Source organism: Streptococcus caballi DSM 19004 (assembly GCF_000379985.1).
In the GTDB taxonomy this organism is placed as follows: Bacteria; Bacillota; Bacilli; order Lactobacillales; family Streptococcaceae; genus Streptococcus; species Streptococcus caballi.
In genome coordinates this window covers 1-57,671 of sequence record NZ_KB904062.1, presented here as the reverse complement: position 1 = coordinate 57,671, position 57,671 = coordinate 1, and the positions used below count along the sequence as shown (strand labels likewise).

Sequence of the window (57,671 nt, the reverse complement as noted above, 5' to 3'; positions counted from 1 at the left end):
GTATCAGCCTTGATGATGATAACGATATGAGCCAGATTGAGCAGTTCCTTACCATCTTCAAGCAAGTTTATGACAAAACAAAAAAAGTACGATAAAAGGAAAAGATAAGAATTATGCTAGAGTATTCAGAAATTATGGTTCGCTATGGTGAGCTGTCAACTAAAGGAAAAAATCGCATGCGGTTCATTAACAAATTGAAACGCAATATTGAACACGTTCTATCCATTTATCCAGATGTGACGGTCCATGCCGACCGCGACCGTGCCCATGTTTATCTCAATGGGACAGACTATCTTCCTGTTGCTGAATCACTTAAACAAATCTTTGGGATTCAGGCATTTTCACCGTCTTATAAAGTTGAAAAAACAGTTGATGCTGTTAAAAAAGCAGTACAAGATCTAATGGTGGACATTTATAAGGAAGGCATGACCTTCAAAATCAGCTCCAAGCGCAGTGATCATAGTTTTGAATTAGATAGTCGTGAACTGAATCAAGTCATGGGCAATGCCGTTTTCGATGTTTTACCAAACATTCAGGCCAAGATGAAAAATCCAGATATTAATCTTAAGGTAGAAATACGCGATGAAGCCGCCTATCTTTCCTACGAAAATATCAAGGGTGCAGGTGGTCTGCCTGTTGGCACATCAGGCAAGGGCATGCTTATGCTGTCTGGTGGCATTGATTCACCAGTCGCTGGTTATTTGGCTCTTAAGCGCGGTGTTGATATTGAAGCGGTGCACTTTGCCAGTCCTCCTTACACTAGCCCTGGTGCACTTAAGAAGGCACAGGACTTGACCCGTAAATTGACCAAGTTCGGTGGCAATATCCAGTTTATCGAAGTTCCTTTTACGGAAATTCAAGAAGAAATCAAGGATAAAGCGCCAGAGGCTTATCTTATGACTTTGACACGCCGATTTATGATGCGTATTACAGATCGTATTCGTGAGGAACGCCACGGCCTAGTTATTATTAATGGTGAAAGTCTCGGTCAGGTTGCCAGCCAGACGCTTGAGAGTATGCAGGCCATCAACGCTGTAACCTGCACACCAGTTATCCGTCCAGTGGTCACCATGGATAAGCTGGAAATCATTGACATCGCCCAAAAGATTGATACCTTTGATATTTCTATTCAACCATTTGAAGATTGCTGTACCATTTTTGCGCCAGACCGTCCAAAAACTAATCCTAAAATTAAGAATGTTGAACAATACGAAAAACGTTTAGATGTTGAAGGTCTGGTAGAACGTGCCGTCGCTGGTATCAGGATTACAAAAATCACACCGCAGGTGGAACATGATGATATGGATGATTTGATTGAGGACTTATTATAAAAAATATTTTCCCAAAGGACCAAATGTTGAGCAATCAATGATTCCATCAGCTCTTTGCTCAATGCCGATTCCGAGATATTTCTTAGCTGACGGGCGAGTCTTCCTTTTCTTTCGCTTGCAAACAGCTTTAGGCAAATCAATTGGGTTAATAGTTAATAGACCTAGGCGACTAAAGTTTTATGTGTCATAGTAATTGACTCTGTTCGCTTCTATGGATGTTGTTAGAAGGTAAGCTTCGATTTTTCCCGTGATCTGCTTTAGAAAGTTGGGGATGGGCCTATTTTGTGGGGAGTTCGGTCTATCAGATGAACAGATCTTTTTTCTTACACTTCATTTTGCAACAGGATAAAAATTATGGCATTCAATACAATTTAATTAATTTGCAACTAATTAAATGAAATAAAAATGTCCGTTTGAAAAAGTTGTTATTAATTAAATGAGATGTTATTTTGCTGTGGAAGTAGATTATTATAAGTTTATAGCAGTTATCCTCCCTTGGAAAAGGCAAAGCAGCATAGCTAGCTTAGAAAGAGAATTTTGAGATTCTCTTTTTTTATTTATTTAGGCACTACAGTTCATATGAATTGAACTATACCAATTTGATTGTTGACTTTTATAAATATAAGTTATATACTGTCTTTGTTAGTATTTTTCAACGTTAAATTGAACTATACCAATTATATACTCAGAAAATCAATCCTATGATGTGGCTTCTTAGTTAGGGCAGCTAGTGCTAGATCAAGCATGTGTTCCCTGAGAGAGCGTAGCATAGCTGGTCTTGATTTTTAATAAGTATAAAATTAAAAAAGGAGTGGTAGGAATAACCTACCGATAATGATTATGTGTGGAATTGTTGGTGTTGTTGGAAATCGTAATGCAACAGACATCTTGATGCAGGGATTAGAAAAATTAGAATATCGTGGATATGACTCTGCGGGTATTTTTGTTGCGAATAATAACGGTTCAAATTTGATTAAATCTGTTGGACGTATTGCTGACTTACGTGCAAGAATAGGGATTGATGTTGAGGGAACGGCTGGGATTGGTCATACGCGTTGGGCTACTCATGGTAAACCAAGTGAAATCAATGCTCATCCGCATCAATCTGAAACATCTCGTTTGACCTTGGTTCATAATGGTGTTATCGAAAATTTTGCACAAATTAAAGACGATTATCTGTCGAATCATCATTTGAACGGGCAAACAGATACTGAAATTGCGGTTCATTTGATTGGTAAATTTGTTGAAGAGGATGGTTTGTCCGTTTTAGAAGCTTTCCGAAAAGCACTTCATATTATTGAAGGTTCTTACGCGTTTGCTCTTATGGATGCGCAAGACCCTAATACGATTTATGTGGCTAAAAATAAATCTCCTCTTCTCATTGGTTTGGGTGATGGCTATAACATGATCTGTTCAGATGCTATGGCTATGATTCGCGAAACAAATCAATACATGGAAATTCACGATAAGGAACTTGTTATCGTGAAGAAAGATAGTGTTGATATTCAAGATTATGAAGGACATTCCGTTGAAAGAGAGTCCTATATAGCTGAACTTGATCTTTCTGATATCGGTAAAGGGACCTACCCTTATTACATGCTTAAAGAAATTGATGAGCAGCCAACTGTGATGCGTAAGCTCATCAAAGCCTATACTGATGATGACAATATTGTCGTTGACAATGCTATCGTTGAAGCTGTACAAGAAGCAGATCGTCTCTATATTATTGCGGCTGGAACATCCTACCATGCAGGTTTCGCAGCCAAAAATATGTTGGAAGCTTTGACAGAAACACCTGTTGAGTTAGGAATTGCATCTGAATGGGGCTACAATCAGCCTTTGCTCAGTAAGAAGCCGCTCTTTATCTTTATTAGTCAATCTGGTGAAACTGCAGACAGTCGTCAGGTCCTGGTAAAAGCAAACGAACTAGGTATTCCAAGTTTGACGATCACCAACGTTCCTGGATCAACTCTATCACGTGAGGCAAGTCATACTATGCTTCTTCATGCTGGTCCAGAAATTGCAGTTGCTTCAACTAAAGCCTACACAGCACAGATTGCTACTCTTGCATTTTTGGCTAAGGCAGTTGGTCAAGCTAATCATAACAAAGCTGCAGAAGACTTCGATCTTGTGCATGAATTAGCCATCGTGGCACAATCAATTGAAGCGACTTTGTCAGAAAAAGAATTGATCGAAGAAAAAGTAGCTAACTTATTAGCAACAACTCGCAATGCCTTCTATATTGGTCGAGGTAGTGATTATTACGTTGCCATGGAAGCTTCTCTTAAATTAAAAGAAATTTCTTATATCCAATGTGAAGGTTTTGCAGCTGGTGAGTTGAAACACGGAACTATCTCACTTATCGAAGATGGCGTACCTGTTCTTGCTTTGATTTCTAATAATCCAATTCTTGCGGCTCATACGCGTGGCAATATTCAAGAAGTAGCTGCTCGTGGCGCTCATGTTTTGACCATTGTTGATGAAGCTTTGGCTAAGGAAGATGATGATATTAAGGTGATGACTGTTCATCCATTCTTATCGCCAATTGCTATGGTTGTGCCAACGCAATTGATTGCTTACTATGCAACCTTACAACGTGGTCTTGATGTTGATAAGCCTCGTAATCTTGCAAAATCTGTAACTGTTGAATAAAATAATAAACCCTACAAGTTTCTTTGACTTGGTTGTAAGGCTTTTAAAAAGTATGTCTAGGAAGCAAAGCTTGAAAAGCAGAGTGATTTTCGGTAAAATATTAAATATCAAATTTTTTAAGGAGTGGTTATGTCTCTACCAAATTGTCCAAAATGTAACTCAGAGTACGTCTACGAAGATGGTATCTTGCTTGTTTGTCCTGAATGTGCATATGAATGGGATCCAAACGAAGTTGAAGAAGATGACCTTGTTGTCCTTGATAGCAACGGCACTCGCTTGTCAGATGGTGATACTGTTACAGTTATTAAAGATTTGAAAGTCAAGGGTGCGCCTAAGGATATTAAGCAAGGAACACGTGTAAAAAATATCCGTTTGGTGGAAGGTGATCACAACATTGACTGCAAGATTGATGGCTTTGGTGCTATGAAATTAAAATCAGAATTTGTGAAAAAGGTTTAAATTAATGAAGTCGACACCGTGTCGGCTTTTTGTATATTTATTCTTAAATTTATAAAAAATATGAATGTAAAATGTCAGAAAATTTGATATAATGGTAACATCTATTTTTATAGGAGAGCATATGTCATACATTTTTCAGGTTTTGCCCAGTCTTTTGGACGGGGCTGTCATAACCTTACAAGTTTTCTTTATTGTCATTGTTTTGTCCATTCCTTTAGGGGCCATTTTAGCATTCTTGATGCAGGTTAACTTTAAACCCTTGCAATGGCTTTTAACAGTCTACGTGTGGGTAATGCGTGGGACTCCTTTGTTATTGCAATTGATTTTTGTTTATTATGTTCTTCCGAGTGTGGGTGTCACGTTTGATCGCTTACCAGCAGCAATTCTGGCTTTCACTATGAATTATGCAGCTTATTTTGCTGAGATTTTCCGTGGTGGGATTGAAGCCATTCCAAAGGGGCAATATGAAGCAGCTAAGGTTTTGAAGTTTACGCAACTACAAACCATTCGTTTTATTATTTTGCCACAGGTTTTCAAAATTGTTTTGCCCAGTGTTTTCAATGAGGTGATCAATTTGGTTAAGGATTCTTCTCTGGTTTATGTGCTGGGAGTTGGTGATTTGCTACTTGCTAGTAAAACTGCTGCTAACCGAGATGCTACCTTGGCACCAATGTTTATCGCGGGAGCTATTTACCTTCTCTTAATTGGGCTTGTGACTATTCTGTCTAAGCAAGTTGAAAAGAAGTTTAACTACTACAAATAAGGAGACCATATGTTAGAATTAAAAGATATTTCCAAACAGTTTGGTCAGAAAAAGATTTTTGATCATTTTAATCTTGTTGTTGAAGATGGCAAGATTTTGTCGCTCGTTGGGCCTTCGGGTGGTGGAAAAACAACTCTTTTGCGTATGCTGGCTGGTCTTGAAAAAATTGACTCAGGTGAGATTATCTACAATAATGCAAAAGTATCTCTTGATCATTTAGAAAATTTAAACTTGCTTGGGTTTGTTTTTCAAGATTTTCAATTATTTCCCCATTTGACTGTCTTGGACAATCTGATTCTGTCTCCAACCAAAACCATGGGAATGCCTAAGGAAGCTGCTAAGGAAAAGGCTCTAGACTTGTTGGCTAGGCTTGGTTTGTCTGAGCATGCCAATGTTTATCCATTTTCACTCTCGGGTGGACAGAAGCAACGTGTAGCGCTGGCTCGTGCTATGATGATTGACCCTCAAATTATTGGCTATGATGAGCCAACCAGTGCATTGGATCCAGAGTTGCGTCAAGAAGTTGAAAAGTTAATCTTGCAAAATCGTGAAGCAGGGATTACTCAAATTGTCGTAACGCATGATTTACAATTTGCTGAAAATATTTCAGACAATATTTTAAAAATTAATCCTAAATAGAAGAAAAAGGTGACTTATGAAGTTAAAGAAAGTTTTATTAGGTGCAGTCGCTGCTCTCAGTATTGTAAGCCTTACTGCTTGTGGTTCAAAGGAGAAAGCATCCTCTACAAGTGACAGCTGGGACAAAATGAAGTCAGAAAAATCTGTCACGATTGGTTTTGATAATACCTTCGTGCCAATGGGGTATAAGGACAAAGATGGCAAAAATGTGGGATTTGACATTGACTTAGCCAATGCTGCTTTTGCTGAATATGGTATGAAGGTTAAGTGGCAACCTATTAACTGGGATTTGAAAGAAACAGAATTGAAAAATGGTAAAATTGATTTGATTTGGAATGGATACTCCATCACGTCCGAACGCAAGGCTAAGGTTCAATTTACAGATCCTTACATGAAAAATGAACAGGTTTTGGTAACGAAAAAATCGTCCAATATTACTAGTTTCGCTGATATGAAAGGTAAGGTTTTAGGTGCTCAGTCAGGTTCATCAGGCTATGATGCCTTTATATCTAAACCTGAGGTCCTTAAAGACATCGTTAAGGATAATGATGCTAGCCAGTATGAGACCTTCACACAGGCTTTAATTGACCTAAAAAATGATCGTATTGATGGGCTCTTGATTGACCGTGTTTATGCCAATTATTATTTGAAACAAGAGGGTGAGCTAGATAACTACAATATTATCAAGAGTAAGTTTGATGGTGAAGACTTTGCTGTTGGTGCGCGTAAGTCTGATAAGAAACTAGTCAAAAATGTGAACGCTGCTTTCAAGAAACTCTACAAAGAAGGAAAATTCCAAGAGATTTCAAACAAGTGGTTTGGCGAAGATGTTGCGACAGATACTATTAAAAAATAAGGGATTGTTGTCAACTGTAGTCGGTGATGAAAAGATATATTCTGGAGTCTGGGACAAAACTGTTCCTAATTAATACAAAAAGCAACGGCATCAAATCCGTTGCTTTTTGCATGGTTGCGATAGTCTTGGTAAAATAGAATTGCGTAATAAACCATTTAGAAAGGCTATCTCATGCATATCTACTATAACACAAATCAAACCACTTTGCCACTAGAACTTGCTTGCATTTTACCCCCTGACCATATTGTCTTTGCCATAGAAAAAGTGGTGAATACCTTGGACGACAATCACTTTCAGTCTTTTTACCACGTCTTTGGCCGCCCCTCTTATCACCCAAAACTTGTTTTGTCTGCTCTGCTCTTTGCCTATTCACAAGGCGTCTTCTCCAGTCGCAAAATCGAGAAAATGATGGTCGAAAATCTAGCTATGCAATACCTGACAGGACAGTTGGTCTTGAGCTACCGCACCATCAACCGTTTCCGTGTTACAGATGGGATGGAACATCTTATCCGAGAGCTCTTTATCACCCTCAACCTCCACTTAAAAATGGAAGAGCTGGTGACGCTGGACTGTCTCTACATTGATGGCACCAAGATTGAAGCCAACGCCAACAAATATAGCTTTGTCTGGAAGAAGGCAACCGATAAGTTTTCTGCTAAGCTTCAAGAACAGATGCAGGTCTATTTTCAAGAAGAAATCACACCCCTTATCCACCAAGCTATTGAACTAGACGAGGAGGAAGGAATCTCCTCAGAACAATTGACTGATTTCGCTCATCTTCTGGAGGAAGAACTGACAGCGCTCAATCAAGATATGGAGGAAGCTCCCATTAAGGGAAAGGACGAGCGTAAAGCCAAACGCCGAAAACTCAGGAAAGTCCTGCGAAAAGTCAGAGATGATTTTTCAGTGCGGGCTGAGAAATATGAGACTTACCAAGAGACGTTCGAAGGGCGTAACAGCTTTTCTAAGACTGATACAGATGCTACATTTATGCGAATGAAAGACGACCACATGAGAAATGGTCAGCTCAAACCAGGCTACAACCTGCAAATCGCCACCGAAAACCAGTTCGTCCTTCACTACGACGTCTTCCCAAATCCAACGGATACGAAGACATTGCTTCCGTTTTTAGAAAGCTATCCACACGAGTTTAAACTGGTGGTCGCTGATGCAGGTTATGGCAGTGAAGAAAACTTATTCACACTTGATCAGCTTGGGATTGACCACTTGATTAAGTATGGTCTGTTTGACAAGGAGCAGAAAAGGAATTACAAGCAGTCGTCTAAGAACTTGGACAATTGGGCTTACGATGAAGGTTGCGACACCTACACCCATCCCGATGGCTGGGCCTATCACTTTGAATCTGTCAAATACAGTCGAACATCCACTGGATTTGAACAGGAATAAGGGTCTATAAGGCGGATTATCCTGATTTAGCACCTCAAAAAGGGCTTTATGTCAATGAGAGGTATCAAGCTTTAAAACAATTAGAAAAAGAGAAGCTTTTATCTGAAGAAGGCAGTCGCATCTTCGCGCAACGGAAGGTTGATGTGGAGCCTGTCTTTGGCCAGATAAAGGCTTGTTTGGGTTACAGACGATGTAACCTGAGAGGAAAACGCCAAGTAAAAATTGACATGGGATTGGTTCTCATGGCTAATAATCTCAAGAAATAAACAAAAAAATGAATCAAAACTAAAACAGAGACTCACAACTAACGTGAATCTCTGTTTTTTGTGCTGAGAAAGCTTTTTGTCCCAGACTCTTTTTGGCTTCTGAAAACCATTAGCTATGCTAGTGGTTCCAGATAGCTTCCAGCATGGTATTAAAAAACCTCCCCAAATGATAAGATAGAAGTGGTTTCCCCGCCACCCCATCACATCATATAGGAGGTACCTCATGAGAGAGGATAATGAAAGTTTATCACATACGTGTTGGAATTGTAAATATCATATCGATTTCGCACCTAAATATCGCCGCCAAATCATATATGGCAAATACAAGTCAAGTATCGGCAAGATTAAATATAAAGGAGCGATGATTCATGAATCCAATGCATGTTTAGACCATATTCATATGTTAGTAAGTATTTCACCCAAACTCAGTATACCTAGTTTTATGGTTTACTTAAAAGGCAAAAGCAGTCTCATAATTTTTGACAAACATGCCGATTGAAATACAAGTATGATAATAGAAAATTTTGGTGTAGAGGCTATTATATCGATACAGTAGATTGAAACCAAAAGGTGATTGCTGAATATGTACAAAATCAATTGCAGGAAGACAGGGTTGCAGACTAGCTTACATTGTTTGAAAGGGGTGATCTGTCACAGGAGAACCAAATAGGAAGAAGTAGAAGAGGCGCTTTAGCAGCTGCTTGGACAAGTGATGCGCGAGGAAGCTGATTCAGCGGGCCTTTGGCCCTGGCCGGGGTGAGCGGCTTATAGTCACAGAGCAAACCACCAGTGTGAACTGGTGGTTTTGATCGACGTTCAATCGTTTTTTAGCTGTAAGCAAATTTCTTGCAAATTTATCACTAAGTAGTATAATTCATAGTATAAGTTGTAACAAAAAAAGTTACAAGATGGAATTTGGAGGAATTTATCATGGCAAACATTACAGTTTTTGGTAAAGGAAACATGGGGTCAGCTATCGGTGGGCTCTTTGAAAAGTCAGGACACAAAGCTTTTTATCTTGGTTCGGGAGAGCAAGCGGAAACAATTGGTGACATGGTAATCTTGGCAGTCCCTTACCCAGCAGTCGCAGATATTTTAGATCGCTATGCAGCAGATTTAGATGGTAAGGTTGTGGTGGATATCACTAATCCTGTTAACTTTGATACTTTTGATGATTTGCTAGTGCCTGCTGATAGCTCAGCGACAGCAGCATTTTCAAAAAAAGTACCAACAGCACGCTGGGTTAAAGGTTTTAACACCACCTTTGCAGCAACTTTGGCAAGTGGTCAGGTTTCGGGAAGAGAAAAAACCCGCGTCATGTTGGCATCAGACGATGCAGAAGCAAAAGCCCTCCTAACAGATATGCTGGTAGATAGTGGCATTACTGTATTGGATGCAGGGGGCTTGAAACGTGCTCGTGAATTAGAAGCTTTTGGTTTCTTGCAAATTTCACTGGCGGCGCAGGAAAAGATTTCTTGGACAGGTGGTTTTGCCATCTTAGATTAAGGAGATAATTATGACTTATGCTTATCAGTCAAAGATTCGGTTAGGCGAGGTTGTGATTAACGTACATGACCTAGACAAACAAACTCTTTTTTATACGACTTTCATTGGTTTTAAGATTTTGTATCAGACAACAGATGAGGTGGCCTTGGGTATTGGGGGTTCTGATGAGATACTGATGCGTCTGGTAAAGACAGATTTGTCTGCTCAGAATAATTATGGTCTTTATCATACAGCTATCTTGGTGCCAGACCGACCAAGTCTGGGAGCAGCGCTTAGGCACCTTCTGACAAGCGGCGTTCCCCTAACTGGTGGAGCCGACCACGGCTACAGCGAAGCTATTTACCTAGACGACATTGAGGGTAATGGAATTGAGATTTATTGTGATAAGCCTGTCGAGGAATGGGATATTCGTGAGAATGGCCGTATTATCGGTGTGACTGAGGAGATGGATGCTAATGGTGTTTTGGCAGAAGCCTCTAGCCAAGAGATTTTTGCTCTTAGCTCTGGCACTGTAGTTGGTCACGTTCATTTGAGCGTCAAAAATGCGGGTGCCTCCTCAAAACTTTATCAGCGGGTTTTCGATTTAGGAGATAAGATGACCATTCCAACGGCATCATGGATAGCCTCAGGAAATTATCATCATCAACTGGCTTTCAATCAATGGGCAGGTTCAAACTTGCCAAAGCGTCAGGCGGGATTGCCGGGACTCAATCATTTAACAATTAAGATTAGCGATGCCATTTTCTTTAAGGCTTCTTTGAAGAAAGCAAATCTATATGGCATGACTTTACTGGAAGAAGCAGAGAGCTCTTTCTTAGTAGAGGATAGTGATGGTATCCGAACAAAGGTTATCCTTGAACAAACGACCTAATGTTTCCGATTTTTAACACTAAGACCTACTAAAGTACGATTTAACTTTTAACGAGAAAAAGAGAGAAGGTATTTTTATGACAATGACAAATGGTTATTTTCAATCAGACAAAGAAGAAAAGATTGATATTCTCAATCTTCCAAGCCTTGAAGCACGCGCTAAGGAAATTATTCCTAAAGGCGGCTTTGGTTACATTACTGAGGGGGCAGAGGACGAGTGGACATTGAAAGAAAACACAGAGTCTTTCAATCATGTGCAAATCGTTCCACGTATTTTGACATCTGTCGAAAATCCCTCAACGGAGACTGAAATCTTCGGCACTAAAATTTCCATGCCAATCATCATGGCACCTGCTGCTGCCCAAGGCTTAGCGCATGCTCGTGGTGAATTGGCAACGGCAGAAGGTATGGCAGCTGCAGGCACCATTATGTCGCAATCAACCTATGGCACAACGACAATTGCTGAAACAGCAGCAGCCGGTCAAGGCGCTCCACAATTTTTCCAACTGTACATGAGCAAGGATTGGTCTGTTAATGAAGCTTGGCTGGATGAAGCGGTCAAGGCTGGGGTCAAGGCTATTATCATGACTGTTGACTCTATGCTAGGTGGCTACCGTGAAGCGGATATCATAAACAACTTTCAATTTCCACTGCCTATGGGCAATCTAGCTAAATTAGCAGAAGGTAGTGAAGGTAAGGGCATCAGCGAAATCTATGCAGCAGCTGCTCAAGTTATCCTTCCAGAAGATATCAAGCGCGTGGCCGATTATACAGGCCTGCCAGTTATCGTCAAGGGTGTCCAAGACCCAGATGATGCCGAAACGGCTATGCAAGCGGGCGCATCAGGTATCTGGGTGTCTAATCATGGTGGTCGTCAGTTAAATGGTGGTCCAGCTTCTTTTGATACTTTGGCAGCAATAGCAGAGCGCGTCAACAAACGTGTCCCTATAATCTTCGATAGTGGTGTCCGCCGTGGATCACATGTCTTTAAAGCTTTGGCAAGCGGAGCAGACCTCGTTGCCCTTGCTCGTCCAGTTATTTATGGCCTTGCACTTGGGGGTGCCCAAGGAGCCCAAGCTGTTGTTGAACACTTGAACAAGGAACTTAAGATTGATATGCAGTTGGCTGGTACACAAACCATCGAAGATGTTAAAAAAGCCAAATTAATTCGTCGCTAAACTTGTCAGCTGGTCAAAGTCATGATAGAGTAGTATTCGAAGAACAGCATGTCAAACGCAGCCTTAAAACCTAATGAGCTACAGCTGAGGTTAGGTAGTAGAGTTTGATGGACTAAAAAAACAGAAAATGACTTTGGAGATATCATGGCAAATCATCGATTGAGCGACCTATTACAGATCTTAGTGTATGTTGAGGTACATCATACAGAAACTATCAGCAGCGAGCGCTTGGCAGCTAGTTTGAAAAGTAATCCCAGTCTCGTTCGACAAATGCTGTCTCAGCTTCGTAAAGCTGGCATCATCACCACTCAAAGAGGGAAGGTGGGGTTCCGCATTGAGAAACCCTTGGCTGAATTGACTGTTTTGGATGTTTATCGTACGATTGATAATCAGGGGGATTTGCTGAAGGTGGACCAAAATACGGCTAAGACTTGTAGTGTTGGTGTGGCTTTTCCAGAAGTTTTGCAGAGCCATTACCATGACATTCAAAAACAGGCTGAAGCCCAAATGGCTAAGATCAGTCTCAAGCAATTGGTTGATGAGACCCGACAAAATATTTTGGACCATACCCAATCAGGAGGCTAAGAACGTTAACAATTACCTACACAATAATTACTAGTAATATTGAACAAGCTGCAAGGTTTGTTTCTGTGGAAGGTTTCGTGGCATAAGAGCTGCGTAAAGTCCCAACTTTGTAAAAATCTCTATTAGCTATAGCAGTTGAAGTAGATGGGGAAATCCTTGAGTATCTAAATAGCGAACATTTGGAAACTGTCTTTGATTACTTTAATAGATCAGTAGGACTCCGCCTCATGGCGGAGCCCTTATTATGGCTTCGAGCCAGTTTTTCTCGTAGAGAAAAACAAGAAAACCACCAGCTATGCTGGTGGCTGCCAAGGCTTTGAGCTTCCATTTCTTTTTCCTGTTATAATCTAATTGTTCAGGTTAGATCAAGGAGGAAAAAGAAATGGCTAAAACCAGTTACAGTTTATCACATACCAAATGGATGTGCTCTATCACATAGTTTTCACACCAAAGTACCGCAGAAAATCCATTTACTACAAAATTAGACAGGCCTTAATTGATATTTTCCGTCACCTATGTCAATACAAGGGCGTGGAAATCATTGAGGGACATATGATGCTAGATCATGTTCATATGCTCGTCTTGATACCACCAAAACTTTCGATTTCCGATTTCATGGGGTATTTGAAAAGTAAAAGTGCTCTCATGATATTGATAAATACGCTAATTTAAAATATAAGTATGGAAATCGAAAGTTTTGGGCTAGAGGCTACTATGTGAGTACCGTTGGACTGAACGAAAAGACGGTAGCAAAATATATTCACGAGCAGGAGAAAAATGACATCGCACTTGATTCTTAAATAGACTTGTTCGGTAACTACATCATCTTATGGTTGATGATGCCACAAATCAACTCAGCTCTTAAGTCAAACCGCTTCCTACGATTACGATAAGGCTGTGCCATGATTTGAAAAGTTTTAAATTTGGCCTTAAAGTGCTCAACTTCAATACGCATTTTAGCTATCTCACGATTCAACTCTTTATCCTCTTGGGTTAAGGGGTGATTTCTAGAACGTTTAGCAGGAATAAAGGTATTTTCGTGAAATTTCATGATGCCTAAATACCCTAAATCTACGAAAACAAGGGTACTTTGGGGCAAACTATAGCCAATACTCTCCTTAAAAAGGGTAAAATCATGCGTATGGCCATCTGAAAAAGCCAATTGACAAGCACGATGGCTGGTTAAGTTAAGCAGGATTTGAGTTTTTACGGTATGTCTCTTCTTTTTACCAGAATAATTCTTGCTTTGGTTTTTTTAGGGCGTTGAATAGGACTTTCAGTGACATCAATGGCAACAGTGGCGCTAGGTGCTTCCAAGTGGTCTAAATCAAAGAGGCCAGAAGAACGAAGGCTGTCCTCTACCCAGGTAATGGTCTCATTGACAGTTGCCACACCTACACCAAAATCAAAGGCCAACAAGCGTTGAGTGGGGTAATAGCGCAAGTAACGCAAGGTCATAATGAGCTGGTCTTCCATACTTAAACGGCGTGGGCGTCCACCTTTTCGATGTTGCTCTTGATAAGCGTCAGTGAGACAATCAAGCATCAGTTGAAACAAATACAGAAGTTGAGCCTGGCTCGGCTTCTTTTTTACTCCTTATGAGAGAAGGACTGGGGAAAAACAGCCTTAGATAGAAGTGCTGAACTGTGAATACAGGTTCTTATAGCCAGACCTTCGGGAAATTGATTAGAGGGTTAATCTAACTGTTGACAGACAAAACTAACTCTCTGGTAAAGCAGTTAGGTCTCCGACAGTCAAGTTGACCACTTTCAACAGTCTATCTGGATTGCTGAAAAATCTAACTAATAAATGAAATAGTTCATCAGAATTACATTTATGAAAGCCCGTCAACAATTTTGACAAGATAGCTAAGTTTATGCGGAAGAAAGGTATGTTTATGGAGTCGTCTGGTATTTTATATTTTGCAGGAAGTCCGTTCAATTGTTAATTTTCATGTGCTATAATAATAACTGTAATATGGAGGTAGAATTTTGGAGATGTCAAAAGAACGCTTAGTAGCTTTTACAGATGCCGTCATTGCTATCATTATGACGATTTTAATTTTGGAGTTAAAGAAGCCAGCCGTTTTGACTTGGGCGGCTGTCCTTGATTTGCGAATGAATTTTTTTGCCTATATGATATCTTTTTTCTGGATTGGCACTATGTGGGTCAATATGCACTGCGCTTGGGACCATGTGAAGAAAATCAATAACAAGCTGGTTTGGATCTCCCTGCTTTTGCTCTTTTTTGCATCTTTCTTTCCTTATACGACCAGCATTGTAGCAGATAACTTCAATAGCTCTGTTGCGCAAACCCTCTATGGTGTTGTTGTCTTGTTGGTTTCCTTTACCAACGTTTGGATGTATGCAGAATTAGCCAAAGTAGCTGATAATAAAAGATCGCAAACCATTTCTAAAAATCATAATCGCATGATGTCTTGGGATATTATCATTAAGCTAGTTGGTATGATGTTAACCTTGACTATTTTCCCAGCAGGTGTGATGCTAGCAGTCTTGGTTACAGCAGTCTTCATTATCCTACCTAGGTCTCTCTAAAGGCTTATCAGTTGATAGGCTTTTTATGTTTGTGCTGTGAGCCTGACAAAACCCTCCTCCTTCAATTTGTGCTACAATTATAGACAAAGATAGAAGAATTTCCATCAAGGGAGTTAAGTATGAAACAATTTTTATTACGCGGTCAGCAGTTGGTGACCATTGCTTTTTTGGAAGGGCAGTTAAAAAGATTACCTAATTTAATCGAGGGGGAAGATGCACTTTTACAGGTGCCATCGGTTTTACAAGATCAGTCTCTTAAGCATGCATTGGTTGTGACTACTGCAGGTTTTATCAGGCGAGGGACTTTAAAGCCTTTCTTTGAGACTTTGACTAATCAGGGCATTGCTTACACGATTTATTCAGAAGTCATTCCTGATCCAGATATTGCGTGTGTGGAGAAGGGTTATAAACTTTACTATCAGAATGGCTGTGATGCTATTGTTGCCATTGGCGGAGGTTCTGCTATGGACTGTGCTAAAATCATCGGTGCTCGAGTGGCCAATCCTGATAAGACGGTTGAGGATATGACTGGTAATATGAAGATCCGTAAAAATCTGCCTCCGTTTTTTGCAGTGCCAACGACAGCTGGCTCGGGTTCGGAGGTGACAGCAGGAGCAGTTATTACAGAACCTGCTGGCAGTCGTAAGTATCCTATTTTTGATTTTGTGCTGATGCCGACTTATGCGGTCTTGGATCCTAAACTTTTGCTAAATTTGCCACCTTTCATGACAGCTGCATCTGGTATGGATGCCCTGACTCATGCGGTTGAGGCATACACCAATAAATTCCATCACAAGGCAGCAGCTGACTACGCCAAGAAAGCCGTTAGCTTGATTATGGCCAATCTGGAAAAAGCAGTGGCTAACGGCCAAAATCTATATGCTCGCCACCAGATGCTAAAAGGCTCTTATTATGCAGGCATAGCCTTTAACGTTGCCTTGGTTGGTTATGTTCATGCTATTTCTCACGGCATCGGCGGCCGTTACCATTTACAGCATGGGCAGATTAATGCTAGCCTCTTACCTTTGGTGCTTGAGGCTTATGGCAAAGCCGCGCATAAGAGTTTGGCAGACTTAGCTGATCTAGTCGGTTTAAGCGGACAGACAGAGGCGGATAAAGCACAAGCCTTTATCCAAAAAATCCGCGACCTACGAAGTGCTATAAATCTACCTGCTGGAATCCCTGATATTCAGGAGGCAGATATAGCCGATCTGGCTGCAGGTGCCGAAAAAGAAGGCAACCCGATCTATCCAACACCAGTCACTTGGCAGCAAGCAGACTTTGAAATTATTTTGCGGAAAGTGAAAGCTGAGCATTAAGGCAATCAGATGAAGATAAAGAGAAGAGAGGTAGTCTATGGAATACGTCACATTAAATAACGGTGTGAAAATGCCCAAACTTGGACTTGGTGTCATGAAGATGACCGACCCTGTTCAGTCAGAGGAGGCTATTGTGGCTGCGCTAGAAATGGGTTATCCTATGATTGACACAGCGGCAGTCTATGGCAATGAAGACATTGTTGGTCGTGCCATCAAGCGTGTTAAGGTCAAACGGGAAGATATTTTTGTGATCTCAAAACTCTGGGTGTCAGACATGTCTTACGAAGGTGCCAAACGCGGTCTAGAAAGTTCGCTTGAAAAATTACACTTGGACTACATTGACCTCTATGTGCTTCACCAACCCATCGGGGATATTTATGGGGCATGGCGCTATTTGACCGAAGCCTATAAGGCAGGCAAAATTCGTGCCATCGGAGTGGATAATTTCACGCAAGCTAAGCTAGTGGAATTTATCAAATTCAATGAAGTTAAGCCTGCTGTTAATCTCATTCAGGCCAATGTTTTCCATCAGCGGCAAGCAGATCATGCAGTTATGGCTGCGCGTGATGTGCAAATGGTGGCTTGGCAGCCTTTTGCAGCTGGTAGTGAAGACCTTTTCACCCAACCAGACCTAGTCAAGATTGCCAAGGAGCATGGTAAAACGGTGGCGCAAGTAGTTCTTCGATGGCTAACCCAGCAAGATATTGTGACCGTACCTAAGTCAAGCAATCTCAAACGTCTAGCTGAGAACTTAGACATCTTTGATTTTAGATTGACGGACAAGGATATGCAGGCTATCACCAGTCTGGACTTAGGTGGTGGCTTTACCCTACCAGAAGATGCAGATGGCTTTGAGCGTGTGCTTGATATGTGGAATAAGACGTTTGACTAAGGTGACTTATGGATAAGAAAACCAGCATAGCTTGGCTATGTTGGTTTTTTCAGCAGGGGGGGAATTTTGAAGGAATGACTCGCTTTACTGTTGGAGTGCATGTTTTGCGTTATCATCGGCTATGCCACTAAAAGGAATGCTTGCCAGTTTCAGCGCTGTCCATTTCTCAAAACGTGCTATAATAAAGGACAACTATGTGAAGAAAGAAGGAAAAGAAATGACTGAATTAAAGCTACGTCCTCTCAAGTTAGAGGAAAAAGAAATCTTTATCAAAGATATTCAGGAAGCCTTTCAAAAGGCTTATGTGGATGTCAATGGGGAGCTTGATGAGCCTATTATCCCAAGAGAAGATATTGAGGAAGCTTTCGCTGCTGAGGGTTCTGAGGCTTATTTTGCGGTGCTTGATGGTCAAGTGGTCGGTGGTACGGTTGTTACTATCAAACCCCAAACCCAGCATAATCATTTAGATCTACTCTATGTTAAGGTTGGTGGACAAAATCGTGGCCTTGGTCAGCAGATTTGGCAAGCTATTGAAGTCCTCTACCCTGAGACCAAGGTTTGGGAAACTGATACACCCTATTTTGATAAGCGCAATCTTCATTTTTACATCAATCGTTGTGGTTTCAAGGTCGTTGAATTTTACAACGCTAACCATATGGAGCCGGGCAAGGAGGATAAATTCCCAGAAGAAGGAAGTGAGTTTTTCCGTTTTGAGAAAGTCATGAAATAAGAAAGCCAGCATAGTAGTTTGTGCTGGTTTTTTTTTATAGATGATTCCCTTACTGATAATATAGGTATTTGGTCACTGGCTGAAAACAGTCGAAATGTCACGGAACAGCTGACAAAGAATCATTAAAACTTTATCTTTTCTCATATTTTCTATAAGATAGAGGAAAAGGAGACTATCATGAAGAAAAAAATCGGATTTGGTTTAGTCATAGTTGCCCTTATCATGGCTGTTTACTTGACCTATCAATCTTGGCAGAGGCAACAAGCTTTAAAGCATTTCACGCATTCTAACGTTCCAACGCTCTTTTTCCACGGAGGTGGCAGTTCTTATCACGCTGAGGAGCACATGGTGGGTGCAGCTAAGAAAGCTGGCGCATCAGCTGGCAGTATCATCGCTTTTGTGGACAAGAATGGTCAGGTGACGCTCAGAGGTCACTTCAAGAACAATTCCCAAAATCCCATCGTCATGGTTAATTTTGAAAACAGCACTAACTTCAACTTTGCAGATCGTGGTCGCTATGCGACCAATGTTGTCAAAGCTTTGCGTAAGGAGTACAAATTCAGTAAGGTCAACATGGTTGGCCATTCAGCAGGTAATATTGCCATCGTTTATTACATGTTGCAAAATGGTGGTAATCAGGATATGCCTCAGTTGCAGAAGTACGTGGCCATCGCTGGGCATTTTGCAGGTTTAAACTTCAAAGAAATACCTGACGCCATCAAGCAACCAGCTGGTTTGACCTTGGACAGTCAGGGCAAACCTAACAAGATGAATGCTACCTATCAAGAAATGACTCAGCTGCGCAAGACTTACCCAGCCCATCAAACTCAAGTTCTTAATATCATTGGTGATATTGGCGGTCATACGGATGGCACGGTGCCAAATGTTTCTTCCCTATCACTAAAGTATCTCATCGCTAACCGTGCCAAGTCTTATGAAGAAAAGACTTTTAAAGGTAGAGGAGCCAAACACTCAGCTCTGCACAACAATGCCAAGGTTGATAAGACTTTAATTGCTTATCTATGGAGTAAGTAATAGAATCAAAACAACCAGTTCACACTAGTGGTTTTGATTAAGATTTAGCTAGCATAGGTGGTAACTTGTCTCGAAAAGCTAAGTGTATTTTTAGTTATCAGCTGGCAATATGGTAAAATAATAGTATATCTACTATGTGGAGGTTGCATGGACTTATTTGCACAAGCTGTTGATCTAGATGAGCGCAGGCTCTATCAGCAATCACCAGACATTTTAAAATTATTACTAAAAGATCGGACGACGAAGCGGCATATCGTCTGGGGGACCAGCTCTTATGAGTACCTTGGAAAAGGCTTTGAGAGTTACTCTCCCATAACGGTTAGACAGCTGACAACCTATCATAAGCTGATTCAGCCGCGCTCTGAAAAGACACGCAGTGAGCAAAAGGCGAGAACAAAGGTTAATGCTGAGGTCTTCACACCGACTTGGTTGGTCAAAAAGCAGACAGATTTTGCCGAAGAGGACTTATTAGACTTGTCACTTGAAGACTATACTGATCAGCGCTGGTTAGAAATCACTTGCGGTGAGGCCCCCTATATCGTGACACGCTATGATGCTGTATCGGGAGAGCTTCTGCCCTTATCACGCCGTGTTGGCTTCTTAGATCGAAAGTTAGCGCGCATCTCTGAGGCAGTCGCTAGTGAAGGTCAATGGCTGATGCTGGTTAAGAAAGCCTACCAAGCATCCTATGGTTATGAGTGGCAGGGAGATTCTCTGCTTTTAGCGCGTGAAAATCTCCTCCTAACATTTGAAGATTACTATGAAGCTAAATTTGCCAAAAAAGCAAGCCTAGCAGACCTAAAGGAAATCGCGACCATCATCTCCTATAACCTTTTTCAAATGGATGGACTGAACCACATCAGTCCAAGTACAGACAGTCAAGCAGAAAGCAAGCAACTTAGCCTTTTTGATGATATCCAAATCCTTGACACAGTCGAAATCAAAACACAAATCAAAAACTGGAAGACAAAGAAAATGCTAGGTTTTGAGCGCCTAGCCAGCGGAGAAACTGAAATGAAATTTGATGTTGTTATCGGGAATCCACCGTATCAGGAAGAAGCGCAAGGAACAAGTACTAAAGATTTGCCAATTTATCATAAATTTATTGATGAAGCATATAAAATTAGTGATAAATCTATTCTAATTACACCTGCACGATTTTTATCAAATGCTGGTGGAACTCCTAAATCATGGAATAAAAAAATGCTAGCTGATCCACATGTGAAAGTGCTGTATTTCAAGCAAAAAAGTGGAAATGTTTTTCCTAATACAGATATAAAAGGTGGGGTTGCAATCACTTATAGAGACAAAGACAAGAATTTTGGTGCTATTAAAGTATTTACACCATTTTTTGAATTGCAATCAATAATGAAAAAAGTTACCAGTGTTAACTTTTTGTCAATATCTGATTATGTTACTAATAGGGGTTCTTACAGATATTCAGATAAAATATATGAAGTTTATCCAGATTTAATGAAGAGAGTTTCAGATAGAAGGTTAGCATCTAATGCATTTCAAAAATTACCAGAACTGTTTTATGATAATAAACCAAATGATGAATTTGAATATGTTCAAATTTATGGTAGAGATAATAATGACAGGTGCTATAAATGGTTTAGACGTGATTTTTTGAAACTTCCATCTAATTTTGAAAAGTACAAAATTGTCCTGCCGAAAGCAAACGGCAGTGGGGCGATTGGCGAAGTCCTATCGACCCCCGTTATCGGGTACCCCGTTATCGGGTACCCCGTTATCGGGTACACAGAGACCTTTATTTCTATTGGAGAATTTGATTATTTACCTGAAGCAGAGGCTTGCTATAAATATATAAAAACAAAATTTTTAAGAGCAATGCTGGGAGTTCTAAAAATTACTCAAGATAACACCAAAACAGTTTGGCAATATGTTCCACTCCAAGATTTCACGGTCAATTCGGACATTGATTGGTCACAATCAGTGGCAGACATTGACCGCCAACTGTATCAAAAATATAACCTATCCCAAGAAGAAATTGATTTTATCGAAGAAAAAGTGAAAGCGATGGAGTAAGCATATGACTAGTGAAACTCTTCCAGTTTCTCCGATAGCTGAGGAGCTATTTATAATTGGTAATGGCTTTGATTTGCAGTGCGGACTTGAAACAACGTATTACAATTTTATAGGTTACATATTGAACAAAAGGGAACAACAGGATAATCAATTAAGTGATGATTATGAACAAATAGTTTCTCAATATGAAAGAATGCTGGCACCTGAATTGAATACGGATATACGCGGGTATGATTGGCTAAGTGTAAAGTTTTCTGACTTTAAATACGATATCAATATTTGGTATCGAATTCTTTTGTATGAAAAGTTAAATAAAAATAGTAATTGGTCTTCTGTAGAAGCAGTTATAGCCACTTATTTAAAAAACTATGATATGATTTCATATCTGACAAAACTCTTTTTTCAAAAAAAGAAGAAACCTAGCTTTTCTGACAATAGAGTGTTGCCAGAAATTAAAGTGAATAATAATTCAAATAGTAGAAATGATGTTTACTATGCGGTACTCTACGGTATTATTTTTAGGGCAGAGGATTCTCTGAGTCTTGATAGTGGAAAACATCTCTATAGTGAGTTGAAAACACTTTTTAGTAGCCCAAATCAAGTAAGTGTAGATACTGTCAAAGAGCTTATTACCTCTGCCTTACTGAACGAATTGAACGAGTTAGAATATGATTTTGAATGTTTCATCAGGTATCGAGTAGAAAAAACTAATAACTATCTGGATTCTGCAAATTTTCTTTTGGAGAGAATGCTAAATCCAGAGGCAGATGCTATCACTTTCGTAGAGCCTAGACCATATCACTTGTTAAGTTTTAACTATACTTCTATTTGGTCAGGAACTGCTAAATCTATTTACTCACCAGAGAAATACTTAGATGTACATGGTAAGTTACCTAAATTAAATATAAAATTTAGTAATATTATTTTTGGGATTGATCATGAAGGAATTGAAGCAAACTCCCTAGAGTATCGTTTTACTAAGACCTACAGAACATTACAATTGTATTCAAGGAATTTTGAAGGTGTTGGTGATAATAGAGATATCTATAGCCCAACAATAAAACGTATAAAATTTTATGGTCATTCCTTAGCAGAAGCTGATTATGCTTATTTTCAACAGATATTTGATTATTATGATTTGTATGACAATCAGGAATTGGAATTGATTTTCTATTACAGTGTTTATGATAATGGGATAGCTGAACAAATTGAACAGAATCAGATGTTGGCTATTTCTCGTTTAATCGAAAAATATGGTCAAACTATGGATAATCAAAATCATGGTAAAAATTTATTAACACGTTTAATACAAACAAATCGATTGAAACTAATAAGGATATAATTATAGAGAAGTTATAAAGGACAAGAACGCCCTTTTTAACACCAGTAAAACCAAAGGAGTAAGATGTCATTACTAGAAAGATTACAGGAAGAAAAATCCTTAAAGGTATCAGGTGGTATCTATCATCGTTTGCAGATTGACTTTGCCTACAATAGCAATCGGATTGAGGGGAGTCGTTTGTCAGAGGAGCAGACGCGCTATATTTATGAGACGCATAGTGTCGGCTTGGATGGGGAAGAGTTTATTCAGCTTGATGATATTTTAGAAACCCTCAATCACTTTGAGGCTTTTGATCAGATGTTAGACAGTGTTGAAGCTCCCTTGACAGAAGACTGGTTCAAAACTTACCACGCTATCTTGAAAAGAGGAACGAGCCAGTCAAAACTTGACCATTATCGTGTCGGAGACTACAAGCTCATCCCAAATGTCATTGGCTTTAGAGAAACTTCCGTCCCAGAAGATGTCGCTGACCATATGCAGCAACTTTTAACTACCTATCACCAGATAGCTAACCCTGATTTTGAAGCTGTCTTGAATTTCCACGTGAACTTTGAGCGGATTCATCCTTTTTCAGATGGTAATGGTCGTGTGGGACGCTTGGCTATGTTCAAGGAAATGCTGCGCTTAGACTTGGTTCCTTTTATCATCACTGACCAAGTCAAACCTTATTATTACCGTGGTTTATCAGAGTGGGGAGAAAACAATGGCTTCTTGATGGATACCTGTTTGAGCTGTCAAGACCAGATGAAAGCCTATCTCGATTATTTTAGAATTGATTACAAGGACTAAAACCTATGACCTTTTCAACAACAGAAAAAGTAAACGTCAGCCGTGAGATTAACCCTGTCATCTACGCTTATGTCACACCAGACAATCCTAAGCATGATGGTTGGATTAAGATTGGAGATACCATCCGTGATGCGGACACGCGCATTAGGGAGCAGACACATACCGCAGGGCTTGCTTATCAAAAATTATGGGTACATCCTGCATTTTTTAAGACAGGTCAGTCTTTTCGAGACCATGCTTTTCATCGCTATCTAGCAAAGCACGAGATTGAACGTGAAGCTGGGCATGAATGGTTCTATTTCAATGGTCATCCTGAAAGAGCAGAAGAGCTCTACTATTCATTTGTCGGTCAGGACTATTCTAAGACTCAGCAAGGCAAACAATCTGACTATGTTCTCCGTGATGAACAAGCACAAGCTATTTCCCAAACCAAAGCCTACTTTGATGCAAACCCTAATCCGCACTATCAAAACTTGCCCAAGTACGCCTACCTTTGGAATGCCAAACCACGCTTTGGGAAGACCCTGTCAACTTATGACCTGATACAGCAGATGGACTTGCAAAACATCCTGATTGTCACCAACCGTCCTGCTATTGCCAATTCTTGGTATGACGATTTTGACCAGTTTGTAGCAGGAAAGACCGACTATAAGTTTGTCTCAGAGTCTGACAGTCTCAAAAACCGATCACCTTTGTCTTATGAAGACTTTAAATCTTTGGCAATATCAAATCCAGATGGTGTGAAACTCTTAACATTTGTCAGTCTGCAAGATTTAAAAGGTTCTCTATACTTTGGTGGTGCTTATAACAAGTTAAAGTGGATTGCTGATTTGAGATGGGATATGCTAGTTATTGATGAGGCACATGAGGGGGTTGACACCTTCAAGACAGATAAGGCTTTTGACCGTATCAAGCGAAAATACACACTGCATCTCTCAGGTACCCCCTTTAAAGCCCTAGCACAAGGCAAATTTAACCAAGAGCAGATTTATAACTGGTCTTACGCTGATGAACAAGAAGCTAAAGTCACTTGGGATATGAGTCGAGAAGATGAAAATCCTTATGAGGATCTGCCTCGATTGAATATGTTAACCTATCAGATGTCCAAGATGATTAGTGAGGATGTGAGACAAGGAGCAGACTTAGGAGAGTCATTTGTTGACTTTGCTTTTGATTTGAATGAATTTTTTGCGACCAACGACTCTGGTAAATTTATCCATGATGCTGAAGTTGATAAGTGGTTGGAGACCCTCACACGAAATGAAAAATACCCTTTTTCAACGAAGAAATTACGGGATGAATTGAAACATACCTTCTGGTTGTTGGATCGTGTGGCATCTGCTAAGGCTTTGAAGAAAAAATTAGAAGACCACCCTGTTTTTGAACATTATGAGGTGATTCTAGCGGCTGGTGATGGTAAAGATGATAATGACGACAGCGCTTTAAGCAGTCAAAAATCTTTGGACAAGGTTCGTAAGGCTGTTAAGGGTTCTAAACGAACCATCACATTATCTGTCGGTCAGCTAACGACAGGTGTGACGATTAAAGAATGGTCAGCGGTATTGATGTTATCTAACCTTAAATCACCCGCTCAGTACATGCAAGCTGCTTTCCGTGCTCAAAATCCCTATACATGGAATGAGGAAGACAAGATTTACAAGAAAGAAAATGCTTATATTTTTGATTTTGCGCCAGAGCGGACACTGATTATCTTTGATGAATTTGCCAATAATTTATCGCTTGCTACTGCTGGAGGTGGTGGAACGAGTGGAGGGCGTGAAGAAAATATCAAACGTCTCTTAAATTTCTTCCCTGTTATTGCGGAAGACCGTGATGGTCAGATGATTGAAGTTGATGCTAGTCAAGTCTTGACCATTCCGCGTCAGATTAAAGCACAAGAGGTCATTAAACGTGGCTTCATGTCTAATTTCCTCTTTGACAATATTTCAGGAATCTTTTCTGCGTCTCAAACGGTACTTGATATCTTGGAAGGTCTACCAGAAGAAAAAGAGGGAAAAGTTCATCAAACAGGTGGCATGCTTGATTTTTCAGGAGTTACCCTTGATGAAAATGGAGATGTCACTGTTTCAGAAGAAATGGTTATCAATAAGCAAGAAGTTCTCTTTGGTGATAAGATTTACGAACTAGAATCTAATGTTGGTCAATTAGTTGAAGAGTCTATCGGTGACAGTTCGTTTGTCAAAGACATGGCTAAAACATTTGCGGACACCTATGCGGACGAATTAACGGCTAGCTATCAGCTAAATAAGCGTGACCAAAAGAGTCTTAATAAGCAGATTGAAGAAACCATTTCTCGACAAATAGCCAGCTTAGAACATGATAGAAAAACAGAACAGTCTATTTTACAACAAGAACTGGATACTCGTCTCAAAGAAGCTAAAGATGATTTGGTTAAGCAGGAAGAGATTAAGCAGGCCTTTGAAGTCAAGCGTCAAGAAATTGACGACGAATATAAGTTATCTGTGAAGCAGCAGTTAGAAGTGACAGCGCGTGAGATGCCAAAACAATTGGTTTGTGACCAAGAAGTAAAAGAGGCAACTAAGGTCAAGAAAACAGCCGAAGAAGATGTTCGTGCTCACTTGCGTGGCTTTGCACGAACCATTCCAAGTTTTATTATGGCTTACGGCGATGAGACACTGACACTGGCTAATTTTGATAAAAAGGTAGATGCAGATGTTTTTCTTGAAGTGACTGGCATTACTGTTGAACAATTTCGTCTGTTGCGTGATGGTGGTTTGCTTGAAGATGAGGAATTTGCCGGTCACCTCTTTGATGAGTCAACCTTCAACGAAGCGATTCAAGAATTTTTACGTAAAAAAGCAGAGCTTAGTAATTATTTTGAAGAAACTGAGGAGGATATTTTCGACTATATCCCACCTCAAAAAACCAATCAGATTTTCACCCCAAAAGCTATCGTGAAGAAGATGGTAAGTGAATTGGAAAAAGAAAATCCAGGCATCTATGATGACTCTAGCAAGACTTTCTTTGACCCTTACATGAAGTCTGGCCTCTACATCACCGAGATTGTCAAACGACTTTATAATAGTACAGTGATTAAAGCAGAAATTCCAGATGCTAAGGATCGTCTGAAACATATCTTGGAAAATCAAGTTTATGGCCTGGCACCAAGTGAAATTATCCATCGCATTGCAACAAACTTTATTTTCGGTAATGTTGCTAGTTCAATCAGTCGTAAGAATTTTGTTCAAAAAGACAGCACTGAAGCTGCGATGAATGGTACCATGAACGACTTGGTGGATGAGGTGTTTGGGAAGTGAGAGTTATATTGTCTTAGAAAGGTTACGCATACGCTTTTTAGGAAAGAAGATCTGGAGCGATGTTTTAGGATAGGAGAATATATGGCTAAGTTTTCTTGTAAATGTGGTCGGGTGATTGATTTTGATAATTACGAGGATTTTGATCAGCCGTTTATCAATTGCCCAAAATGCGGTCGCTTACTGCTATTTAATTAAGATTATGAACTGATTGCTTACTTTGAGCCATTCAAAAAGGCCAAGAATGTTATCGGTCAGGTTCGCTATATCAGTCATGACTTTGATAACTTGGGACTTCAAAGTGGACGAGTTTATAATGTGATAGCTATTGATAGAGGAACCATAACGATTGAAGATTCGAGAAATCAGGAAATGGAGCTACCACTTGCTTTTTATGGAGAAGGTGCCAGCCTTTTTGCTAGCCCTTGGGAGATTATTTTTGATCCAAGTGGAACACTACAGCAGTATCTTGTGCCATGCGATGATTGCAATGATGAAGATCTTGCTGATTGGTTTTGTGAAGTTACCTTTGGAATGGAATTAAGACATTATACCTATCGTTGTGGTCAGGAGATTGTTGAGGGAGACTTTGTTGAGGTTCCTGTCGGAGAATTTGGTACAAGGCTTGCACTTGTGACTAAGGTTCATATGTGTTGTTTAATGAATTGGACCAAGAAATCAGTTTGTTCTTAATGACAAGAGTCATCAGAAATGGTCTTTTCAGGATCGTTAAGTTGGTGGAGAAGGGAAGGCAGCAAGCTTTCCTTTTTTCTTTTTCTTTGTCTTTTTGTGGTAAAATGAAAGAAAGTATTTTACAGAATGGAAATAAAATAACATGTCACGTTTGCGGAAAGATTTAGGTCAAATATATTACAATTTAGATAAGCTTCTCTTGCTCTTTGCGGTTATCTTTGTGGCGCTGGATTTGATTTGGCCGCCTATCAATAGCTGGCTGTCAGAGCGTCTACTTGCCATGACGGGTTATTTTTATCTATCTTATACTAATGCTTTGCAGGTTTTTCTGAACAACTGGTGGGTTGGGATCCTTTTAATCCTGCTCTTTCTGCTTAATATCGGTATCGCTTATGCTCAAATCATTCTTATCATAACTGGCATGAGAGCTTTGTTAAAGGACAAGCCGCAAAGTTTGAAGCAGTATGTCCAGACTGTTCGACATGACTTTAAAGCAGTGCTAGTAAGGACTAGACCTAGCAAGGTACTATTTACTTTACTCTATTTGGTGGTTCTTTTCCCTTATCTGCGCCGCGTTTTCAACATTTACTTTTTAAATAAGTTCCTCATTCCGCAGTTCATCTTGGATTATCTCAAGAATAAGTTTTATCTAGGTGGTTTTTTCTTGATTTTGGTAGTTCTCTTTTTCTATTTAGCAGTCAGGCTCATGTTTGCCTTACCTTATATCCTACTAGAAGATATTACAGTCAAAGAAGCGGTACGGATCTCTTGGCAAAAGACCAGAAAACCTTGGCGATATATGGGAAGACTACTTACCATCTTAGTTGAAGCGAGTTTGCCCTTGCTGCTAGCCGCCTTCCTTGCTCCTTGGCTACAATATTTAGCCGATAAGGCACCTGAAGAAATTTCTTTGACAGTTGCCATTTTGCAATTTATCCTGCTGCGCTTTGTTCAATACTTGGTTCTAAGCTTTCTCATGGTAAGAATTGTTTCACTCTTGTTAGAAAAGGAGATGCCTGTTTACGAACGGTCTCGTCTCCACCATCGTTTTCGATTGCTTATCTTGTTTGTGACGACAATCGTCTTCGCTAGTCAGGGTTTAGCTTTCTTCCTCATTCCCTATCAAAGTTTACCAGTGACCATTTCCCATCGTGGGGTTGATGCTGGTAATGGCGTGCAGAATACTATTCAGTCGCTGGAAAAGACAGCTCAGCTAAAGCCAGATTATATTGAGATGGATATTCAGGAAACCAAGGACGGCCAGTTTGTCATGATGCATGACCCCACTCTTAGTGATTTAGCAGGTGTGGAGCTGACGACGCATGACTTAACCTTGGCCGAGTTAACTCAGATGACTATTTCTGAAAATGGTGTGAAGACCAAGATTTCTTCCTTTGATGCTTACTTGGATAAGGCAGACCAACTTGGTCAGAAGCTCTTGATTGAAATCAAGACCAGTAAGGCTGACTCCTCTCAACTCATGACACATTTCTTACACAAATATGCTAAACGCATCAAAGAAAAAGGCCACCTTATCCATTCATTGGACTATGAAGTCATTGCGGCGGTTAAAAAATATGATAAGACTATTCCCGCATATTTCATTCTGCCTTACAATTCTATTTTCCTAAGAACACTGGCGGATGGCTATACCATGGAACACTCTTCTCTGACATCAGCCTTCATGGACAAGGCTTGGCTCAATGGCAAGGCAGTCCTTGCTTGGACAGTTAATGATGACGAAAATATGGAGAAAATGATAACCTTAGAAGCTGAAGGTATTATTACGGATAATTTAACAGAATTAAAAGCAGTCCTTGCCGACCGCAAGTCTGACAAGAATTACCATGATTTGATGGTGCGTTGGTTAATAGAAAATTATTCGCTCATTTAAGACTGAGTCAAAAACAAAAAGCAATCTGGTTGTACAGAGTAGGCGCTCTTACGACAGATGATTTGCGAGCAACGTAAGCCCGACGCGTTATTTTCAATCTATGCCTTAGCAAGGATAGCTGTTTGGCTTTGTTGGGTGCATCTGACTTTATCTTTTCTAGCAGATGATGGTAAAATGGTTCTATGAAAACTTTTAATACTATTTATGCAAACCATGCGGAGCTGCCTTATTTGGCTCCAAAATATGAAGCGGAATTACTAAGCAAGCCTATTCCAAAACGTAATATGATTCGAACAGAAGAAGGGCTTTTGCCTGGTCACATTATCATGCTTTGGCGGATTAATTTCGGTACTTACACTAATCAGTCATCTCATCATAAATATTTCTATACGACCTATGGCATTGATGCCCAGAAGGAGTTAGACTGGCTGATTGAGCAAGGGTATGTCAAGCTCGATACAGCTTTTGATTCTCTCAGGCACTTATCAGCTCCTAAACTGAAGGAATTTTTAAAGGTTAAGGGAGTAGCTGGTCTATCTAAGATGAAACGACAGGACTTGGACAAAGCCGTGGCGGAAAACTATAGCGAAGAGGAATTAGGCAGGCTTTTTGACCTGCGGAGCTATGCTATTTTACCGAAGGGAGAAACTATCCTAAGCAAGTACCCAGAGATTATCGCCAAGCACCCGCAAAAGAAATTCTAGGGAGCTTAAGACCCTTTTATAATGCCTGAAATTATGCTATAATACATGTAATTGTCTGTAAGGAGAAGAGTATGGAAGTCGTAAGAGAACAAGAATTTGTTAACCAATATCACTATGATGCCCGTAATTTGGAATGGGAAAAAGAAAACGGAACACCTGAAACAAATTTTGAGGTGACTTTCCAACTAGTTAATAAGGATACTGAAAATACGGTAACATCAATCGTTTCAGTCTTGCAATTCACCATCGTGCGTGATGAATTTGTCATCAACGGGGTGATTTCACAAATGGTTCACATCCAAGACCGTATCGTGAATGAACCAAGTGAATTTTCACAAGAAGAAGTTGAAGGTTTGGCTGCGCCCCTGCTCGATATGGTTCAGCGTTTGACCTATGAAGTAACTGAGATTGCCTTGGATCGTCCAGGTATGAATTTGGAGTTTAATAGTTAATGAAATTAGCGGTTATTACGGATTCGACAGCTGTGTTGCCTCAGAGCTTGGCAACGCATGAAGACCTATATGTTCTAGATATCCCAATCATGATTGAAGGTCAGTCCTATATTGAAGGCAAGAACCTGACCTTAGATGACTTTTATCAAAAGATGGCGGATTCAGACGAGTTGCCAAAGACCAGCCAGCCAAGTCTCGCAGAGCTTGATGACCTTCTTTCTGTTTTGCCATCTCAGGGTTATACCCACGTCATCGGTCTTTTCCTTTCATCGGGCATTTCAGGTTTCTGGCAAAATATCCAGTTTCTGATTGATGAGCATTCAGAGATGACCATTGCTTTTCCTGATAGCAAGATTACTTCGGCTCCGCTTGGTAGCATGGTTGAAAATACTTTGGCTTGGGCCGCTAAGGGCGATGATTTTACAACTATTTTGGATAAATTAGCGGTGCAGATTGACAAAACCAGTGCTTTTATCATGGTAGATGACCTCAATCATCTGGTTAAGGGGGGGCGTTTGTCAAATGGCTCTGCTATTTTGGGAAATCTTCTGTCCATCAAACCTATTCTCTATTTTGATAAGACGGGAACTATCGTTGTTTATGAAAAAGTGCGTACGGAGAAGAAGGCCATCAAGCGTTTGGTTGAGGTCTTAGAAGAAGTTACCAAAGATGGGAATTATAAGATCTTCATTATTCATTCGCGAGCTGAAGAAAAAGCGCAACAATTTTATCAACTCTTAGCCGAAGGTGGTCATGATAAAAATCTTGAGATTGTTACCTTTGACGGTGTTATCGCCACTCACCTGGGAGCTGGTGCAGTAGCCTTTGGTTTTACACCGATTTTGTAAGAAAGGATAAACCATGAGTATTAAAGTAATTGTAGCAGGTTTCAAAGGAAGAATGGGGTCAACTGCGGTTGATATGGTAAAAGGTGATGCTGACTTGACTTTGGTGGCATTACTTGACCCATTTGCCACTGAAAAAGAAGTGGATGGCGTACCAGTCTTCACAGATAAGGCAGACTTGGTTGGATTTGATGCAGATGTCTGGGTGGACTTCACCACGCCAGCTGTGGCTTATGAAAATACCCGCTTTGCTTTGGAAAATGGCTTTGCGCCAGTGGTTGGGACAACAGGCTTCACACCAGAACAAATCAAAGAGTTGGTCGACCTATCGGTTGCTAAGAAATTAGGTGGATTGATAGCACCAAACTTTGCTATTGGTGCTATTTTACTCATGGAATTTGCGGCTAAAGCCAGCAAATATTTCCCAGATGTAGAAATCATTGAATTACACCATGATAAGAAGAAGGATGCACCATCTGGTACAGCCATTAAAACAGCTGAATTGATTAGTCAGGTTCGTGAGCCTAAGAAGCAGGGCGCAGCCGATGAGACAGAAAGTCTTACGGGTGCGCGTGGTGCCGAATTTGATGGTATGCGTATCCACAGCGTGCGTTTGCCAGGCTTGGTGGCTCACCAAGAAGTCATCTTTGGTGCACAAGGTGAAGGGTTGACGCTCCGCCATGATTCTTACGATCGTATCTCTTTCATGAGCGGTGTTAATTTAGGTATTAAAGAAGTTGTTAAGCGAGACAAGCTCGTTTATGGTTTGGAAAAATTACTATGAGATTAAAAAATCTGCCTTCTGAGTTTCAGGAGGCTTTACCAATATTAGAGAAAATAAAAACTGCGGGCTATGAGGCCTACTTTGTCGGAGGCAGTGTGCGTGATGCCCTTTTGAACCGTCCGATTCATGACGTGGATATTGCGACAAGCTCTTATCCTGAGGAGACCAAGCGCATCTTTCATCGGACTGTGGATGTCGGCATTGAACATGGGACTGTCTTAGTTTTGGAGAACGGCGGTGAGTACGAAGTGACGACTTTTCGGACGGAGGATGTCTATGTGGACTACCGTCGTCCCAAGTCGGTTTCTTTTGTGCGTTCGCTAGAAGAAGACCTCAAGCGTCGTGATTTTACGGTCAATGCCTTTGCCTTAGATGAAGAGGGGACTGTTATTGATAAATTTGGTGGCTTAGAAGATTTGAAGCACCACATTTTACGAGCGGTAGGTGTTGCGGCAGAGCGCTTCAACGAAGATGCCCTGCGCATCATGCGTGGTTTCCGTTTTGCAGCCAGCTTGGATTTTACAATTGAAGAAGAGACCTTTAAAGCCATGACGGAGCATGCACCCTTACTGGAGAAAATTTCGGTAGAGCGCTCTTTTATCGAGTTTGACAAATTGCTCATGGCACCCTTCTGGCGTAAGGGGCTGTCTGCCCTCATGACTAGTCAGGCTCAGGATTATCTACCTCACATGCGCCACTCTCATGGAAAATTGCAGAGCTTCTTAGATGATACAGAGCAAAGCTTCCGCTTTTCAACTTCTGAACAAGCTTGGGCACTGCTCATCATCAAACTGGGTCTGGATAATCCGCGCGCCTTTCTAAAGTCTTGGAAGACCTCCAGCCAATTTCAAAAAGATGTTGAGAAGATAGTGGCTATTTACTATTTCCGTCTGACTAATAACCTTGACAAGCCTGAACTCTATCGTTATGGCAAGTATCTGGTCAAGCAGGCGGAGGAGCTCCGCCAATCACAAGGGCTATCAGTTGATTTTACCCGCATTGATGAGCTGGATCAGGATCTGACTATTCATGACAAACACGATATTGTCGTCAATGGTGGCATGCTCATCAAGGAACTGGGTATGAAACCAGGCCCTGAGATGGGGGCTATTCTAAAAGCAGTTGAAGAAGCCATTGTGCTGGGTAACTTAGCTAACGACAAGGCAGCTATTTTTGAGTTTGTAGCTGAGCAAGCTGACTAGTTCATAGTATATAGAGCTGAGCTTAAGCCCAGCTCTGTTTACTGAAAAATGTAAGGAAGAAAAACATGTCTGATTTTATTGTTGAAAAGTTAACCAAGTCTGTTGGTGATAAGACGGTGTTCGAGGGTATTTCCTTCATCATTCATGACCTTGACCGCATCGGGATTATCGGGGTCAATGGGACAGGAAAGACCACGCTTCTGGATGTCCTCTCAGGCAGGCTTGGCTTTGATGGGGATGTATCGCCATTTTCTGCTAAGAATGATTACAAGATGGCTTATCTGACTCAGGAGCCTGATTTTGATGATGACAAGACGGTTTTGGATACGGTGCTGTCATCTGACCTGCGTGAGATGGTGCTGATTAAGGAATATGAAGCCCTCATGCTGGACTATTCGGAGGCTAATCAAGCTCTCCTTGAAAAGGTTATGGCTGAGATGGACAGTCTAGATGCTTGGACCATTGAGAGCGAAGTGAAGACTGTCCTGTCTAAGCTCGGGATTTCTGACCTGACTCAAAAGCTCGGCGATTTATCTGGGGGCTTGCGTCGTCGTGTGCAGTTAGCGCAGGTCTTGCTGGATGACGCTGATTTGTTGCTTCTGGACGAGCCGACCAACCACCTAGACATTGACACCATCGCTTGGCTGACTAATTTCCTCAAAAATGCCAAGAAGACGGTCATCTTCATCACCCATGATCGCTATTTTTTGGACAATATTGCGACGCGCATCTTTGAATTGAATAATGCCAGCTTGACCGAGTACCAAGGTAACTACCAAGATTATGTGCGTCTGCGCGCTGAACAAGACGAGCGCGACGCGGCTTCGCTTCATAAGAAAAAACAACTCTACAAGCAAGAACTAGCCTGGATGCGGACACAACCGCAGGCCAGAGCTACCAAACAGCAGGCTCGTATTAACCGATTTAATGACCTCAAGTCAGACTTGTCAGCTGCAACGGTGGCAGCTGAGCTTGAAATCAACTTTGAAACCAGTCGTATCGGAAAAAAGGTCATCCAGTTTGAAAATGTGGATTTCAGTTTTCCTGACAAGCCTATCCTGTCAGACTTTAGTTTGCTAGTACAAAACAAGGATAGGATTGGGATTGTCGGTGATAATGGTGTTGGTAAGTCAACTCTTCTCAATCTGATCAATGGCGACTTGCAGCCGATTACTGGGAAGCTGGCTATCGGTGAGACGGTGCGTATCGGTTATTTCTCTCAGCAAATCAAGGATATGGATGAGAACAAGCGGGTTATCAACTATCTGCAAGAGGTGGCTGATGAGGTCAAAACGACTGTTGGAACAACCAGTGTGACAGACTTGCTGGAGCAATTTCTTTTCCCACGATCGACCCATGGCACACAGATTGCCAAGTTATCTGGCGGTGAGAAGAAGCGGCTCTACCTGCTCAAAATCCTCATCGAAAAACCAAATGTCTTGCTTCTGGATGAGCCGACCAATGACCTTGACATTGCGACCTTGACTGTACTGGAAAACTTCCTGCAAGGTTTTGCTGGTCCTGTCATCACGGTCAGCCACGACCGCTATTTCCTCGACAAGGTGGCCAACAAGATTTTGGCTTTTGAAAATGGGGGTGTCCGTGAGTTCTTCGGCAACTACACCGATTATCTGGATCAAGTGGCCTTTGAGAAAGACAGCTCTGCCATTGCCCAAAAGAAAGAGACACCAAGGTCTGAGAAGGAAAAGGCTGAGCGTAAGCGCATGTCCTACTTTGAAAAGCAGGAGTGGGCGACAATCGAGGACGATATTGTTGCGCTTGAGGCCAAGATCGAGGACATTGAGGTAGCCATGCAGGAAAATGCCAGCAACTATGGCGAGCTAGCCAGTCTGCAAGGCGACTTGGATGCAGCAAATGACGAACTTCTTGAGAAATATGAACGCTATGAGTATTTGAGCGAGTTGGAGAGTTAGGCAAACCAAAGTCAAATGAGAAATAGCCAAGGAGACTACTATGAAAAGAAAACAGGTACAGGCGCGTCTGGTCAAGAGTGTGGGCTGGGAAGCTGAAGTGTTAGAAGTCGAATACCAAAACGGCGCCCTCTATCATTACTTTGATGTGCCAGAGGGAGTTTATATCAAATCTCTGCTAGAAAATATATCGATAAAAAAATCAGGCGCATCGGACAATCCCATACTTTTAAGAAAATGAATTAGGAAAAACGTCAGCTGTCCCCGCATTTGCTTTCCTGCAAAAATGATGGGACTAGCTGGGATAGCATCTTTAAACACCTAGAAAAACATATTTTCACATGAGGGCAAGTGGGGCTACCTAGTAGAGTTGAAAATCAGTCATATTACCTATCAACTACCAAAGTAAAATATCAAATTATAATAAATAAAGGAGTTTTTATGAGCTACATATGGTCTTATTTGAAAAAGTATCCCAAGTGGCTGGTCATGGACCTGCTGGGTGCTTTCTTGTTCGTCGTGGTCAATTTGGGCATGCCGACAGTCTTGGCACGCATGATTGACCAAGGCGTTACCAAGGGTGACCGCTCTGCTATTTTCTTTTGGGCGGGAATGATGCTTATCATTATACTGCTTGGAATTGTAGGACGGGTGACCCTATCTTATGCTTCTGGTTGCTTGACAACTACCATGATTCGCGACATGCGAAATAGCATGTACGACAAGTTGCAAGAGTATTCTCACCACGAATACGAGAAAATCGGTGTCTCCTCTTTGGTGACACGGATGACTAGTGACGCTTTTGTGCTCATGCAATTTGCAGAGCAGTCATTGCGGATGGGCTTGGTCACACCCATGATGATGATTTCTAGTGTGGTCATGATTCTCTTAACCAGTCCATCACTGGCTTGGATAGTTGCCGTAGCAGTGCCCTTTCTCATCTGGGTGGTGGCTTATGTAGCCATCAAGACCAAGCCATTGTCTGAGAAACAGCAGGCTACGCTGGATAAAATCAACCAATATGTTCGCGAGAACTTGACAGGTCTACGTGTTATACGTGCCTTTGCTCGAGAGGATTTCCAAGAAACGCGCTTTGATCGTAAGAATGATGACTATGCTCAAATTTCAAGCCGTTTATTCAAGCTGACAGGGATTACGGAGCCTCTCTTTGTACAGATTCTCATTGCTATGATTGTAGCCATTGTTGCTTTTGCCCTTGATCCGCTGGCCAAAGGTAGTCTGCGGATTGGTGACTTGGTGGCCTTTATTGAATACAGTTTCCATGCTCTCTTTTCTTTCCTTATGTTTGCTAATCTCTTTACCATGTATCCGCGTATGGCCGTTTCAAGTGCCCGTATCAAGGAAGTTATGGACATGCCGATTTCCATTGACCCTAATGAGAATGGTGTCACTGAAGGTAAGACAAAAGGTTACTTGGAATTCAACAATGTCACCTTTGCCTATCCTGGTGAAACGGAGAGCCCTGTCCTACACGACATCTCCTTTAAGGCTGAGCCTGGCCAGACCATTGCCTTTATTGGTTCGACTGGTTCAGGAAAGTCATCACTGGTCAATCTTATTCCACGTTTCTATGATGTCACCTTAGGTAAAATCTTGGTGGACGGAGTGGATGTCAGAGATTACAATCTCAAAGCCCTACGTCAGAAGATCGGTTTTATTCCACAAAAAGCTCTGCTATTTACCGGAACCATTGGAGAAAACCTAAAGTATGGTAAGGAAGATGCGACCTTAGAAGAATTGCACTCGGCAGCCGACATTGCCCAAGCTAAGGAATTTATCGAAAGTCGTGAGGAGAAATTTGATACCCATCTGGCTGAGGGTGGAAGCAACCTGTCAGGTGGTCAGAAGCAGCGTCTGTCCATCGCTCGTGCGGTGGTCAAGAAGCCTGACATCTACATCTTTGACGATTCCTTCTCAGCGCTGGATTATAAGACGGATGCTCAATTACGTGCTCGCCTCAAGGAAGTGACGGGAGACAGTACTGTCCTTATCGTGGCCCAACGCGTGGGGACTATCATGGATGCCGATCAAATTATCGTCCTTGATGAAGGTGAAATCGTTGGTCGTGGAAGACATGAAGAACTCATAAAGAGCAATGCCATTTATCGTGAGATTGCCCAATCTCAGCTCAAAAATCAGAGCTTAACAGAAGAATAGGAGGTAGAAATGAAAAATCAACATGTTTTCCTACGTATGTGGGCTTATCTCAAAAACTATAAAGGTTCGCTCTTTCTAGCCATTTTTCTCAAATGTTTGAGCGCCGTTATGAGTGTTTTGGAACCTTTTATCTTGGGGTTGATTATTACTGAACTAACGGCCAATCTGCTGGATATGGCAAGAGGTGTGGCTGGTGCTCACATTAATACAGGCTATGTCTTTAATATTTTGGTGCTCTACTTCATCCGTGGTTTTCTCTATGAAGTTGGTTCATACGGTTCCAACTATTTTATGACTAATACCGTGCAAAAATCTATCCGTGATCTGCGTCATGATTTGAGTGAGAAAATCAATCAGATTCCTGTTTCTTATTTTGACAAGCACCAGTTTGGTGATATGCTGGGACGTTTTACCAGCGATGTTGAGACAGTGTCTAATGCCCTGCAACAATCATTCTTGCAAATCATCAATGCTTTCCTAACCATCATATTGGTAATAGCCATGGTGCTCTACCTCAATCTACCTTTGGCTATGATTGTCATTATTTGCATACCGTTGACTTATTTCTCTGCCCAGTTCATCCTACGTAAGTCTCAGCCTTATTTCAAGAAACAGGCTGACGCACTAGGGGCTATGAATGGATTTGTTCAGGAAAATTTGACTGGTTTCAACGTTCTCAAACTTTACGGCCGTGAAGAAACTTCCGCAGCTGAATTTCGTGAGATTACGGAAAACCTGCGTTCAGTTGGTTTCAAGGCCAGTTTTATCTCTGGTATCATGATGCCTGTCCTCAATGCCATCTCTGATTCAGCTTACCTGCTAGTTGCACTCATCGGTGGCCTTCAAGTTATCTCAGGTGGTTTGACCATTGGTAACATGCAGGCTTTTGTGCAATACGTTTGGCAAATCAGTCAGCCTATTCAAACCATTACCCAGTTGGCTGGTATTTTGCAAAGTGCCAAGTCATCTCTTGATCGTATCTTTGAAGTCTTGGATGAAGAAGCAGAGATTAATCATGCAACAGAGAAGCTTGATCATGACTTGACTGGTCGCGTCAGCTTCCACGATGTTGATTTCCAATATGTGGCTGACAAACCGCTCATTCGCAATTTCAATCTGCAAGTCAATCCAGGTGAAATGGTGGCCATTGTTGGTCCAACAGGTGCTGGTAAGACGACTCTGATTAACCTGCTCATGCGTTTTTACGATGTGACATCAGGCTCTATCAAGGTAGATGGTCATGATATCCGTAACCTGTCTCGTCAGGAGTACCGCAGGCAATTTGGAATGGTTTTGCAGGATGCTTGGCTCTACGAAGGGACTATTAAGGAAAATCTGCGTTTTGGTAACTTAGCAGCCAGCGATGAAGAAATCGTTGAGGCGGCCAAGTCTGCCAATGTTGACCATTTCATCCGCACCCTGCCAGGCGGCTACAACATGGAAATGAATCAGGAATCTAACAATGTATCGCTTGGTCAGAAACAACTGCTGACCATTGCTCGCGCTCTTCTAGCAGATCCAAAAATCTTAATTTTAGACGAAGCGACATCATCTGTTGACACACGCTTGGAACTCTTGATTCAAAAGGCTATGTCAAAACTCATGGAAGGCCGCACTAGCTTTGTTATTGCTCACCGGCTCTCAACCATTCAAGAAGCGGATAAAATTCTTGTCCTCAAAGATGGCCAAATCATTGAGCAGGGGAATCATGACAGTTTGCTGGCTGATAAAGGCTTCTATTATGACCTTTACATGAGCCAGTTCAGTAAATCAGCAGACTAATCTTCTTTTTAGAATCAAATACAAAAATGCTTGGCACCTTCTTCAAAAGGTGTCAAGCGTTTTTGTGGGAAGATAGAAAAGAAGATTTCAGAGGTAGGAGAGAGGTGTCCAAATCCTTTATTGCGCCCTGATTATCTTTCCTAGAAATGATAAGTGATTTATGAAAAAATTAACCAAACCCTTGGTTGATAAAGTAGAATAATAGGCTGATGCAAAAAAGCATCCGCTAGAGGGATGCAGATCAGAAGTTTTTCCTTGGATAAAACTTCTAACTGACTGGCAACAATAGCCTTCAAACTGCCTGTATAGGAGAGAAGGACCATCATCCAGTGGCTAGATTTGCTTATCAGAAAATCTTGGCCATTAATAATCGATTTTCCGTTCTTCTGTGATGAGTTTGACCATTTTATCGCGGTCAAGGATAATGACCTGATGACCGATTTTGTCAATCATTTGCTCACCTTTCAGTGCCTTCATCATGCGAGCTACGGTCACCGAATGTACTCCCATATAATGAGCGATTTCGTTGTAGGTAAAGAAGGTGTCTAATACTAAATTTCCCTCGTCATCGCAGTCAACTTGGTCTAGAATAAAGCGACAAAGCTGCACTAAAGCAGGCTCGTTTTTACTGCTGTGGAAATGTTCCAGCAGGTAGGCGTTATTCTCGGTCAGAACACCGAGCACTAGATTAATCACACTAGGAAAGGCCAGTAATTCCTGAAATTGCTTGGCGGGAATACGATAGGCTGTGCAGGGTGTTTTGGCAATGATAGAGAAAGTTTTCTTGCCATAATAGTGCACCTGCACCTGTGACATTAGCGGAACGAAACCAACAAAGTGTAGGGGCTTGTAGTAGAGATAAGTCGTCTCCCGACCATCAAAGGAAATGGAGGACAAGGCGCAGATTCCAGATTCTAAAATATAGAAATCCTGACTAGCTTCTTCGGCGACAGAGCTGGTTAGAATGTCTCCTTTTTCAAAGGTTACCTTGCTGCCATGCTGGCATAACTCTTCAAGACTCATAATGGGTAATGACATGATTTCACTTCCTTTTTACCTAGATTAGTTCTGACATCTAGTTTACGCTAAAAAAGTCATGAAAGCAAGTTTTCAAATCAAGATGTGAAGAGGTCAAAAATTTCCTTGTATTGCTCTTGAAAATGGCTACCTTTACGCCAGATAAAGGTGAAGTCATGGTAAATAGGGTTTTCGTCTAATTTAAGCTGGACTAGGCTGCCCTGTCTGAGTTCCTCCTCAACCACACTTTGGTAGAGGAAGCTGATGCCCATATTATTTTTGACGAGGGCTTTGATGGTGTTGAGATTGCCAATTTCAGTAACTTGGTGAAAATCAGGGATAGTAAGGTTGGCCTCTTTAAGAGCGACCTGTAAAATATCACGGGTACCTGAGCCTTCTTCGCGGATAATAAGAGGCTGATTAAGCAAATCTTCAAAATGATAGCTAGCGCCATCCTTTACCAAAGGGGAGTCCGGTGAAGTTACCGCAATAAAGGCCTCTTTCTTGTAGCGTAAGGAGTCGTATTTTTCCTTGCTGAAAAAGCCTTCAATAATGGCGAAGTCAATGTGCCCGTTATCCATTTCTTGAAGGAGTCGTTCGGTATTGTCCACTAGCATTTTGATTTGGAGTTTGGGATGGTCTTTGAGGATGGACAGCAGAGCAGGTGTGATGACATACTCACCGATTGTCAAAGTTGCACCAAATTGCAAGGGTTGCCTTTTTTCCTTGATTCGATTTTTGAAATGCTGGACATCATTATTCATGGTAATAAGTAAGTCAAGTAAATCCTTGCCATCATCGGTCAGTTTGCATTGCTTGCCTTTAAAATGAAAAAGTTTGGTCTGGTATTCATTTTCTAAGTCTTTGATATGTTTTGTAACTGCTGGTTGAGTGATGTGGAGTTCTCTAGCTGCTTGCGTGAAATTTAAGGTCTGACAGACTTTGATAAAGGTAAAAATACGGTAATCTAGCATACAATAAAGCCTCCTATTAAGTGTATTTATTTTACCATAAGAAATCATAATTTTACATAATGGTTGATGCGTTTTATAATAGTCCTATAGAAAAGGAGAATATATGTTATCGGTAAATCAAAAAATCTCAGGCTTATGTTTGTGTTTGGCCATTGCAATACCAGCTTGGTATATAGGACAGCTTTTGCCCTTGATTGGTGCGCCAGTCTTTGCCATCTTAATTGGTATGATTGTTGGAATCTATCATACCAAGCGCGACAAGACGGCAGCAGGCATTGCCTTTACGTCCAAATATATTTTACAGCTGGCAGTTGTCTTTTTGGGTTTTGGTTTGAATTTGTCACAAGTTATGAAGGTTGGAGTATCTTCTCTACCAATCATCTTAGCAACGATTACGACCTCTCTAGTCGTTTCTTATGTTTTGCAAAAAGCCTTGAAGCTTGATGTTAACACGGCGACCTTAGTTGGAGTTGGGTCTTCCATTTGCGGTGGCTCAGCCATTGCAGCGACAGCTCCTGTTATTGAGGCCAAGGATGAAGAAGTTGTACAAGCGATTTCAGTCATCTTTCTTTTTAATATTCTAGCAGCCCTCATTTTTCCAACATTTGGGGATATGATCGGTCTATCAAATCATGGCTTTGCCCTTTTTGCAGGGACAGCGGTTAATGATACTTCCTCAGTGACGGCGACAGCAACGGCCTGGGACGCCATTCACCACAGCAATACGCTAGACGGAGCTACCATCGTTAAATTGACTAGAACATTGGCCATTATTCCGATCACTTTGGGCCTATCTTTCTATCGCATATATAAGGCATCCAAGTCTGGCAAACAAGGGCAATCAACCTTCAGCCTAAAAAAGTCATTTCCTATGTTTGTGCTCTATTTTCTTTTGGCTTCGGTCCTCACGACAGTTACCAGCTCAATGGGCATCAATACAGTGCTCTTTGATGACTTGAAGATTTTATCAAAATTCTTCATTGTCATGGCTATGGCAGCCATCGGACTTAACACCAATCTTGCCAAATTAGTTAAGTCAGGTGGTCAGGCAATTGGTCTGGGAGCAGCTTGTTGGATTGCGATTACAGCCGTCAGCCTACTGATGCAACATCTATTGGGAACTTGGTAAAGAAATGAGATGAGGTTAGAGCAAAAATATCTTGGCTTTTTATCTTAGCGAATTGACACTTTCAATAGCCTTGAAAAGAGAAAATGTAAGAAAATTAGTTTATATCTCTGAGAACTCACCCTCACCTAATCCTATTAGGATTGTACACCTATTCAAAAAGTCTGAAAAAAATATTACTTATTTGTAACCAGTGGTGGATAATTAGTTTACAAAAGCTGACTTTGGCTCGGGCCGGAGTCAGTTTTTGTACTGAGAATTTAGTCAGATTTTTTGCTATAATAGTCCCTATGAATGAACTGATTAAGCATAAACTAGAGTTGCTGCCAGACAGTCCTGGCTGCTATATTCACAAGGATAAAAATGGTACTATTATCTATGTTGGCAAGGCTAAAAACTTAAAAAATCGCGTGCGCAGCTATTTTCACGGTAGCCATAATACGAAGACCGAGCTTTTGGTGTCTGAAATCGAAGATTTCGAGTATATTGTGACGGGTTCCAATACTGAGGCTCTCCTACTTGAGATTAATCTCATTCAGGAAAATATGCCCAAGTACAATATCAAGCTTAAAGACGATAAATCTTACCCCTTCATCAAGATTACCAATGAGCTTTATCCTCGTCTGCTAATTACACGTCAAATAAAAAAAGACGGTGGACTTTACTTTGGTCCCTACCCTGACTCGGGTGCAGCGACAGAAATTAAGCGTCTGCTAGACCGCCTTTTCCCTTTCAAAAAATGTACCAATCCTGCTAATAAGGTCTGCTTTTACTATCATTTGGGGCAATGTAATGCCCATACTATATGCAAAACAGACCAGACCTACTGGGATGGTCTTCGTGAGGATGTCAAGAATTTCCTCAATGGTAAGGACGATAAGATTGTCAATGGCTTGCGTGACAAGATGATTAAGGCCTCGGAGCTTATGGAATTTGAACGGGCAGCTGAGTACCGCGACCTGATTGAAGCGGTTGGGCTTTTGCGCACCAAACAGCGTGTCATGAATCAGGACATGCAGGATCGAGACATCCTTGGTTACTATGTGGATAAAGGGTGGATGTGTGTTCAAGTTTTCTTTGTTAGACAAGGAAAACTTATCCAGCGTGATGTTAATATGTTTCCCTACTACAACGAAGCGGAAGAAGATTTCCTGACCTTCATCGGCCAATTTTATCAAGACAAGCGGCACTTTATTCCCAAGGAAATTTTTATTCCCAAAGACATTGACGAAAATTTAGTCAAAGCAGTGGTTGATACCAAAATTATCAAGCCGCAGCGCGGTGAAAAGAAGCAGCTAGTCAATTTGGCCATAAAAAATGCTCGAGTTAGTTTGCAGCAAAAATTTGATCTTGTTGAAAAGGACCTAAAAAAAACACATGGAGCTATCGAAAATATTGGTAATTTACTCAATATTCCTAAGCCAGTGCGCATTGAAGCCTTTGATAATTCCAATATTCAAGGAACCAGCCCTGTTGCGGCTATGGTTGTTTTTGTGGATGGCAAGCCAAGCAAGAAAGATTATCGAAAATTTAAAATTAAAACCGTCGTTGGCCCTGATGACTATGCTAGCATGCGTGAAGTAATCTATCGTCGCTATAGCCGTGTGTTAAAGGATGGCTTGACACCGCCTGACCTGATTATCATTGATGGGGGCCAAGGGCAGGTTAATGTGGCACGTGATGTCATTGAAAATAAATTGGGGCTTGATATTCCTATCGCTGGTTTGCAGAAAAATGACAAGCACCAAACCCATGAACTGCTTTTTGGCAATCCTCTGGAAGTGGTAGAACTGCCAAGAAATTCTCAAGAATTCTTCCTCCTACAGCGTATCCAAGATGAAGTGCACCGCTTTGCTATTACCTTTCACCGTCAGCTCCGCTCCAAAAACTCTTTCACTTCTAAGCTGGACGGCATAGCAGGACTTGGTCCAAAGCGTAAGCAGTTGCTTATGAAGCATTTCCGAAGTCTGCCCAACATCCAAAAAGCTAACATTGACGACATTGTTAATTGTGGTATTCCACGTGCTGTGGCCAAAGAAGTTAAAGAAAGGTTAGATAGTCTTCAATAAAAACAATGCAGTGTTTACTTAGACTGTTAATCAGAACATGTTGGCTGCTGAAACATTTTCTCATTTTCTGTAAAAAGGTCATATTAAGGTCATAAAGCTGTGCTATACTGCTTTGTGAATGGAGGAAATGTCATATGAAATATGCTTTTAAGGAAATATTGTTCTATAAGAAGAAATATTTCTTAGTAGAAGGTTTAGTTATTCTCATGATTTTTATGGTCATGTTCTTGTCTGGCTTGACTAATGGTCTTGGTCAAGCTGTTAGTTCGGGAATTGAGCGACTAGATACACAGTATTTTATCATCAACGAAGATGCTGAGGGGATCATTCCCTACTCAACCTTAACGGAGGCGCAGCAGGCGGACATTTTAGATTTAGATTTGTCTGATACTGAGGAGTTAAATATCCAACGTAGCACCTTGACGCTTCAAGGAGAAAAAGACAAGTTGGAAGTGACTTATTTTGTCCTCGGAAATGAAAGTACACTCTTGCCAAAATTAACCACTGGTAAATCATTTAGTAGCAAGTCTAATGGCATTGTTTTAGATGAGAGCTTTAAAGCAGATGGAGTTGAAGTTGGCGATAAGGTAAAAGATAAAAATGGCAAAACAAGTTTTGTTGTGACGGGATTTACCAAAGGTTATATGTATGGGCATAGTTCAGTTGGCTTTATCAGTCAAGCAAGTTATTCCTCTTTGGTTAAAGTCAGCAATCCCAATTATAGCTTCAGTCCACAGGTCATCATGAGCAAGGATAAGAGTTTAAAAACAGCTACTATCAGCAAGGCAGAGATTAAAACAAAATCAGAAATTATCAATAAAATTCCAGGGTACTCAGCGGAACAATCCACCCTACAAATGATTCTTTGGGTACTTGTTGTGGCTTCGGTAGCCATATTAGCAGTTTTCTTTTACATTATCACTTTAGAAAAGCGCCAGCAATTTGGCGTATTAAAGGCTATAGGTATGCCGATGTCAGCCATTGCAAGTCAGCAAATCAGTCAAGTTTTCTTACTTTCTTTAATCGGGGTCATTTTTGGAGATTTATTATCACTAGTGATGGCTAGGATCTTACCAGTTAAAATGCCGTTTTATCTACAGTGGCAAAATATGGGCATTATTTCACTGGTATTTGTAGTCGTTACCGTTTTGTCTAGTTTGGTATCGATTCATCGCGTTTCTCGTATTGATCCAGTTGAAATTATAAATGGAGGTGAAGAATGATGCCAGCAATTTTAGACTTAAAAGATATCCAAAAAAGCTTTCAAGATGGGGAAGAAAAACGCACTGTTTTAAATAACTTACAACTCGAAGTGGCAGCGGGAGAATTCGTAGCTATTTTGGGACCGTCGGGTTCGGGTAAAAGTACTCTACTATCTATCGCTGGGGTTCTCATGTCAGCAGATAAAGGGCATATTATTTTGGACGGTCAAGACATTAGTCAAGCAACACAAAAAATCTGGACCAGTATTCGTCGTGAAAAAATTGGTTTTGTTTTTCAAAGCCACCAGTTACTTCCTTACCTGACAGTTTATGACCAATTACTCATGGCAGCAAAGATGAGTCGGATCAAGAATTTGGATCAACGCATAAAAGAGTTGTTAGATGATTTAGGCATTAGTGACTGCGCTAAAAAATTTCCTAAACAATTATCTGGTGGTCAAAAACAAAGGGCTGCGATTGCTAGAGCTTTCTTGGCCAAGCCTGCCTTGATACTTGCTGATGAACCAACGGCTAGCTTGGATGAAGCACGAGGTCGCCAAATTGCTGAATTACTTCAAAAAGAGACCAAGGAAAATCACTCGGCTGCGATTATGGTTACTCATGATGAACGAATTTTGGATGTAGTTGACCACGTTTATCGACTTAGAGAGGGTCGGCTTTTTCAAGAAAAGTAATGTATGAACTCTTTTCTTATGATTTGATTGTTTAATCTCAGTCAGTATAGTCTTTTAGTTTTCTTTTAGTACTAGGCAACGAGCTGCAGGTAGTGCTGGAATACGGCAAGGCGAGTTCAAACAATCCAGTGGAGTGTTTGAAGTTGTAAATAAGGAAACGGAGTTTCCTCTTACGTCGAAGTAATAAAAGACAAACTAATTGACTATACTATTTTTGAAAACTTATAGGGTAGGAAGGAGATGCTTTGCTTCATATTTTGTTGGCAGAAGATGATCAGGTTCTTCAGCATTTACTGGCTACAGCCCTTCGTCAAGAGGGGTATCAGGTTAGCTTAGCTAATGATGGACAAGAGGCCTTGGATATTTTTGAACATGATTTTATTGATTTTTTAATTACAGATGTGATGATGCCCAAAGTGGATGGCTATGAGCTGATTGATAGCCTTAGATTGACCAGACCAGACTTGCCTATTTTAATCTTAACCGCTAAGGGTGGTTTGGAGGACAAGGAAAAGGGTTTCGGTTTTGGAGCAGATGACTATATGGTTAAGCCCATCCAGCTTAAAGAACTCATTTTGCGGGTGGAATCGCTTTGTAGAAGAGCTCGTCTTCAGACCAGTCAACGACTACAAATTGGAGCTTTGCTATTGGACCAAGAAGCTCTAACGGTTACGGATGGTGTCATAAGTACAAACTTTGCTCCAAAGGAGTTTCAAGTACTTTACAAATTGGTAGGGCATCCAAATAAAATTTTTACCCGACTAGATTTGCTTGATAGTATTTGGGGCATTGAAACTGACCATGATGAGCGGGTTGTTGATGCTTGCATTAAAAAGGTTCGGAAAAAAATTCTTCCCTACTCTCAAGTCTCCATCGAGACTGTTAGAGGATTAGGATACAAGGCTCTTGTCAGGGAGGAGAAGCTTGATGGTTAAAAAGCATTTTCGTTTGCCGCTGAGAACCTATTTCACTTTTTTGTTTTGTGTAGTTCTGTCTCTGTCCTGTCTTTTGTCAGTTGTCTTGGTTTTGGGTATTTATAGCCTTTTTTATAAGGATATACCAACCAAAGAGAGCTTATATGTGCTGTCTTTCTGCATTTGTCTGCTGACCTTTCTTTTTGGCGCCTTAAGCATGTGGTTTGGGGCTTACCATCTTACTAAACCAATCGTTGAACTTAATCAGGTGGTTAAGGCAGTGGCTCAGGGGGATTACAGTCATACGATTGTGCGTAAACAATCCCTCCGTAAAGATGCTGATTATCTTAATGAAATTGATGAACTAACTGAAAGTTTCAATAGTATGACCAGTACCTTGAGTCGAACGGACAGGATGCAAAAAGACTTTGTCAGCAATGTTTCCCACGAATTCAAAACTCCGTTGGCCTCACTAGTCAGTATTGCAGAATTGTTAGAAAATGGCGCGCTGAGCGAGGAGGAAGAAAAGACTTTACTCACTTTGCTAAAATCAGAGAGCCTACGTCTGTCCAATCTATCCACTACCCTACTAGACTTGTCCCGCTTGGATTATTTGGACAAGATGCCTCTAAATGAGATTGTTCGGATAGATGAACAGATACGTCATGCTCTCATTTTAATTACCGAAAAATGGGCGGAAAAAGAGATTGATCTGACCTTCGACGCCCCAGCTACTAGTATCAGAACAAATGCTGACTGGTTGATGATGATTTGGATAAATCTTATCGAAAATGCGGTCAAGTATAGTAGTGATAGAGTACATTTGGAAATTTGCCTTCGGGATAGGGGAAATTTCGTAGAAGTTGTCATTTCAGACGATGGCATTGGCATGTCTAAAGAGGAACTAGAACATATCTTTGATCCCTTCTATCAGGCAGATGATTCGCGTCACATTTCAGGAAATGGCCTTGGTTTGGCTCTGGTCAAGCGTATTTTGACACTCATGGAAGCTGACATTACCTACCAAAGCCAAAAAGGACAGGGAACCCAGGTTAAACTCTCTCTACCAAAAAAATAGCTCATGGATTAATTCTTTTAAAACGTTTTGAGATAAAATCCCTGGAAAGATCTATTTTTATTGACGGATCTTCTTTCTATTTTGAGAAGATGAAAAAATCCTCCCCTTTACCATAGCTAGTTTCCCCACAGGATCACTTGATGACAACCATGAAGTCCATCATTGTCATACCATCCTATTCAGGTGTAAATTAGACTATCATTCTTGATGTCCAAAGTCTCCACGATGACCTTATTGGGCTTCCCTGTCTTTTTCATTTCGATAGAGGCTAACTTAGTTTCTACCAAATAGGCTTTTTTTGGCCATAACAAAACACTCCTGTTTCTAGTTTACTAGATTTTCAACAGGAGTGTTTTTCTTGTGACTTATTTCAGAGGACTAGTGCCTCCTTAAATCTTTCTTTTCCTATTAACTTAATTTTTTGCAAAGTAGCGCTTGGTTTCTTTGATGATAATCGGTGAAAGTGCCAGCAAGGCAACCAAGTTTGGCAGTGCCATCAGTCCATTAACGATGTCAGCGATAATCCAGATGAGTTCTAATTTGAGAAAACCACCGAGAGCAACCATGATGACGAAAATAAGACGGTAGAGCTTGATGAACTTTGTACCAAAGAGGAATTCAAAACAGCGTTCGCCGTAGTAAGACCATCCCAAAATGGTTGTAAAGGCAAAGAGGACAAGACAGAATGTGAGGGCAAGAGCACCAGGTGTACCAAAAAGTGAAGAGAAGGCAGCTTGTGTCAGCGGTGCACCTTCCAGACCTTGTACGGTCCACTTGCCTGTTACAATGATAGATAAACCAGTCAAGGTACAGATAATAATGGTATCAATAAAAGTACCCGTCATTGATATAAGACCTTGTTCAACAGGTTCTTCTGTTTTGGCAGCAGCGGCGGCGATTGGCGCAGACCCTAAACCAGATTCGTTTGAGAAGACACCACGTGCAATCCCTTTTTGAATAGCATCTTTGACTACAGCCCCTGCGAAACCACCAACGGCAGCTGTACCTGTGAAGGCACCAGAGAAGATTTGACCAAAGGCTGGAATGATGTGGTTAGCATTCACGAAGATAACAGTAAGAGTAGCGATGATGTAGATAATTGCCATGAATGGCACAACTTTTTCAGAAACTTTAGAGATGGATTGAATACCACCGAAGATGATGATAGCCACGATTACTGCAATGACAAGACTGACAATTTTTGGAGACCAATTGAAGCTGTTTTCCAGTGAAGAAGTGATCGAGTTGACCTGAGAGAAGGTACCAATTCCGAGGAAGGCTACCAAGATACCTGCGATGGCAAAGAAGATTGCGAGTGGTTTCCATTTTTGCCCCATACCATTGACGATATAGTACATTGGACCGCCTGAAATTTCACCATTGTCATCTTTGGTACGGTATTTGATAGCAAGAAGGCCTTCAGCGTATTTGGTTGCCATCCCAAAGAAAGCAGCTATCCACATCCAGAATAGCGCCCCAGGCCCACCAGCCTTGATAGCCGTTGCAACTCCAACGATATTACCAGTACCGACAGTAGCGGCCAGGGCAGTTGCCAAAGCTGCAAAACTAGAAATATCTCCAGACCCCTTATCATCCGCAAAGATGAGTTTGAAGGCTTTGGGCAATTTTAAAACTTGCAGTAAGCCTAGTCGGATAGTCAGGTAAATCCCTGTACCAACCAAGAGGATAAGCAGCGGTGCCCCCCAGACGATATTGTCCAGAGCAGTGAAAAATTGTAACATGTAAAAAATCCCTTCATGTCGAACAATGTTAAAAGAAAAAGAAGTTATCTGAGATAACTTCTTTAAGAGGGATAAGCTTTGTCTGTTCAAAAAAGTGACAAGTCCTTACCTTCTGTCCTTTTGCCTGAGAGTTTGAGTGTTTTCACCTTGCCCCTTCGGCGCCAGTATCTGAAAAATGCTTTTCAGTGGTCTCTCCAGAAGCCCGTCAGTCAATCAGTCCTGTCTCATAGACACCTGAGAGCGTAACTCCTTCGGCGAAAGAACCTCTTTCTTCTCCTGATTAACATCATTCGGTTTAATATTTAATTACTCTTACTATGCTAAAGTAAAAAACGAACTTTGTCAATATATTTCTAAAAATAGTTTGTGAAATATAAGTATTTTAATCCTTCTTGATGCAAATTTCCGTTAAAATAGTAATGATTCGGTCAATTTCCTGATCGCTGATGTTGGTAAAATTAATAATGAAGGAATGACTTGCCTCTTTTTTGTCTGCGTGGTAAAAGTAAGAAAGTGGTTTGATAGTCAGCCCATGATTCTCTGCTCTTTGACAAATTTCCTCATCGCTCAACTCGAGGTGGAGGCTTAAGATGAAATGCAGACCCGCATCTTCATTGTGGATAGTAATGATAGAAGCCAGAGGACTCTGCATCAACTTATTGATGAACTTGTCACGCTTACGCTGATAAAACAGGCGCATACGGTTGAGGTGTTTTTCAAAGTAACCTTCTTTAATAAAACTTGCCAGCGTGTATTGCTCTAAATTGGAAACTGTATTAGAGTAAAAGGTTAGTTTTGTCTGAAATTTCGGTAAGAGCTGGGCTGGTAAAACCATGTAGCTGATTCGTAGGGTTGGGACCAGACTTTTACTAAATGTATTAATGTAGATGACCTTGCCAGAACTATCAATCTCTTGCAGGCTAGGTAAAGGCCTACTGCCAAAACGAAACTCGCTGTCAAAGTCATCTTCAATGATGAAACGATTGTCGTCTTGACTAGCCCAGGAGAGCAGTTCATAGCGTTTATTAATGGGCAAAACCGCACCTGTAGGAAATTGGTGGGACGGTGAGATATGAACGATGTCTGCTTGACTGTTTTTGAGCGCCGTTAAGGAAATGCCATTAGCTTCCATAGGAAGATAATCAAGTCTTACCTCAAATTGTTCATAAATCCTAGCGATTTTGCTGTAGCCAGGATTTTCAATGGCGATACGTTTATCGGTTCCAAAAAATTGGAGAAGCAGCGTATAGAGGTAGTCCGTCCCAGCTCCGATGACAATTTGTTGAGGGTCAACAATCATGCCACGATAGTCACTGAGATGCTGGGAAATAGCTAGGCGTAGATCCCAAATGCCTTGACTTGGTGCAGATTGGACCAGTTCGTTTTGATAATCATTGAGAACGCGGCGAACCAGTTTGGACCAGGTGGAAAAAGGAAAAGTCTCTGGATTAATCCGATTTTGACTGAGATTAATTTTATTGGACTTTTCAACTGACCTTAATTCTTGATTAGGAACTAACCTTATGACCTGTTGAGGAAGGTCTTGTTTTAGTTGGATTTTAGAGACGAAAAAGCCTCGTTTGGGCTTACTGTAGATAAATCCTTCAGCTTTTAGCTGTTGATAGCTATTTTCAACGGTGACAATAGAGATGCCCAAATGTTTAGCTAACTGCCGCTTGGAAGGCAACTTGGAATGAGCAGCCAGTTGGCCTTGTAGAATATCGGATTTAATGGCTTGATAGAGTTGCTCATAAAGCGGCTCTTTATGATGCGTATCAAGAGAATATGTGAGCATAGAATTATCACCTGACCTTATGAAAAAGTTATAAAATGATTATTGTTATCATGTCAGAATTTATTATAATAAAAGTCATCAAAAAAGTAAATGAGGTAATACAATGACAAATCAACGTTATCAACTCAACAAACAATTGGCTCAAATGTTAAAAGGTGGTGTTATCATGGATGTCACAACACCAGAGCAGGCAAAAATTGCTGAAGAAGCTGGTGCTTGTGCGGTTATGGCTCTAGAGCGAATTCCAGCGGACATTCGTGCAGCGGGCGGTGTCTCACGAATGAGTGATCCTGCTATGATTAAAGGTATTCAAGATGCAGTCTCTATTCCAGTCATGGCTAAGGTACGTATTGGTCATCTCGTTGAAGCTCAGATTTTACAGGCTATTGAGATAGATTATATTGATGAAAGTGAAGTCTTATCGCCAGCAGATGATAGCTTGCATATCAATAAACGCCATTTTCAAGTACCTTTTGTCTGCGGTGCTAAAAATCTGGGAGAAGCCTTGCGACGTATTGAAGAAGGTGCTAGCATGATCCGTTCTAAGGGGGAGCCTGGGACAGGCGATGTGGTGCAGGCGGTTCGTCACCTTCGTCAACTTAATCATGACATCGCTAAGATTCAAGCTCTAAGTGAGGATGAGCTCTATCACGCTGCTAAAGAATTACAAGTTTCTTATGAGTTGATCAAGGAAGTGCATGGCTCGGGAAGACTGCCAGTAGTGCTTTTTGCAGCTGGAGGTGTTGCAACTCCTGCAGATGCCGCTCTCATGATGCAACTGGGAGCAGAGGGCGTTTTTGTTGGATCTGGTATTTTTAAATCAGGTAACCCGACTAAAAGAGCGCGTGCTATTGTTCAAGCAGTGACCAATTATCAAGACCCAGTTTTGCTAGCTCAGCTATCAGAGAATTTAGGAGAAGCTATGGTTGGTATTAACGAAAATGAAATTTCCCTTTTAATGGCAGAACGTGGAAACTAAGGAGCAACAGATGATTAGTATTGGAATACTAGCTCTGCAAGGAGCTTTTGCTGAACATGCTCAAAAACTAAATAGGCTTGGTGTCGATCCCTTTTACATTCGACAGTTATCAGATCTAGATAATGAATATCATGGGCTGATACTTCCAGGAGGCGAATCAACTGTTCAAGGAAAGTTATTGAAGGATTTGCATTTATTTAATCCTCTTAAGTCTAAAATTGAAGCTGGTTTACCTGTTTTAGGAACTTGTGCTGGCTTGATTTTACTAGCAGAGAAACTGGTTGAGGATGAAACGGTTCATTTTGGAACGCTGCCAGTAACTGTCCAACGCAATGCTTATGGGCGACAGTTAGGGTCTTTTGAAAGACAAGCTCATATGGCCCATCTGGGTGAGGTTCCAATGACCTTCATTCGGGCACCTTATGTCTCAGCTATTGGAAAAGGAGTTGACATTTTGGCACAAGTTGATGGACGAGTGGTAGCTGTTCAATATCAAAATCAGTTAGGCTTAGCCTTTCACCCAGAGTTAACAGACTCGGATGTAGTTCATGACTATTTTATTGAACTTTGCCATCAATATAAAGATAAAGCGAGCTAAAGAAGCTTGTTAATTTTGTCAGAATAACCTAAAATAGGTAATGGATAATACTATTTTAAAGCAGAACAATGGTCTGCTTTAGTACCTATGGGGAGAGCGCGATGTCACATGAGCAGACGATTATTGATTTTAAAGGCTTAGGCCAACGTTATTTGTTTAAGGAGCCCATTACTGAGTTGGTTGCTGAGCATTTATCAGAAGTTGCCAGTGTTTTAGACAAATGTCAAAGCTATCAACAAGAAGGCTATTATGTGGTCGGCTATGTTTCCTATGAGGCTGCTTCAGCTTTTGATGAGGGTCTTGCGGTTCATCAAAAAAGACTAGGTGGTGAGTACCTAGCGTATTTTACAGTTCATGATAAGGTGGAGAAAGCAGATTTTCCTAGTCAGTCTTCCTTACCTACACCGCCTAGAGATTGGAAGAAAAGAGTTGACCAAACGACTTATGAGGCAGCAATTGCCAGAATTCATCAGGAAATCAGGCAGGGGAATACTTACCAAGTTAATTATACCGTGCAGTTGGATCAGGAGTTGGATATGGACTTGCTGCAGGTTTATAATCATTTGGTTTTGGCACAAGATGCTGGCTATAATGCTTATATTGCCCATGATAATTTTGCAGTCTTGAGTGTGAGTCCAGAGCTTTTCTTTGAGACAGATGGCAACCTTCTTCGGACACGACCGATGAAAGGAACCATTAATCGTGGTCAGTATCTTGAGGAAGACTATTATAATAAAAATTGGCTAGCTCAAGATTCTAAAAATCGTGCTGAAAATATGATGATTGTTGACCTTCTGCGCAATGATATGGGGAAGGTCTGCCAAATCGGATCTGTTCAGGTGGAGCAGCTTTGTCATGTTGAAGCCTATTCAACTGTTTGGCAGATGACATCCTCTATCACGGGATATTTAAAAGATGAAGCTGATGATTTACTTTCTCTTTTCCGTGCTCTCTTTCCTTGTGGTTCAATTACAGGTGCTCCTAAGCAATCCACTATGGAAATCATCAATGACTTGGAGCCTGAACCACGTGGAGTCTATTGTGGGACGATTGGTGTTCTCCTGCCTGATGGTAGGCGGATTTTCAATGTAGCCATCCGAAGCCTACAAGTTACTAGTAAGGAAGCTATTTATGGTGTTGGTGGTGGCATCACTTGGGACTCCAAGTGGCGTGATGAATATGAGGAAGTGGATCAAAAATCTGCTGTCCTCTATCGACAAATTGAAACATTTGATCTCATCACAACAGCAAAAATTGAAAATGGACAGATGACTTTTTATCATGAACATCTAAGTCGTTTGAGGAAGGCGGCTGGGTATTTTGCATATCCCTTTGATGAGAACTTATTAAAATCAAAAATTAATCAGTGTTTATCAGATAGTGACGCATCAAAAGTCTATCGATTACGTATTAGCCTATCTAAAAGTGGCAAATTTTCTCTTTCTCAAAAGCTGTTGACTCCTTTACCATCTTCTTATCTGACTCTTAAAATAGCAGAGCAGGAAGACAGTAATCACTCTTTAGCTTTTAGATATTTTAAAACCAGCCAGCGTAGTCATGTGACTGTTCGAAATGAAGATGCTATCTTTCTCAATAAAAAGGGTCAGGTGTTGGAAAGCAGTATTGCTAATATTATTATCGAAAAAGATGGGCAATGGTTGACACCAGCTGCTAAGTTGGGGCTTTTAAATGGCGTTTATCGGCAACATCTTCTTGATCAAGGAAAAGTCAAGGAAAGTGTGCTTAATCTGGAAGATTTGAAAAATGCGGATAAAATTTACGCCTGCAATGCTGTTCGAGGAATGTATCAAATTCATCTAAAAGTGGATCAATAATTTCTTTTTAGTGGCAAACATGATATAATTTTAAGGCTAGTTTGACTATAAACTGAAAGGAAGAAATGATGAATCCTTTATTGAACGGAATGAATGATAAACAAGCAGAAGCGGTACAAACAACGGAAGGACCGCTTTTGATTATGGCGGGTGCTGGATCGGGTAAGACACGAGTGCTGACTCATCGCATTGCCTATTTGATTGATGAAAAATTTGTCAATCCTTGGAATATTTTAGCCATTACCTTTACCAATAAGGCGGCGCGGGAAATGCGTGAGCGAGCCATGGCGCTGAATCCTGCTACTCAGGAGACTTTGATTGCTACCTTCCATAGTATGTGTGTTCGTATTTTGCGACGCGAAGCTGATCACATTGGCTACAATCGTAATTTCACTATTGTAGATCCAGGTGAGCAGCGCACGCTGATGAAACGTATTCTCAAGAACCTTAATCTAGATCCAAAGAAATGGAATGAGCGTTCTATTCTGGGCACCATTTCCAATGCTAAAAATGACTTGCTAGATGAGGTGGCGTATGAGCATCAAGCGGGTGACATGTATACTCAGATTGTCGCTAAGTGCTACAAAGCCTACCAAGAAGAACTGCGTCGTTCAGAGGCTATGGACTTTGATGATTTGATTATGCTGACCTTGCGTCTTTTTGATCAAAATCCAGATGTTTTAGCCTATTATCAGCAGCGCTACCAGTACATTCACGTGGATGAGTACCAAGATACTAACCATGCTCAGTATCAGTTAGTGAAACTTTTGGCGTCACGTTTTAAAAATATTTGCGTTGTTGGGGATGCCGATCAGTCTATCTATGGCTGGCGTGGAGCTGATATGCAAAATATCCTTGATTTTGAGAAGGATTACCCTCAAGCAAAGGTTGTTTTGCTGGAGGAAAATTATCGTTCAACCAAGAAGATCCTAGCGGCAGCCAATGATGTGATTAACAACAACCGTAACCGTCGTCCCAAGAAGCTTTGGACGCAAAATGCTGATGGTGAACAGATTGTTTATTACCGGGCTCACGATGAACATGATGAAGCGGTTTTCGTTGCTTCAACTATTGACAATATTGTCCGTGAAACGGGTAAAAATTTTAAAGATTTTGCAGTGCTCTACCGCACTAATGCTCAGTCACGTACTATTGAAGAAGCCTTGCTCAAGTCTAATATCCCTTATACCATGGTTGGCGGCACTAAGTTCTACAGCCGTAAGGAAATCCGTGACGTTATCTCTTATCTGAACGTCATTGCTAATACGGCAGACAATATTTCCTATGAGCGTATCGTCAATGAACCCAAACGTGGTGTTGGACCGGGAACTCTTGAGAAAATTCGTAACTTTGCCCAGCTGCAAGATATGAGCCTACTAGATGCCTCAGCCAATATTATGCTTTCACCTGTTAAAGGAAAAGCTGCGCAGGCTGTTTGGGATTTTGCTAATTTGGTGCTCAATTTACGGGATGATTTAGACAAGATGACCGTGACGGAATTGGTTGAAGCAGTGCTGGACAAGTCTGGTTACTTGGAAGCTTTGCAAGTTCAAAATACACTTGAAAGTCAGGCACGTATTGAAAATATCGAAGAATTCTTGTCTGTTACCAAAAACTTTGATGAGAATAATAACGACGGTCCAGCAGATGAAACCGGTCTTGAAAAACTGGGGCGTTTCCTTAATGACTTAGCCTTGATTGCTGATACGGATGATGGTGATGTGGAGACGGCAGAAGTTACGCTTATGACCCTGCATGCGGCTAAGGGACTGGAATTTCCAGTGGTCTTCCTGATTGGTATGGAAGAAGGCATCTTTCCATTATCACGCGCTTCAGAAGATCAGGATGAGTTGGAAGAAGAGCGTCGTTTGGCCTACGTCGGTATTACCCGTGCAGAGGAGATTCTCTTCTTGACCAATGCAAATAGTCGAGTTCTTTATGGTAAAACGAGTTACAACCGTCCAACTCGTTTCTTGCGAGAAATTTCCGATGACCTCTTGCAGTACCAGGGATTGGCACGCCCAGTGACATCCTCATTTGGTGTGAAATACAGTAAGGACGAACCTATGCAGTTTGGTCAAGGCATGAGTTTGCAACAGGCTCTGCAAGACAGAAAGACACAAGCTCATTCAAAACGAGCAAGTAGTTTAGCTCAGCCATTTCCAAAACCTTCAGTAGCAGTACCTTTTGGCCAATCGACTAAGGCAGAGCAAGGAGCAGTGGACTGGCAAATCGGCGACATCGCCCATCATCGTAAATGGGGAGATGGCACAGTTCTGGAAGTGTCAGGCTCAGGCAAGACACAGGAACTCAAAATTAACTTTCCAGAAGTTGGTCTCAAAAAATTATTGGCCAGCGTGGCACCTATTGAGAAAAAGTCAAAACCACCCGTGTAAACGGGTGGCTTGTACACCGGCTATAAGCCGTTAAACTCCAGCGGCGTCTAAAGACGCTCGCTGAACATACGTTCAGGTTATGCTTTGATTACTTGACTAATGCCCGTAACAACGGGCTTTTATCGTGTTCTAAAGCCTCCATCCGAGAATGGATCTTCATATTCTTTTACACTTAATTTATCGAGTGCGATGTCGTCTTTCTCTTGCTCACGTATGTATTTCGCAACAGTTTTCTCGTTTAATCCAACCGTACTGACGTAGTATCCC

46 protein-coding genes, 6 pseudogenes and 1 riboswitch (1 of these 53 running past the window's edge) are annotated in these 57,671 nt (G+C 41.1%); of the genes and pseudogenes, 44 read left to right on the top strand and 8 right to left on the bottom strand.

Translation table 11 applies throughout. The features are described 5' to 3' along the window. The 7 genes from A3GS_RS0100260 to A3GS_RS0100230 all read left to right on the top strand — a co-directional run. On the top strand, positions 1 to 95 hold the end of the coding sequence (locus A3GS_RS0100260; protein WP_018363424.1) for a cysteine desulfurase family protein. Its footprint begins 1,051 nt before the window's first position; only the last 95 of its 1,146 coding nucleotides appear in the window; its start codon lies beyond the left edge, outside the window; its stop codon occupies positions 93 to 95. Between the two features lie 18 nt (positions 96 to 113). Beyond that, complete coding sequence (gene thiI, locus A3GS_RS0100255) at positions 114 to 1,331, top strand: tRNA uracil 4-sulfurtransferase ThiI (RefSeq protein ID WP_018363423.1); 1,218 nt, start codon at positions 114 to 116, stop codon at positions 1,329 to 1,331. Between the two features lie 840 nt (positions 1,332 to 2,171). Next, on the top strand, positions 2,172 to 3,983 hold the full coding sequence (gene glmS, locus A3GS_RS0100250) for a glutamine--fructose-6-phosphate transaminase (isomerizing) (RefSeq protein WP_026216199.1): 1,812 nt from the start codon (positions 2,172 to 2,174) through the stop codon (positions 3,981 to 3,983). Between the two features lie 129 nt (positions 3,984 to 4,112). After that, positions 4,113 to 4,442: a zinc ribbon domain-containing protein YjdM gene (locus A3GS_RS0100245; protein WP_018363421.1), complete on the top strand. Its 330-nt coding sequence runs from the start codon at positions 4,113 to 4,115 to the stop codon at positions 4,440 to 4,442. Between the two features lie 121 nt (positions 4,443 to 4,563). Then, positions 4,564 to 5,205, top strand: coding sequence for an amino acid ABC transporter permease (locus A3GS_RS0100240; RefSeq protein WP_018363420.1), 642 nt, complete (start codon positions 4,564 to 4,566; stop codon positions 5,203 to 5,205). 9 nt (positions 5,206 to 5,214) lie between these two features. Beyond that, on the top strand, positions 5,215 to 5,844 hold the full coding sequence (locus tag A3GS_RS0100235) for an amino acid ABC transporter ATP-binding protein (protein WP_018363419.1): 630 nt from the start codon (positions 5,215 to 5,217) through the stop codon (positions 5,842 to 5,844). A 16-nt stretch (positions 5,845 to 5,860) separates the two neighbouring features. Continuing rightward, on the top strand, positions 5,861 to 6,700 hold the full coding sequence (locus A3GS_RS0100230) for an amino acid ABC transporter substrate-binding protein (protein WP_018363418.1): 840 nt from the start codon (positions 5,861 to 5,863) through the stop codon (positions 6,698 to 6,700). Positions 6,701 to 6,710: 10 nt separating this feature from the next. Here A3GS_RS0100230 and A3GS_RS13260 read toward each other — a convergent pair. After that, positions 6,711 to 6,911: pseudogene (locus tag A3GS_RS13260) on the bottom strand (hypothetical protein). On the opposite strand from A3GS_RS13260, the pseudogene A3GS_RS11205 reads away from it, so the two are divergent. The 7 genes and pseudogenes from A3GS_RS11205 (at position 6,905) to tnpA (A3GS_RS12100) (ending at position 13,312) form a co-directional block, all read left to right on the top strand. Next, positions 6,905 to 8,396 (top strand): annotated as a pseudogene (locus tag A3GS_RS11205) (IS1182 family transposase). The pseudogenes A3GS_RS13260 and A3GS_RS11205 overlap by 7 nt on opposite strands. A gap of 200 nt (positions 8,397 to 8,596) precedes the next feature. Next, a pseudogene (tnpA, locus tag A3GS_RS11200) lies at positions 8,597 to 8,997 on the top strand (IS200/IS605 family transposase). A gap of 306 nt (positions 8,998 to 9,303) precedes the next feature. After that, a complete protein-coding gene (locus tag A3GS_RS0100215) occupies positions 9,304 to 9,879 on the top strand; it encodes an NADPH-dependent F420 reductase (RefSeq protein WP_018363416.1) in 576 nt (191 codons plus the stop codon). Positions 9,880 to 9,889: 10 nt separating this feature from the next. Further along, positions 9,890 to 10,750 carry a VOC family protein gene (locus tag A3GS_RS0100210; protein ID WP_018363415.1) on the top strand — a complete coding sequence of 287 codons (861 nt, stop codon included), beginning with the start codon at positions 9,890 to 9,892 and terminating at the stop codon, positions 10,748 to 10,750. 76 nt (positions 10,751 to 10,826) lie between these two features. Further along, the gene (locus A3GS_RS0100205; protein WP_018363414.1) at positions 10,827 to 11,927 is read left to right on the top strand and encodes a lactate oxidase; all 1,101 of its coding nucleotides are present in this window, start codon (positions 10,827 to 10,829) and stop codon (positions 11,925 to 11,927) included. 144 nt (positions 11,928 to 12,071) lie between these two features. Continuing rightward, entirely contained in the window at positions 12,072 to 12,512 is a 441-nt protein-coding gene (locus A3GS_RS0100200; RefSeq protein WP_018363413.1) for an Rrf2 family transcriptional regulator, read from the top strand. 382 nt (positions 12,513 to 12,894) lie between these two features. Next, positions 12,895 to 13,312: pseudogene (tnpA, locus tag A3GS_RS12100) on the top strand (IS200/IS605 family transposase). A 17-nt stretch (positions 13,313 to 13,329) separates the two neighbouring features. Here tnpA (A3GS_RS12100) and A3GS_RS12590 read toward each other — a convergent pair. Then, positions 13,330 to 14,108, bottom strand: a pseudogene (locus A3GS_RS12590) (IS5 family transposase); the annotation flags it as partial. A 401-nt stretch (positions 14,109 to 14,509) separates the two neighbouring features. Here A3GS_RS12590 and A3GS_RS0100185 point away from each other — a divergent pair. From A3GS_RS0100185 to A3GS_RS0100090, 20 genes are all read left to right on the top strand, one after another. Further along, positions 14,510 to 15,067, top strand: a complete 558-nt coding sequence (locus tag A3GS_RS0100185) for a TMEM175 family protein (RefSeq protein WP_026216197.1) — start codon at positions 14,510 to 14,512, stop codon at positions 15,065 to 15,067. A gap of 119 nt (positions 15,068 to 15,186) precedes the next feature. After that, positions 15,187 to 16,386 carry an iron-containing alcohol dehydrogenase gene (locus tag A3GS_RS0100180; protein ID WP_018363409.1) on the top strand — a complete coding sequence of 400 codons (1,200 nt, stop codon included), beginning with the start codon at positions 15,187 to 15,189 and terminating at the stop codon, positions 16,384 to 16,386. Positions 16,387 to 16,423: 37 nt separating this feature from the next. Continuing rightward, a complete protein-coding gene (locus A3GS_RS0100175; RefSeq protein ID WP_018363408.1) occupies positions 16,424 to 17,278 on the top strand; it encodes an aldo/keto reductase in 855 nt (284 codons plus the stop codon). A 217-nt stretch (positions 17,279 to 17,495) separates the two neighbouring features. Further along, complete coding sequence (locus A3GS_RS0100170; RefSeq protein ID WP_026216196.1) at positions 17,496 to 18,008, top strand: GNAT family N-acetyltransferase; 513 nt, start codon at positions 17,496 to 17,498, stop codon at positions 18,006 to 18,008. Positions 18,009 to 18,185: 177 nt separating this feature from the next. Next, the gene (locus A3GS_RS0100165) at positions 18,186 to 19,043 is read left to right on the top strand and encodes an alpha/beta hydrolase (RefSeq protein WP_018363406.1); all 858 of its coding nucleotides are present in this window, start codon (positions 18,186 to 18,188) and stop codon (positions 19,041 to 19,043) included. 147 nt (positions 19,044 to 19,190) lie between these two features. Beyond that, positions 19,191 to 21,092 carry an Eco57I restriction-modification methylase domain-containing protein gene (locus A3GS_RS0100160; protein ID WP_018363405.1) on the top strand — a complete coding sequence of 634 codons (1,902 nt, stop codon included), beginning with the start codon at positions 19,191 to 19,193 and terminating at the stop codon, positions 21,090 to 21,092. Between the two features lie 4 nt (positions 21,093 to 21,096). Then, entirely contained in the window at positions 21,097 to 22,434 is a 1,338-nt protein-coding gene (locus A3GS_RS11950; protein WP_018363404.1) for an AbiH family protein, read from the top strand. Positions 22,435 to 22,497: 63 nt separating this feature from the next. After that, positions 22,498 to 23,223, top strand: a complete 726-nt coding sequence (locus tag A3GS_RS0100150; RefSeq protein WP_018363403.1) for a Fic family protein — start codon at positions 22,498 to 22,500, stop codon at positions 23,221 to 23,223. 5 nt (positions 23,224 to 23,228) lie between these two features. After that, the gene (locus tag A3GS_RS0100145; RefSeq protein WP_018363402.1) at positions 23,229 to 26,522 is read left to right on the top strand and encodes a DEAD/DEAH box helicase family protein; all 3,294 of its coding nucleotides are present in this window, start codon (positions 23,229 to 23,231) and stop codon (positions 26,520 to 26,522) included. A 315-nt stretch (positions 26,523 to 26,837) separates the two neighbouring features. Beyond that, complete coding sequence (locus A3GS_RS0100140) at positions 26,838 to 27,212, top strand: hypothetical protein (protein WP_156808846.1); 375 nt, start codon at positions 26,838 to 26,840, stop codon at positions 27,210 to 27,212. 142 nt (positions 27,213 to 27,354) lie between these two features. Continuing rightward, positions 27,355 to 29,106 (top strand): glycerophosphodiester phosphodiesterase, encoded by a 1,752-nt coding sequence (locus A3GS_RS0100135; RefSeq protein WP_018363400.1) that lies wholly within the window; start codon positions 27,355 to 27,357, stop codon positions 29,104 to 29,106. 182 nt (positions 29,107 to 29,288) lie between these two features. Then, a complete protein-coding gene (locus A3GS_RS0100130; RefSeq protein ID WP_018363399.1) occupies positions 29,289 to 29,810 on the top strand; it encodes a hypothetical protein in 522 nt (173 codons plus the stop codon). Between the two features lie 71 nt (positions 29,811 to 29,881). Continuing rightward, positions 29,882 to 30,262 (top strand): DUF1149 family protein, encoded by a 381-nt coding sequence (locus A3GS_RS0100125; protein WP_018363398.1) that lies wholly within the window; start codon positions 29,882 to 29,884, stop codon positions 30,260 to 30,262. Continuing rightward, positions 30,262 to 31,110, top strand: a complete 849-nt coding sequence (locus tag A3GS_RS0100120) for a DegV family protein (RefSeq protein ID WP_018363397.1) — start codon at positions 30,262 to 30,264, stop codon at positions 31,108 to 31,110. The genes A3GS_RS0100125 and A3GS_RS0100120 overlap by 1 nt, the downstream gene beginning before the upstream one ends. Before the next feature lie 13 nt (positions 31,111 to 31,123). After that, complete coding sequence (gene dapB, locus A3GS_RS0100115) at positions 31,124 to 31,891, top strand: 4-hydroxy-tetrahydrodipicolinate reductase (protein WP_018363396.1); 768 nt, start codon at positions 31,124 to 31,126, stop codon at positions 31,889 to 31,891. Then, on the top strand, positions 31,888 to 33,093 hold the full coding sequence (locus A3GS_RS0100110; RefSeq protein ID WP_018363395.1) for a CCA tRNA nucleotidyltransferase: 1,206 nt from the start codon (positions 31,888 to 31,890) through the stop codon (positions 33,091 to 33,093). Before dapB ends, A3GS_RS0100110 begins: the two co-directional genes overlap by 4 nt. A 65-nt stretch (positions 33,094 to 33,158) precedes the next feature. Continuing rightward, positions 33,159 to 35,027: an ABC-F family ATP-binding cassette domain-containing protein gene (locus A3GS_RS0100105; RefSeq protein WP_018363394.1), complete on the top strand. Its 1,869-nt coding sequence runs from the start codon at positions 33,159 to 33,161 to the stop codon at positions 35,025 to 35,027. A 40-nt stretch (positions 35,028 to 35,067) separates the two neighbouring features. Continuing rightward, positions 35,068 to 35,265, top strand: coding sequence for a KTSC domain-containing protein (locus tag A3GS_RS11185; protein ID WP_040807254.1), 198 nt, complete (start codon positions 35,068 to 35,070; stop codon positions 35,263 to 35,265). A gap of 200 nt (positions 35,266 to 35,465) precedes the next feature. Continuing rightward, the gene (locus A3GS_RS0100095; protein ID WP_018363393.1) at positions 35,466 to 37,202 is read left to right on the top strand and encodes an ABC transporter ATP-binding protein; all 1,737 of its coding nucleotides are present in this window, start codon (positions 35,466 to 35,468) and stop codon (positions 37,200 to 37,202) included. A gap of 9 nt (positions 37,203 to 37,211) precedes the next feature. After that, positions 37,212 to 38,984: an ABC transporter ATP-binding protein gene (locus A3GS_RS0100090; RefSeq protein WP_018363392.1), complete on the top strand. Its 1,773-nt coding sequence runs from the start codon at positions 37,212 to 37,214 to the stop codon at positions 38,982 to 38,984. Positions 38,985 to 39,347: 363 nt separating this feature from the next. Here A3GS_RS0100090 and A3GS_RS0100080 read toward each other — a convergent pair whose 3' ends face one another. Beyond that, complete coding sequence (locus tag A3GS_RS0100080) at positions 39,348 to 40,022, bottom strand: Crp/Fnr family transcriptional regulator (protein WP_018363390.1); 675 nt, start codon at positions 40,020 to 40,022, stop codon at positions 39,348 to 39,350. A gap of 77 nt (positions 40,023 to 40,099) precedes the next feature. Continuing rightward, the gene (locus tag A3GS_RS0100075) at positions 40,100 to 40,975 is read right to left on the bottom strand and encodes a LysR family transcriptional regulator (RefSeq protein ID WP_018363389.1); all 876 of its coding nucleotides are present in this window, start codon (positions 40,973 to 40,975) and stop codon (positions 40,100 to 40,102) included. A 103-nt stretch (positions 40,976 to 41,078) separates the two neighbouring features. On the opposite strand from A3GS_RS0100075, the gene A3GS_RS0100070 reads away from it, so the two are divergent. From A3GS_RS0100070 to A3GS_RS0100045, 6 genes are all read left to right on the top strand, one after another. After that, positions 41,079 to 42,104 carry a YeiH family protein gene (locus A3GS_RS0100070; RefSeq protein WP_018363388.1) on the top strand — a complete coding sequence of 342 codons (1,026 nt, stop codon included), beginning with the start codon at positions 41,079 to 41,081 and terminating at the stop codon, positions 42,102 to 42,104. Between the two features lie 287 nt (positions 42,105 to 42,391). Continuing rightward, positions 42,392 to 44,170 (top strand): excinuclease ABC subunit UvrC, encoded by a 1,779-nt coding sequence (gene uvrC / locus A3GS_RS0100065; RefSeq protein ID WP_018363387.1) that lies wholly within the window; start codon positions 42,392 to 42,394, stop codon positions 44,168 to 44,170. A gap of 134 nt (positions 44,171 to 44,304) precedes the next feature. After that, on the top strand, positions 44,305 to 45,393 hold the full coding sequence (locus A3GS_RS0100060) for an ABC transporter permease (RefSeq protein WP_018363386.1): 1,089 nt from the start codon (positions 44,305 to 44,307) through the stop codon (positions 45,391 to 45,393). Next, a complete protein-coding gene (locus A3GS_RS0100055; protein WP_026216195.1) occupies positions 45,393 to 46,067 on the top strand; it encodes an ABC transporter ATP-binding protein in 675 nt (224 codons plus the stop codon). The genes A3GS_RS0100060 and A3GS_RS0100055 overlap by 1 nt, the downstream gene beginning before the upstream one ends. A gap of 245 nt (positions 46,068 to 46,312) precedes the next feature. Then, positions 46,313 to 47,002: a response regulator transcription factor gene (locus A3GS_RS0100050; protein WP_018363384.1), complete on the top strand. Its 690-nt coding sequence runs from the start codon at positions 46,313 to 46,315 to the stop codon at positions 47,000 to 47,002. Beyond that, positions 46,995 to 48,059 (top strand): sensor histidine kinase, encoded by a 1,065-nt coding sequence (locus tag A3GS_RS0100045; RefSeq protein WP_018363383.1) that lies wholly within the window; start codon positions 46,995 to 46,997, stop codon positions 48,057 to 48,059. Before A3GS_RS0100050 ends, A3GS_RS0100045 begins: the two co-directional genes overlap by 8 nt. Positions 48,060 to 48,238: 179 nt before the next feature. Here A3GS_RS0100045 and A3GS_RS13150 read toward each other — a convergent pair whose 3' ends face one another. The 3 genes from A3GS_RS13150 to pdxR all read right to left on the bottom strand — a co-directional run bounded on the left by A3GS_RS13150 (position 48,239) and on the right by pdxR (position 51,596). After that, positions 48,239 to 48,370: a hypothetical protein gene (locus tag A3GS_RS13150; protein ID WP_018363382.1), complete on the bottom strand. Its 132-nt coding sequence runs from the start codon at positions 48,368 to 48,370 to the stop codon at positions 48,239 to 48,241. A 102-nt stretch (positions 48,371 to 48,472) separates the two neighbouring features. Beyond that, positions 48,473 to 49,801 (bottom strand): alanine/glycine:cation symporter family protein, encoded by a 1,329-nt coding sequence (locus A3GS_RS0100035; protein ID WP_018363381.1) that lies wholly within the window; start codon positions 49,799 to 49,801, stop codon positions 48,473 to 48,475. Positions 49,802 to 49,903: 102 nt separating this feature from the next. Beyond that, positions 49,904 to 50,009: riboswitch (glycine riboswitch) on the bottom strand. A 174-nt stretch (positions 50,010 to 50,183) separates the two neighbouring features. Then, on the bottom strand, positions 50,184 to 51,596 hold the full coding sequence (gene pdxR / locus A3GS_RS0100030) for a MocR-like pyridoxine biosynthesis transcription factor PdxR (protein ID WP_018363380.1): 1,413 nt from the start codon (positions 51,594 to 51,596) through the stop codon (positions 50,184 to 50,186). Between the two features lie 103 nt (positions 51,597 to 51,699). On the opposite strand from pdxR, the gene pdxS reads away from it, so the two are divergent. The 4 genes from pdxS to pcrA all read left to right on the top strand — a co-directional run bounded on the left by pdxS (position 51,700) and on the right by pcrA (position 57,404). Then, positions 51,700 to 52,575, top strand: a complete 876-nt coding sequence (pdxS, locus tag A3GS_RS0100025; RefSeq protein ID WP_018363379.1) for a pyridoxal 5'-phosphate synthase lyase subunit PdxS — start codon at positions 51,700 to 51,702, stop codon at positions 52,573 to 52,575. Between the two features lie 13 nt (positions 52,576 to 52,588). Next, a complete protein-coding gene (pdxT, locus tag A3GS_RS0100020; RefSeq protein ID WP_026216194.1) occupies positions 52,589 to 53,173 on the top strand; it encodes a pyridoxal 5'-phosphate synthase glutaminase subunit PdxT in 585 nt (194 codons plus the stop codon). Between the two features lie 101 nt (positions 53,174 to 53,274). Further along, positions 53,275 to 55,008 (top strand): aminodeoxychorismate synthase component I, encoded by a 1,734-nt coding sequence (gene pabB, locus A3GS_RS0100015; RefSeq protein ID WP_018363377.1) that lies wholly within the window; start codon positions 53,275 to 53,277, stop codon positions 55,006 to 55,008. A 68-nt stretch (positions 55,009 to 55,076) separates the two neighbouring features. Then, the gene (gene pcrA / locus A3GS_RS0100010; RefSeq protein ID WP_018363376.1) at positions 55,077 to 57,404 is read left to right on the top strand and encodes a DNA helicase PcrA; all 2,328 of its coding nucleotides are present in this window, start codon (positions 55,077 to 55,079) and stop codon (positions 57,402 to 57,404) included. Between the two features lie 119 nt (positions 57,405 to 57,523). On the opposite strand, the pseudogene A3GS_RS11175 reads toward pcrA, so the two are convergent. Further along, positions 57,524 to 57,671 (bottom strand): annotated as a pseudogene (locus A3GS_RS11175) (IS200/IS605 family transposase); the annotation flags it as partial.

Bases quoted from the DNA above. Each gene is read 5' to 3' on its own strand.
- thiI (WP_018363423.1), top strand. From the start codon at position 114: ATGCTAGAGTATTCAGAAATTATGGTTCGCTATGGTGAGCTGTCAACT.
- glmS (WP_026216199.1), top strand. From the start codon at position 2,172: ATGTGTGGAATTGTTGGTGTTGTTGGAAATCGTAATGCAACAGACATC.
- A3GS_RS0100245 (WP_018363421.1), top strand. From the start codon at position 4,113: ATGTCTCTACCAAATTGTCCAAAATGTAACTCAGAGTACGTCTACGAA.
- A3GS_RS0100240 (WP_018363420.1), top strand. From the start codon at position 4,564: ATGTCATACATTTTTCAGGTTTTGCCCAGTCTTTTGGACGGGGCTGTC.
- A3GS_RS0100235 (WP_018363419.1), top strand. From the start codon at position 5,215: ATGTTAGAATTAAAAGATATTTCCAAACAGTTTGGTCAGAAAAAGATT.
- A3GS_RS0100230 (WP_018363418.1), top strand. From the start codon at position 5,861: ATGAAGTTAAAGAAAGTTTTATTAGGTGCAGTCGCTGCTCTCAGTATT.
- A3GS_RS0100215 (WP_018363416.1), top strand. From the start codon at position 9,304: ATGGCAAACATTACAGTTTTTGGTAAAGGAAACATGGGGTCAGCTATC.
- A3GS_RS0100210 (WP_018363415.1), top strand. From the start codon at position 9,890: ATGACTTATGCTTATCAGTCAAAGATTCGGTTAGGCGAGGTTGTGATT.
- A3GS_RS0100205 (WP_018363414.1), top strand. From the start codon at position 10,827: ATGACAATGACAAATGGTTATTTTCAATCAGACAAAGAAGAAAAGATT.
- A3GS_RS0100200 (WP_018363413.1), top strand. From the start codon at position 12,072: ATGGCAAATCATCGATTGAGCGACCTATTACAGATCTTAGTGTATGTT.
- A3GS_RS0100185 (WP_026216197.1), top strand. From the start codon at position 14,510: ATGTCAAAAGAACGCTTAGTAGCTTTTACAGATGCCGTCATTGCTATC.
- A3GS_RS0100180 (WP_018363409.1), top strand. From the start codon at position 15,187: ATGAAACAATTTTTATTACGCGGTCAGCAGTTGGTGACCATTGCTTTT.
- A3GS_RS0100175 (WP_018363408.1), top strand. From the start codon at position 16,424: ATGGAATACGTCACATTAAATAACGGTGTGAAAATGCCCAAACTTGGA.
- A3GS_RS0100170 (WP_026216196.1), top strand. From the start codon at position 17,496: ATGACTGAATTAAAGCTACGTCCTCTCAAGTTAGAGGAAAAAGAAATC.
- A3GS_RS0100165 (WP_018363406.1), top strand. From the start codon at position 18,186: ATGAAGAAAAAAATCGGATTTGGTTTAGTCATAGTTGCCCTTATCATG.
- A3GS_RS0100160 (WP_018363405.1), top strand. From the start codon at position 19,191: ATGGACTTATTTGCACAAGCTGTTGATCTAGATGAGCGCAGGCTCTAT.
- A3GS_RS11950 (WP_018363404.1), top strand. From the start codon at position 21,097: ATGACTAGTGAAACTCTTCCAGTTTCTCCGATAGCTGAGGAGCTATTT.
- A3GS_RS0100150 (WP_018363403.1), top strand. From the start codon at position 22,498: ATGTCATTACTAGAAAGATTACAGGAAGAAAAATCCTTAAAGGTATCA.
- A3GS_RS0100145 (WP_018363402.1), top strand. From the start codon at position 23,229: ATGACCTTTTCAACAACAGAAAAAGTAAACGTCAGCCGTGAGATTAAC.
- A3GS_RS0100135 (WP_018363400.1), top strand. From the start codon at position 27,355: ATGTCACGTTTGCGGAAAGATTTAGGTCAAATATATTACAATTTAGAT.
- A3GS_RS0100130 (WP_018363399.1), top strand. From the start codon at position 29,289: ATGAAAACTTTTAATACTATTTATGCAAACCATGCGGAGCTGCCTTAT.
- A3GS_RS0100125 (WP_018363398.1), top strand. From the start codon at position 29,882: ATGGAAGTCGTAAGAGAACAAGAATTTGTTAACCAATATCACTATGAT.
- A3GS_RS0100120 (WP_018363397.1), top strand. From the start codon at position 30,262: ATGAAATTAGCGGTTATTACGGATTCGACAGCTGTGTTGCCTCAGAGC.
- dapB (WP_018363396.1), top strand. From the start codon at position 31,124: ATGAGTATTAAAGTAATTGTAGCAGGTTTCAAAGGAAGAATGGGGTCA.
- A3GS_RS0100110 (WP_018363395.1), top strand. From the start codon at position 31,888: ATGAGATTAAAAAATCTGCCTTCTGAGTTTCAGGAGGCTTTACCAATA.
- A3GS_RS0100105 (WP_018363394.1), top strand. From the start codon at position 33,159: ATGTCTGATTTTATTGTTGAAAAGTTAACCAAGTCTGTTGGTGATAAG.
- A3GS_RS11185 (WP_040807254.1), top strand. From the start codon at position 35,068: ATGAAAAGAAAACAGGTACAGGCGCGTCTGGTCAAGAGTGTGGGCTGG.
- A3GS_RS0100095 (WP_018363393.1), top strand. From the start codon at position 35,466: ATGAGCTACATATGGTCTTATTTGAAAAAGTATCCCAAGTGGCTGGTC.
- A3GS_RS0100090 (WP_018363392.1), top strand. From the start codon at position 37,212: ATGAAAAATCAACATGTTTTCCTACGTATGTGGGCTTATCTCAAAAAC.
- A3GS_RS0100080 (WP_018363390.1), bottom strand. From the start codon at position 40,022: ATGTCATTACCCATTATGAGTCTTGAAGAGTTATGCCAGCATGGCAGC.
- A3GS_RS0100075 (WP_018363389.1), bottom strand. From the start codon at position 40,975: ATGCTAGATTACCGTATTTTTACCTTTATCAAAGTCTGTCAGACCTTA.
- A3GS_RS0100070 (WP_018363388.1), top strand. From the start codon at position 41,079: ATGTTATCGGTAAATCAAAAAATCTCAGGCTTATGTTTGTGTTTGGCC.
- uvrC (WP_018363387.1), top strand. From the start codon at position 42,392: ATGAATGAACTGATTAAGCATAAACTAGAGTTGCTGCCAGACAGTCCT.
- A3GS_RS0100060 (WP_018363386.1), top strand. From the start codon at position 44,305: ATGAAATATGCTTTTAAGGAAATATTGTTCTATAAGAAGAAATATTTC.
- A3GS_RS0100055 (WP_026216195.1), top strand. From the start codon at position 45,393: ATGCCAGCAATTTTAGACTTAAAAGATATCCAAAAAAGCTTTCAAGAT.
- A3GS_RS0100045 (WP_018363383.1), top strand. From the start codon at position 46,995: ATGGTTAAAAAGCATTTTCGTTTGCCGCTGAGAACCTATTTCACTTTT.
- A3GS_RS0100035 (WP_018363381.1), bottom strand. From the start codon at position 49,801: ATGTTACAATTTTTCACTGCTCTGGACAATATCGTCTGGGGGGCACCG.
- pdxR (WP_018363380.1), bottom strand. From the start codon at position 51,596: ATGCTCACATATTCTCTTGATACGCATCATAAAGAGCCGCTTTATGAG.
- pdxS (WP_018363379.1), top strand. From the start codon at position 51,700: ATGACAAATCAACGTTATCAACTCAACAAACAATTGGCTCAAATGTTA.
- pabB (WP_018363377.1), top strand. From the start codon at position 53,275: ATGTCACATGAGCAGACGATTATTGATTTTAAAGGCTTAGGCCAACGT.
- pcrA (WP_018363376.1), top strand. From the start codon at position 55,077: ATGAATCCTTTATTGAACGGAATGAATGATAAACAAGCAGAAGCGGTA.